Annotated in this window: 55 protein-coding genes and 1 tRNA gene; 22 read left to right on the top strand and 34 right to left on the bottom strand. The window is 64.5% G+C overall.

Annotation, left to right across the window (positions count from 1 at the left end; genetic code table 11):
- Positions 1-123: 123 nt before the first annotated feature.
- The 4 genes from ccoP to ccoN are packed head-to-tail and all read right to left on the bottom strand — an operon-like array spanning position 124 to position 3581.
- Positions 124-993 (bottom strand): cytochrome-c oxidase, cbb3-type subunit III, encoded by an 870-nt coding sequence (ccoP, locus tag VFB18_RS04940; protein ID WP_324971653.1) that lies wholly within the window; start codon positions 991-993, stop codon positions 124-126.
- A 5-nt stretch (positions 994-998) separates the two neighbouring features.
- The gene (locus VFB18_RS04935) at positions 999-1172 is read right to left on the bottom strand and encodes a cbb3-type cytochrome c oxidase subunit 3 (protein ID WP_324971651.1); all 174 of its coding nucleotides are present in this window, start codon (positions 1170-1172) and stop codon (positions 999-1001) included.
- Between the two features lie 9 nt (positions 1173-1181).
- Positions 1182-1916 carry a cytochrome-c oxidase, cbb3-type subunit II gene (ccoO, locus tag VFB18_RS04930; RefSeq protein ID WP_324971648.1) on the bottom strand — a complete coding sequence of 245 codons (735 nt, stop codon included), beginning with the start codon at positions 1914-1916 and terminating at the stop codon, positions 1182-1184.
- A gap of 12 nt (positions 1917-1928) precedes the next feature.
- Complete coding sequence (gene ccoN, locus VFB18_RS04925; RefSeq protein WP_324971658.1) at positions 1929-3581, bottom strand: cytochrome-c oxidase, cbb3-type subunit I; 1653 nt, start codon at positions 3579-3581, stop codon at positions 1929-1931.
- 200 nt (positions 3582-3781) lie between these two features.
- Here ccoN and VFB18_RS04920 point away from each other — a divergent pair, with 200 nt between their 5' ends.
- The gene (locus tag VFB18_RS04920) at positions 3782-3979 is read left to right on the top strand and encodes a hypothetical protein (RefSeq protein WP_324971645.1); all 198 of its coding nucleotides are present in this window, start codon (positions 3782-3784) and stop codon (positions 3977-3979) included.
- 9 nt (positions 3980-3988) lie between these two features.
- On the opposite strand, the gene VFB18_RS04915 is transcribed toward VFB18_RS04920, so the two are convergent.
- Complete coding sequence (locus tag VFB18_RS04915; protein ID WP_324971642.1) at positions 3989-4504, bottom strand: hypothetical protein; 516 nt, start codon at positions 4502-4504, stop codon at positions 3989-3991.
- 358 nt (positions 4505-4862) lie between these two features.
- Complete coding sequence (locus tag VFB18_RS04910) at positions 4863-5141, bottom strand: hypothetical protein (RefSeq protein WP_324971639.1); 279 nt, start codon at positions 5139-5141, stop codon at positions 4863-4865.
- A 201-nt stretch (positions 5142-5342) separates the two neighbouring features.
- Here VFB18_RS04910 and VFB18_RS04905 point away from each other — a divergent pair, with 201 nt between their 5' ends.
- Positions 5343-5783, top strand: a complete 441-nt coding sequence (locus VFB18_RS04905; RefSeq protein ID WP_324971636.1) for a response regulator — start codon at positions 5343-5345, stop codon at positions 5781-5783.
- A gap of 125 nt (positions 5784-5908) precedes the next feature.
- Here VFB18_RS04905 and VFB18_RS04900 read toward each other — a convergent pair.
- Positions 5909-6001, bottom strand: a tRNA-Ser gene (locus tag VFB18_RS04900).
- Between the two features lie 274 nt (positions 6002-6275).
- On the opposite strand from VFB18_RS04900, the gene VFB18_RS04895 reads away from it, so the two are divergent.
- On the top strand, positions 6276-6941 hold the full coding sequence (locus VFB18_RS04895) for a hypothetical protein (RefSeq protein WP_324971633.1): 666 nt from the start codon (positions 6276-6278) through the stop codon (positions 6939-6941).
- 40 nt (positions 6942-6981) lie between these two features.
- On the opposite strand, the gene VFB18_RS04890 is transcribed toward VFB18_RS04895, so the two are convergent.
- The 10 genes from VFB18_RS04890 to VFB18_RS04845 all read right to left on the bottom strand — a co-directional run bounded on the left by VFB18_RS04890 (position 6982) and on the right by VFB18_RS04845 (position 15581).
- Complete coding sequence (locus VFB18_RS04890; RefSeq protein ID WP_324971630.1) at positions 6982-7248, bottom strand: hypothetical protein; 267 nt, start codon at positions 7246-7248, stop codon at positions 6982-6984.
- 317 nt (positions 7249-7565) lie between these two features.
- Positions 7566-9161 (bottom strand): glycosyltransferase family 39 protein, encoded by a 1596-nt coding sequence (locus VFB18_RS04885; protein WP_324971628.1) that lies wholly within the window; start codon positions 9159-9161, stop codon positions 7566-7568.
- A 12-nt stretch (positions 9162-9173) separates the two neighbouring features.
- The gene (locus tag VFB18_RS04880) at positions 9174-10148 is read right to left on the bottom strand and encodes a quinone oxidoreductase (protein WP_324971625.1); all 975 of its coding nucleotides are present in this window, start codon (positions 10146-10148) and stop codon (positions 9174-9176) included.
- Complete coding sequence (gatB, locus tag VFB18_RS04875) at positions 10145-11617, bottom strand: Asp-tRNA(Asn)/Glu-tRNA(Gln) amidotransferase subunit GatB (protein ID WP_324971622.1); 1473 nt, start codon at positions 11615-11617, stop codon at positions 10145-10147. The genes VFB18_RS04880 and gatB overlap by 4 nt, the downstream gene beginning before the upstream one ends.
- Before the next feature lie 56 nt (positions 11618-11673).
- Positions 11674-11985 (bottom strand): chorismate mutase, encoded by a 312-nt coding sequence (locus tag VFB18_RS04870; protein WP_324971619.1) that lies wholly within the window; start codon positions 11983-11985, stop codon positions 11674-11676.
- 12 nt (positions 11986-11997) lie between these two features.
- The gene (locus VFB18_RS04865; protein WP_324971616.1) at positions 11998-12399 is read right to left on the bottom strand and encodes a RidA family protein; all 402 of its coding nucleotides are present in this window, start codon (positions 12397-12399) and stop codon (positions 11998-12000) included.
- Positions 12396-13883, bottom strand: coding sequence for an Asp-tRNA(Asn)/Glu-tRNA(Gln) amidotransferase subunit GatA (gene gatA, locus VFB18_RS04860; RefSeq protein ID WP_324971614.1), 1488 nt, complete (start codon positions 13881-13883; stop codon positions 12396-12398). The genes VFB18_RS04865 and gatA overlap by 4 nt, the downstream gene beginning before the upstream one ends.
- A gap of 27 nt (positions 13884-13910) precedes the next feature.
- Entirely contained in the window at positions 13911-14450 is a 540-nt protein-coding gene (locus VFB18_RS04855; RefSeq protein ID WP_324971611.1) for a hypothetical protein, read from the bottom strand.
- A 12-nt stretch (positions 14451-14462) separates the two neighbouring features.
- The gene (gene gatC, locus VFB18_RS04850) at positions 14463-14750 is read right to left on the bottom strand and encodes an Asp-tRNA(Asn)/Glu-tRNA(Gln) amidotransferase subunit GatC (RefSeq protein ID WP_324971608.1); all 288 of its coding nucleotides are present in this window, start codon (positions 14748-14750) and stop codon (positions 14463-14465) included.
- 129 nt (positions 14751-14879) lie between these two features.
- On the bottom strand, positions 14880-15581 hold the full coding sequence (locus VFB18_RS04845; RefSeq protein ID WP_324971605.1) for a metal-dependent hydrolase: 702 nt from the start codon (positions 15579-15581) through the stop codon (positions 14880-14882).
- 26 nt (positions 15582-15607) lie between these two features.
- Between VFB18_RS04845 and ruvX the strand changes: the two genes are divergently transcribed.
- Positions 15608-16090, top strand: coding sequence for a Holliday junction resolvase RuvX (gene ruvX / locus VFB18_RS04840; protein WP_414675646.1), 483 nt, complete (start codon positions 15608-15610; stop codon positions 16088-16090).
- Here ruvX and VFB18_RS04835 read toward each other — a convergent pair.
- Together VFB18_RS04835 and VFB18_RS04830 are read right to left on the bottom strand one after the other, a co-directional pair.
- Positions 16064-16645 carry a disulfide bond formation protein B gene (locus tag VFB18_RS04835; RefSeq protein ID WP_324971602.1) on the bottom strand — a complete coding sequence of 194 codons (582 nt, stop codon included), beginning with the start codon at positions 16643-16645 and terminating at the stop codon, positions 16064-16066. The two genes, ruvX and VFB18_RS04835, sit on opposite strands and share 27 nt — an antisense overlap.
- An 18-nt stretch (positions 16646-16663) precedes the next feature.
- Positions 16664-16819, bottom strand: a complete 156-nt coding sequence (locus tag VFB18_RS04830) for a DUF5993 family protein (RefSeq protein ID WP_324971599.1) — start codon at positions 16817-16819, stop codon at positions 16664-16666.
- A 659-nt stretch (positions 16820-17478) separates the two neighbouring features.
- On the opposite strand from VFB18_RS04830, the gene VFB18_RS04825 reads away from it, so the two are divergent.
- Genes VFB18_RS04825 through dprA form a run of 4 tightly spaced genes read left to right on the top strand, consistent with a single transcriptional unit; the run spans position 17479 to position 21539 of the window.
- Positions 17479-18435 carry an aspartate carbamoyltransferase catalytic subunit gene (locus tag VFB18_RS04825; RefSeq protein WP_324971597.1) on the top strand — a complete coding sequence of 319 codons (957 nt, stop codon included), beginning with the start codon at positions 17479-17481 and terminating at the stop codon, positions 18433-18435.
- A 5-nt stretch (positions 18436-18440) separates the two neighbouring features.
- Positions 18441-19763 carry a dihydroorotase gene (locus VFB18_RS04820; protein WP_324971596.1) on the top strand — a complete coding sequence of 441 codons (1323 nt, stop codon included), beginning with the start codon at positions 18441-18443 and terminating at the stop codon, positions 19761-19763.
- 29 nt (positions 19764-19792) lie between these two features.
- Positions 19793-20407: a glycerol-3-phosphate 1-O-acyltransferase PlsY gene (gene plsY, locus VFB18_RS04815; RefSeq protein WP_324971594.1), complete on the top strand. Its 615-nt coding sequence runs from the start codon at positions 19793-19795 to the stop codon at positions 20405-20407.
- Positions 20388-21539, top strand: a complete 1152-nt coding sequence (gene dprA, locus VFB18_RS04810) for a DNA-processing protein DprA (protein ID WP_324971590.1) — start codon at positions 20388-20390, stop codon at positions 21537-21539. The genes plsY and dprA overlap by 20 nt, the downstream gene beginning before the upstream one ends.
- On the opposite strand, the gene VFB18_RS04805 is transcribed toward dprA, so the two are convergent.
- A complete protein-coding gene (locus VFB18_RS04805) occupies positions 21536-21757 on the bottom strand; it encodes a hypothetical protein (protein WP_324971587.1) in 222 nt (73 codons plus the stop codon). The genes dprA and VFB18_RS04805 overlap by 4 nt on opposite strands.
- Positions 21758-22024: 267 nt before the next feature.
- On the opposite strand from VFB18_RS04805, the gene topA reads away from it, so the two are divergent.
- The 4 genes from topA to rpmG are packed head-to-tail and all read left to right on the top strand — an operon-like array spanning position 22025 to position 27668.
- Complete coding sequence (gene topA, locus VFB18_RS04800) at positions 22025-24622, top strand: type I DNA topoisomerase (RefSeq protein WP_324971584.1); 2598 nt, start codon at positions 22025-22027, stop codon at positions 24620-24622.
- Positions 24568-26925: a ribonuclease R gene (rnr, locus tag VFB18_RS04795; protein WP_414675647.1), complete on the top strand. Its 2358-nt coding sequence runs from the start codon at positions 24568-24570 to the stop codon at positions 26923-26925. The genes topA and rnr overlap by 55 nt, the downstream gene beginning before the upstream one ends.
- 29 nt (positions 26926-26954) lie before the next feature.
- Positions 26955-27443 (top strand): DUF983 domain-containing protein, encoded by a 489-nt coding sequence (locus VFB18_RS04790; protein WP_324971580.1) that lies wholly within the window; start codon positions 26955-26957, stop codon positions 27441-27443.
- 57 nt (positions 27444-27500) lie between these two features.
- Positions 27501-27668, top strand: coding sequence for a 50S ribosomal protein L33 (rpmG, locus tag VFB18_RS04785; RefSeq protein ID WP_324971577.1), 168 nt, complete (start codon positions 27501-27503; stop codon positions 27666-27668).
- A gap of 482 nt (positions 27669-28150) precedes the next feature.
- Here rpmG and VFB18_RS04780 read toward each other — a convergent pair whose 3' ends face one another.
- The 3 genes from VFB18_RS04780 to VFB18_RS04770 form a co-directional block, all read right to left on the bottom strand.
- Positions 28151-29524: a PleD family two-component system response regulator gene (locus tag VFB18_RS04780; protein WP_324971573.1), complete on the bottom strand. Its 1374-nt coding sequence runs from the start codon at positions 29522-29524 to the stop codon at positions 28151-28153.
- A gap of 15 nt (positions 29525-29539) precedes the next feature.
- Positions 29540-29914: a response regulator gene (locus VFB18_RS04775; RefSeq protein WP_324971570.1), complete on the bottom strand. Its 375-nt coding sequence runs from the start codon at positions 29912-29914 to the stop codon at positions 29540-29542.
- A gap of 292 nt (positions 29915-30206) precedes the next feature.
- Positions 30207-31079 (bottom strand): cell envelope integrity EipB family protein, encoded by an 873-nt coding sequence (locus tag VFB18_RS04770; RefSeq protein ID WP_324971567.1) that lies wholly within the window; start codon positions 31077-31079, stop codon positions 30207-30209.
- A 167-nt stretch (positions 31080-31246) separates the two neighbouring features.
- Here VFB18_RS04770 and VFB18_RS04765 point away from each other — a divergent pair, with 167 nt between their 5' ends.
- The 3 genes from VFB18_RS04765 to VFB18_RS04755 are packed head-to-tail and all read left to right on the top strand — an operon-like array spanning position 31247 to position 33715.
- Positions 31247-31762, top strand: a complete 516-nt coding sequence (locus VFB18_RS04765) for a RidA family protein (protein WP_324971564.1) — start codon at positions 31247-31249, stop codon at positions 31760-31762.
- A 21-nt stretch (positions 31763-31783) separates the two neighbouring features.
- Complete coding sequence (locus tag VFB18_RS04760; RefSeq protein WP_324971561.1) at positions 31784-32527, top strand: glycerophosphodiester phosphodiesterase family protein; 744 nt, start codon at positions 31784-31786, stop codon at positions 32525-32527.
- A gap of 3 nt (positions 32528-32530) precedes the next feature.
- A complete protein-coding gene (locus VFB18_RS04755) occupies positions 32531-33715 on the top strand; it encodes a GNAT family N-acetyltransferase (RefSeq protein WP_324971558.1) in 1185 nt (394 codons plus the stop codon).
- Positions 33716-33722: 7 nt separating this feature from the next.
- Here the strand turns inward: VFB18_RS04755 and VFB18_RS04750 are convergent, their stop codons facing one another.
- On the bottom strand, positions 33723-33926 hold the full coding sequence (locus VFB18_RS04750; RefSeq protein WP_324971555.1) for a dodecin family protein: 204 nt from the start codon (positions 33924-33926) through the stop codon (positions 33723-33725).
- A 164-nt stretch (positions 33927-34090) separates the two neighbouring features.
- On the opposite strand from VFB18_RS04750, the gene VFB18_RS04745 reads away from it, so the two are divergent.
- Positions 34091-34513, top strand: a complete 423-nt coding sequence (locus VFB18_RS04745) for an HIT family protein (RefSeq protein WP_324971552.1) — start codon at positions 34091-34093, stop codon at positions 34511-34513.
- A gap of 121 nt (positions 34514-34634) precedes the next feature.
- Here the strand turns inward: VFB18_RS04745 and clpA are convergent, their stop codons facing one another.
- The 3 genes from clpA to VFB18_RS04730 form a co-directional block, all read right to left on the bottom strand.
- Positions 34635-37112 (bottom strand): ATP-dependent Clp protease ATP-binding subunit ClpA, encoded by a 2478-nt coding sequence (clpA, locus tag VFB18_RS04740; protein ID WP_324971549.1) that lies wholly within the window; start codon positions 37110-37112, stop codon positions 34635-34637.
- A 7-nt stretch (positions 37113-37119) separates the two neighbouring features.
- Positions 37120-37449 (bottom strand): ATP-dependent Clp protease adapter ClpS, encoded by a 330-nt coding sequence (gene clpS, locus VFB18_RS04735; RefSeq protein ID WP_324971546.1) that lies wholly within the window; start codon positions 37447-37449, stop codon positions 37120-37122.
- 227 nt (positions 37450-37676) lie between these two features.
- Positions 37677-38009, bottom strand: a complete 333-nt coding sequence (locus VFB18_RS04730) for a phasin family protein (protein WP_324971543.1) — start codon at positions 38007-38009, stop codon at positions 37677-37679.
- 288 nt (positions 38010-38297) lie between these two features.
- Between VFB18_RS04730 and VFB18_RS04725 the strand changes: the two genes are divergently transcribed.
- A complete protein-coding gene (locus VFB18_RS04725) occupies positions 38298-39764 on the top strand; it encodes a serine hydrolase (protein WP_324971540.1) in 1467 nt (488 codons plus the stop codon).
- 20 nt (positions 39765-39784) lie between these two features.
- Here the strand turns inward: VFB18_RS04725 and VFB18_RS04720 are convergent, their stop codons facing one another.
- From VFB18_RS04720 to putA, 3 genes are all read right to left on the bottom strand, one after another.
- The gene (locus VFB18_RS04720; RefSeq protein WP_324971537.1) at positions 39785-40531 is read right to left on the bottom strand and encodes a DnaJ domain-containing protein; all 747 of its coding nucleotides are present in this window, start codon (positions 40529-40531) and stop codon (positions 39785-39787) included.
- Between the two features lie 13 nt (positions 40532-40544).
- Positions 40545-41273 (bottom strand): VWA domain-containing protein, encoded by a 729-nt coding sequence (locus VFB18_RS04715; RefSeq protein ID WP_324971534.1) that lies wholly within the window; start codon positions 41271-41273, stop codon positions 40545-40547.
- Positions 41274-41342: 69 nt separating this feature from the next.
- Complete coding sequence (gene putA / locus VFB18_RS04710; protein ID WP_324971532.1) at positions 41343-44522, bottom strand: bifunctional proline dehydrogenase/L-glutamate gamma-semialdehyde dehydrogenase PutA; 3180 nt, start codon at positions 44520-44522, stop codon at positions 41343-41345.
- Positions 44523-44599: 77 nt separating this feature from the next.
- Here putA and panC point away from each other — a divergent pair, with 77 nt between their 5' ends.
- Positions 44600-45457: a pantoate--beta-alanine ligase gene (gene panC / locus VFB18_RS04705; protein ID WP_324971529.1), complete on the top strand. Its 858-nt coding sequence runs from the start codon at positions 44600-44602 to the stop codon at positions 45455-45457.
- Between the two features lie 9 nt (positions 45458-45466).
- Here panC and VFB18_RS04700 read toward each other — a convergent pair whose 3' ends face one another.
- Together VFB18_RS04700 and VFB18_RS04695 are read right to left on the bottom strand one after the other, a co-directional pair.
- Positions 45467-45904 (bottom strand): DUF1489 domain-containing protein, encoded by a 438-nt coding sequence (locus VFB18_RS04700; protein ID WP_324971527.1) that lies wholly within the window; start codon positions 45902-45904, stop codon positions 45467-45469.
- A 7-nt stretch (positions 45905-45911) separates the two neighbouring features.
- Positions 45912-46742, bottom strand: a complete 831-nt coding sequence (locus VFB18_RS04695) for a universal stress protein (protein WP_324971524.1) — start codon at positions 46740-46742, stop codon at positions 45912-45914.
- 234 nt (positions 46743-46976) lie between these two features.
- On the opposite strand from VFB18_RS04695, the gene VFB18_RS04690 reads away from it, so the two are divergent.
- From VFB18_RS04690 to VFB18_RS04680, 3 genes are all read left to right on the top strand, one after another.
- Positions 46977-47237, top strand: coding sequence for a hypothetical protein (locus tag VFB18_RS04690; RefSeq protein ID WP_324971521.1), 261 nt, complete (start codon positions 46977-46979; stop codon positions 47235-47237).
- Positions 47238-47306: 69 nt separating this feature from the next.
- On the top strand, positions 47307-48167 hold the full coding sequence (locus VFB18_RS04685) for a DUF692 domain-containing protein (protein WP_324971519.1): 861 nt from the start codon (positions 47307-47309) through the stop codon (positions 48165-48167).
- Complete coding sequence (locus VFB18_RS04680) at positions 48164-49033, top strand: DNA-binding domain-containing protein (RefSeq protein ID WP_324971516.1); 870 nt, start codon at positions 48164-48166, stop codon at positions 49031-49033. Before VFB18_RS04685 ends, VFB18_RS04680 begins: the two co-directional genes overlap by 4 nt.
- On the opposite strand, the gene VFB18_RS04675 is transcribed toward VFB18_RS04680, so the two are convergent.
- On the bottom strand, positions 48988-49797 hold the full coding sequence (locus VFB18_RS04675; RefSeq protein ID WP_324971513.1) for a YdcF family protein: 810 nt from the start codon (positions 49795-49797) through the stop codon (positions 48988-48990). The two genes, VFB18_RS04680 and VFB18_RS04675, sit on opposite strands and share 46 nt — an antisense overlap.
- 186 nt (positions 49798-49983) lie before the next feature.
- On the opposite strand from VFB18_RS04675, the gene VFB18_RS04670 reads away from it, so the two are divergent.
- Entirely contained in the window at positions 49984-51018 is a 1035-nt protein-coding gene (locus VFB18_RS04670) for a hypothetical protein (protein ID WP_324971511.1), read from the top strand.
- Positions 51019-51029: 11 nt separating this feature from the next.
- Here the strand turns inward: VFB18_RS04670 and VFB18_RS04665 are convergent.
- The coding region (locus tag VFB18_RS04665; RefSeq protein ID WP_324971508.1) for a magnesium transporter at positions 51030-51801 on the bottom strand (772 nt) is incomplete at its 5' end.

The raw sequence follows: 51801 nt of genomic DNA, 5'->3' as shown, positions 1-51801 counted from the left end.
CCTCGCTCCGCTCCACACCTGGTGCCGCTTCCGCCATGCGAACGACCGGCGCGTTCCCGGGAACGGCGATGCCGTCCGGACCGTTGTGGACCTTATCGATTATCATTTTTCGCGATGCCTCGCCTACTGGCCGCCGCCCAGCGAATGCACGTAGATGGCGAGCTCCTTGATGGTCTCGGGATCGAGCCGCCCGGCCCAGGCCGGCATCACCCCGCCGCGCCCGCCTCTGATCGTCGCCATGATGGTCGCCTTGTCGCCGGCATAAAGCCATAGCTCGTCGGTCAGATCGGGCGCGCCGATCTTCTGATTGCCCTTCCCGTCGGGGCCGTGGCAGGGCGCGCACGTGCTGGTGAAGATCTTCGCCCCGCGGTCAGCGGCGCCGTGGTCGTCGGCCCTGCCCGACAGCGAGAGCACGTATTCGGCGACGTCGCCGATCTGCCCCTCGTTGAGCACGCCCATCTTGCCGAACGCCGGCATCTGCGCGCCGGGGCTGCGCGTCTGCGGGTCGTTGGCTCTGATGCCGTGGGTGATGGTCTGGTGGATGGCGTCGAGCGTTCCGCCCCACAGCCAGGAATCGTCGCGGAGATTGGGATAGCCGAACCCCCCTTGCGCTCCCCGCCCATGACAGGGGGCGCAATTGTCGCCGAAGGCGGCTTCGCCGCCGGCAAGAGCAAAATTGAGAAGCTCGGGATCGTTGTTGATGGCGGCGAGATCGCTTGCGGCGATCTTCTCCCGGTACACCGCCTTCGCCGCCCTGGCGGCGTCGAGCTGCTGCTGCACCGCAGCGCGCTGGCTGTAACCGAGCAGGCCCTTGGTATAGGTCGAGACCAAGGGCCAGGCCGGCATCAGGAGCCAGTAGCCGATCGCCCAGACGATGGTGGCGTAGAACGTCCACAGCCACCATTTCGGCAGAGGCTTGTTCAGCTCCTCGATGCCGTCCCATTCGTGGCCAGTGGTCTCGACCTCTGTCGCCGCGTCGTGTTTCTTGGCCATGGGGCTCAACCGTCTTTCTCGTCGTTCTCGGGATCTTTTTCCAGCGGCATCCTCGCCGCGCGCTCGAAGCGCTTCTTGTTGCCGGGCCAGAAGGCGTAGAGCACGACCGCGGCGAACAGCACGATGAAGAAGATCAGCGCCACCACCTGCGAGATCGAAGCAACCTGCTCGTAGCTCATGGCGCGCCCCTATCTGAGATTGGGTCCGGCGGCATCGAACGTCGCGAAATTGACGAGCGTGCCCAGCATTTGCAGATAGGCGATCAGCGCATCGAGTTCCGAGATATAGCGCGGGTCGCCGTCGAACTGCCTGACTTGCGCCTTGGGGTAGCGGGCGAGGAAATCCTTGAGCCCCTCGGCATTGGGGTCGACCTGCCGCTCGAGGTCGGCCTTGGCGTCCTTGATCTCCTCATCGGTGTAGGGCACGCCCTCCTCCCTCAGGACGGTGAGGCGCTCGGCGATGTCCGTGTAGTCGAGCTCGCGCCTTGCGAGGAACGGGTAGCCCGGCATCACCGACTCGGGCACCACGGCGCGCGGATCGGTCATATGCGCGATGTGCCACTCGTCGGAATATTTACCGCCGACGCGCGCCAAGTCGGGACCGGTTCGCTTCGATCCCCACTGGAACGGGTGGTCGTACATGCTCTCGGCGGCCAGGCTGTAGTGCCCATAGCGCTCGACCTCGTCGCGGAGCGAACGGATCATCTGGCTGTGGCACACGTAACAGCCCTCGCGGATATAGATGTCGCGCCCGGCAAGCTCGAGCGGCGTATAGGGCCTCATGCCTTCGACCTTCTCGATGGTGGAGGACAGCCAGAACAGCGGCGCGATCTCGACGATGCCGCCGATCACAACCACCAAAAGGATGCCGATCAGAAGAAGGACCGAGCTCTTTTCCAGGATTTGATGCTTTGCCCAGACCATTCCTGCCTCCCCCTATTCAGCCGGCACGGGCCGAAGCTCGGGCGCCGCCGCGATGCGCGGTTGATCCACCACATCGACCGGCTCGTCGCCGCGAATGGTCCGCCAGACGTTGTAGACCATGATCAGCGAGCCGATGACGAAGAGGAGACCGCCAGTCGCCCTGATGACGTAGAAGGGGTGCATGGCCGCGACCGTTTCGACGAAGGAATATTCGAGGAAGCCCAAGCTGTCGTAGGCGCGCCACATCAGGCCCTGGAGGATGCCGGACACCCACATCGAGGTGATGTAGAGCAGGATGCCGAGCGTCGAGACCCAGAAATGCCATTCGACCAGGCGCTGCGAGTAGAGTCCGCGCCGCTGCCATAGCCACGGCACGAGGCAATAGATCGTGCCGAAGGAGATGAAGGCGACCCATCCGAGCGCGCCCGAATGGACGTGCCCGATCGTCCAGTCGGTGTAGTGCGATAGCGCGTTGACCGACTTGATGCTCATCAGCGGGCCTTCGAAGGTCGACATGCCGTAGAAGGCGACCGACACGACGAGGAAGCGGATGACGGGATCGGTCCTGAGCTTGTCCCAGGCGCCCGACAGCGTCATCAATCCATTGATCATCCCGCCCCAGGACGGCATCCACAGCATGATCGAGAAGGTCATGCCGAGCGTCTGCGCCCAATCAGGCAGGGCGGTGTAGTGCAGATGATGCGGGCCTGCCCAGATATAGAGGAAGATCAGCGACCAGAAATGCACAATCGAGAGGCGGTAGGAATAGACCGGCCGCTCGGCGCGCTTCGGCACGAAGTAATACATCATGCCGAGGAAGCCTGCGGTGAGGAAGAAGCCGACCGCGTTATGGCCGTACCACCACTGCGTCATGGCGTCCTGGACGCCGGAATAGAGGATGTAGCTCTTGGATCCGAGCAGCGACACCGGCACCGCCAGATTGTTGACGATGTGCAGCATGGCGATGGTGACGATGAAGGCGAGGTAGAACCAGTTCGCCACGTAGATGTGCGGCTCTTTGCGCTTGGCGAGCGTGCCGACGAAGACAAGGAAGTAGACGACCCAGACGGCGGTGAGCCAGAGGTCTACGTACCATTCGGGCTCGGCATATTCCTTGGACTGGGTCACGCCGAGCAGGTAGCCGGTCGCGGCGAGCACGATGAACAGCTGATAGCCCCAGAATACGAACCACGGCGCCCAGCGTCCGGCGAGGCGCGCGCGGCTGGTGCGCTGCACGACGTAGAACGAGCTCGCGATCAGGATATTGCCGCCGAAGGCGAAGATCACGGCCGAGGTATGGAGCGGCCGCAACCGGCCGAAGCTCGTCCAGGGCAGGTCGAAATTGAGGACGGGATAAGCGAGCTGCCAGGCGATAAGGTCGCCGACTAGGAAGCCGGCCACCCCCCAGAACACGGTGGCGATGACGCCGGCGCGGATCACGCCGTCGGCGTACCCGCCCTTGTCGCGCGGCTCCTTGTTCTCGATGAGTTGGGTCAGGATGTAGAGGAAGGAGAGACCCGCCGCGCCGAGCAAGATGCAGCCGTGGAAGGCGATGACGGCGTCCTTGCCCGCGATGGCAAGAACAAGCCCGAGAAGCGTGAGAAGTCCCGCCGCCGCAAGCGCCGAAAAGTCCGAAAACGCCTTCCACTCCTCACGCTCAAGCATCGAAGCCATGGTCTGATCCCCTTTTTCCGGCCCACCATGCTCCGTGCCGTGCCGGTCCCTCTTTGACGCGGATCAAGGATCGCCATCATTTACGCCCTTGACCCTCTTTGGGCGGCGGATTCGGCGCAGGCTGGCGGCGTGCCCAATCGGCTTCCTATCGAGGGCCCGGTGGCCTATGATCGCACTCGACGGGGTGGGCGATGCGGTTTCTGCTTGGCTTGATCTTAGGTTCGCTGCTCACGATCGGGGGCGCCTATGTCTCCGATCAGCGCGAGGACCCTGCGAACGCGCATCCCATGGTGAACTGGGACGTCGTCTCGCAGAAGCTTGACGTCCTCACCGCCGACTTGAAGCAGAAATGGGATGAGTTCACCCGCCAGATGACGGGACCGCCCTAGGCGCACGTCCTATTGCGCCAAAGCTTCGTTCTGGAGGGGTGCCCGCCTACTCGGCGCGTTAGCCGGCGCGTTGTCCGGCTTGGGCGGAGCGTTCTTCTCTCGCGGGCCCTTCGGATGGGAGCTCGACTTCTCCGATGCCGCATCGCCAACCATGTTCATGCCGGTGAGGAAGGAGGCGCCGCTCCCGATCACGGCAAGAATGGCAACGATGCGAAGGGTATTTTGCAACGTGCGGCGCTGAGGCGCCTCGAGCCTGATCGTACGATTGATATAGGCGACGAAGGCGCTGAACAGTGCCGCGATCGCTCCCGCCGCGAAGAACAGCATCGCCGCGGCGAACTTGGGTTCGACCGAGGATTCGGGGGCCTTGCCGAGAATGGCGAGGAGCACCAGCGCGGCCGCGCCGTTGAGGACCACCAGGACGAGAAGCGCGCGGGCGGCGAGCCGGTTCTGCTCCCGCTCCACGGCGACGCGCTCGAAACGGGGATCGGTCTCGTAACCCGGCTTGGTCGGCATGGCGGTCATCATCCCCCCGTTGTTGGTCGCATTATGACGCGGATCTGATGCGACCGTACCGGACGTTGCGACAGCGCAAGGTGAGTGGCCGAGACGGAGGGATTCGAACCCTCGATACGGCTTTTGACCGCATAAGGGTTTAGCCAACCGCTCCTTCGGCGTTTCGGCCACGTCTTCCGACGGAAGGCTTAGCGATCCGGTGCCGCCCGGTCAACTCGCCCGGCGGGCGCTGAGACGTCTTCATCGTGAGGGTCGCGATCTTGGCGGGACACATTAAGCGCAAACACCGCCTCTACAGCGACCCAAGGCGGGCGGCCGGGCGGCTCCCATCGCGTCGCCAGCGCATCGCAATGGGAGCCGGTTTTCATCAGTCGTGGTGGATTGTCGTTTCGGAATGCTCCTCGACGACCGTTCCTCCGCTCGGAGGCGGAACGGTGGCCTCGACATCCGGGGCCGGCGTGTTCACGTGCACTTCCGCTCCGCGGTTGCGCGGCAGGATGCCGTGATGCTGTTCGACCTCCACGCTCGCGCCAGTGCCCGAATTGACCTCTACGCTCGTATCCGAACCGGCATAGGCAGGGCTTAACGCAAAGAGCGCCGCAATCGCAGCCGCTCCAAACAGATAGTCGCGTTGCACACGTTTCATGCAGAACCTCCTTTGTTTGGTCGACAACGCGCGAGTTCGGCCGAGGGTTCGGCCGGGTACGGATTGGCGCGTTGGCGGTCCAACAGAGTCCGCCCCGTCTTGCTTTCCGGCATCAGCTCTAACCTCGCCGCTTAATCGAAGGGGCTGATGCTGCATGGAACTTTAAGTGCTTCTGGCGGTTACCGATCTTGGGGCGAGACGATGGTTCCCAAGACGCAAGACAAAGGAGACGCATCCCCGGAACCCGGCAACCGGGCGCCCACTATTTTGTTAGTGGATGACGAGGCTCTCATCCGCGCCATGCTCTCCGACTATCTCCAGGAGTGCGGCTACAAGGTGCTGGAAGCCTCGACTGGAGAAGAAGCCATCCTCATCCTCGACACTGCCCACGTTGCCGTCGATCTTGTCTTCACCGATATCTCGATGCCCGGCTCAGTCGATGGTTTTGCGCTCTCGAAGTGGGTTCACGCGAACCGCCCTGGCATGCCCGTCATTCTCACCTCCGGCGATGGCCGGAAGACCGAAGCGGCAATGGAGCTGTGCGAAGACCAGCCGTTCATCGAAAAACCATACGACCTCAAAATGGTGGTCGCTCAGATCAGAGCGTCAATCAACAAAGCAAGGACGAATCCGAAGCGCTGACCGTTGAGGGTCAGGGGGGAGCCCGACCCCGTTTCTCAAGAGCTTTGCGCTTCAGGACAAAGGAGACGGCGGCACGCGCCGGCTCGCGTTCAACCGTGCGGGGATGGAAGCGTAATCGTGCAGGGTGGCGGAGACGGAGGGATTCGAACCCTCGATACGGCTTTTGACCGTATAACGGTTTAGCAAACCGCCGCCTTCAGCCTCTCGGCCACGTCTCCACGACTACGAAGGCTTACTGATCCGGTGCTGGCCGGTCAACTCGCCTGGAACCGGGCAGCGCATGAGCCTCTTGCGGCCAACCGCTAGTCGGTCTCCGGCAGACTTTGGCATAGATGGTGGCCGCCGAAGCAGAAATCCAACGCCGTATTCTGCAACCAAAACGCGTCGTGCAAGTTTTCCAAACGCGGCCACAATGACGGCTCAAGAATGTCTTTAGATCAGGCGATGTGCTAGACTTTTCGGCAACGACAATGAAGGGGGGCGCGCCGCGCGATGGGCCGGCACGCTAACAGACAAATCTTCAAGGTCGCGGCGCTCGCGGCGGTGCTCTGCGCAATTCCGCTCTCGGCAATGGCCGGCGAAGCGAGCTTTTGCGTTGCCTGCAGCGGTCCCGACCAGGTCTATCGCTGCCGGGTCACGGGCGAAGGCTCCATACCGAGCGACGCGCTCAAGCTCTATTGCGTCATCCGCACGGCCAAGGAGGGCCATCACGCCTCCTGCTCGGCCGAGAACGCCACGGCAGCGTGCGCCGGGATCGACAAGGTCTATACCTATGATGGTCCGGCGATCCCCGAAGAGATCGCCCAGGACCCGCGCGTCAAGTCGTTGATGAAGCGGATGAATCACGAAAATCAGGCGTTCGAGAAGCCGAAAGCGGAAACGCCGAAGACCATGGTCGAACTGACCGGCCGAGCGCTCAGCGCCTCGCGCCAAGGGTGGCGCAACGCCAAAGCTGCGCTCGGCGGAGGCTCAAGCCAAGATGCCCAGCCGTTGCCCGTCACGCCGCAGGCCGCCGACGCCGCGTCCGCCACGGCCGATTCTCCCAGCCGGATGCAGCGCGCAAGCAGCGCCATGGGCAACATTGCACGCAAGAGCTACCGCTGCCTGCGGTCGTTCTTCCGCCACTGCCGCGAAGAGGCGAGCGACACCGTGCAGTAAGCACGCCGCCGCCCCCTCCCCGACTTAAGCGAATTGTCGACTAGTGCGTCTGCAGCCACTCGCGGGCGAGCCGCTGCGCTTCCGCGATCTGCTCCGAGGACATTTCCCGCGCGAGCTCGAGGCGATAGGTCAAGGCCGAACGATTGCCGCGCGCGGCCGCGAGGTTGAACCATTTGTGGGCTGCCACGAGGTCGGCCTCCACGTCACGGCCCGTTGCATAAAGCATCCCGAGCTCGAAAAGCGCGTCCGGCATGGCCGTCTGCGTCGCCAGCTCGGCCTTTTCCGTCGAAATGTCCATCCGTGCCATTTTACCTGCCCCTTTTTGTCAGTCCTCTTGTGACCAGCCGAATATTCTGGAAGTACGGTTGACCACTACTGTTGATGATCTCCCCTAAGTGCGGGAGATCATCACGGAGCATTTTCAATAACTCATGAATTCATATGCTTAACGCAAGATCACTAAATCTAAATCACCGAGTAACATTGGTTTACACTGCGACGCGCAGCTGCGGCAAATTGGTTAATCTAAAGGCCAGGCAAGATTTTTTTGACCATTGCCGGTCATCTGGCGATAACCAAAGAATCGATTTGCGCAACCCCGCTGGCGCCTGGGATTGGCGCCCCTCAGCCCTTCTCCCCCGGCGCGAAGAGCTGGATCATCCAGGCCCATTCCTTGGGCTTGGAGGTGGCCGGATAAGGCTGCCACGGCACCTCGATCCGCTCTGCCGCGCCCTTGGGACTTGCCTTGAGGCGATCGAGCTCGCCTTGGGCGATGGCTGGCATGTCTTCGCCCTGCTCGGGGCGCCAGATGACAACCGCCTCAGACCGCGCGTCGACCCCCCTCATCGGCGGCCCATAATTCGGCCGGTCGAGGCAGACGATGCGCGCGTTGGGGAAGAATCGGCGAAGATTGCCGGCGTCGTGGCGACTCAAGGCGACGATGGTGCCGTCTTCGAAACCGCGCGCCTCGAGCGCCTCGGCGAGTCCGGCGTAAGGCGTCGCGATGCGGCATTTGTTGCAGTCGGGTCCCATCGCGTGAAGCGAGTCCCTCACCCTGATCGGGAACACGATGAGAAGCGATGCGGCGAGCACGACGCCAAGCACCTTTGCCTTGCGCGCGGCGTTGTCCATCTGCGCCACCACGCTCAGCATCCACAGCGGCGTGAGCAGGAAGAACGGATGCATGTAGCGCTCGAGATAATGCGAGGCGCCGGTTAGAAGCGCGCCGAGCATGAGCAGGAGGAAGCCGCCGATGCTCATGTGGAGGATGAGGAGCGGCCAGTCGGGCTCGCTTGTTCCCCACGCTTTCGGCGAGGCCGCGCGCTTGATGTCGCACCATGCCTTCGGCACGCAGGCGGGAAACAGGACCGGCAGGATCGCGTCGAGCGGAAACAGGAAGCCGAGCGGCGCATAGATCGAAAGCCCGAGCCCAACCAGCGTCGCCCGCAAGCGATTCACATGCGCCTTTGGCGCGACCGCGCTGCCGTAAAGCGCGACGAGATCGTGCTGGCCGGCGATGAGCCAATAGGCGACCGGTGCCCCGACCACTGCGATCGTGCCGAGGCTCACGAGAAAGCGCGGCGCAAGGATGCGCCTCCTGAGCGCAGGCTGCAGCATGGCGCCGATGAAGAGAAGCAGCAGAAACGCGGCGAATCCCCATTTGCTGATGAGGCCGAGCCCGGCGATCAGCCCGAACAGGAGATAGTCGATGATGCGGCCTTTCTCGGCGACGCGCATGACCGCCCACAGGCTTGCCGCCACGAGGCTGGTGAGAACCATCGAGTGGGTGACGCCCTCATGCAGGTTCCAGGCGAACTGGAACAGGAAGAAGGGCGAAAGCCCGGCGAGAACGGTAAAGCTCCGTTCGCTGAAGATGCGCGTGGCGGCGAGGTAGAGAAAGCCGACTGTGGCGGTGAGCAGCCCGTATTTGATGATGAGGAAGCTCGGCAGCGTCGGGCCGGTCAGCTGTTGCACCGACCACAGCAGCCATTCGTAGAGCGGCGGCTGGCGCGGCACGTAGCCGAGCGCGAGCGTCTGGGTGAGGACGTTGGAGGTGACGTCGTCCTGCGGCAGGTTGTCGGAAAGCGATAGCCTTAAGGTCGAATAGGCAAGTCCGTAAGCAAGTCCAACGCCGACGACGAGGAGGAGGCCAAGGCCCCACGAGGGCGCCGTTGCCTTGCCGTCTCCATTGCCACCCGCGACCGCCGCGTGCCCCGTCATGCCCGATCCTTCCTAGGGCAGAAGAACGGTCGAGCCAGTCGTGCGCCGCGCCTCGAGGTCGCGATGAGCCTCTGCCGCCTCGGCCAGCGGATAGGTCTGGTTGACGGCGATCTCGACCTTGCCTGTGCCCACCACCTCGAACAGGTCGTCAGCGGTGGCGACCAGGTCCTGGCGCGAGGCGATGTAGGTGTAAAGCGACGTTCGGGTGGCGAAGAGCGAGCCCTTCTGCGACAGCAGCGCGATATTGAACGGCGGCACCGCGCCCGAAGACTGGCCGAAGCTGACCCACAGCCCGATCGGCTTCAGGCAATCGAGCGAGCCGGGAAATGTGTCCTTGCCGATCGAGTCGTAGACGACATCGACGCCTTGGCCTTTGGTGTACTCCTTCACCTTGGCGACGAAGTCCTCTTGGCCCGTGTTGATCACGTAGCGGCAGCCGTGCGCGCGGGCGACCGGAACCTTGGCCGATGAGCCGACGGTGCCGATCACCGTCGCGCCGAGCGCGGCCGCCCATTGGCAGGCGATCAGCCCCACGCCCCCGGCCGCAGCATGGAACAGGAGGGTGGTCTCGGGTCCGACTTTATAGGTCCGGCGCAGGAGGTATTGAGCGGTCATGCCTTTCAGCATGATCGCCGCCGCGATCCGATCGTCGATGCCGTCGGGAATTGCGACCACCCGGTCGGCAGCGATCAGGCGCTCCTCGGCATAGGCGCCGACCTGCGCGGCATAAGCGACGCGCTGCCCGATTTTCAGGTCGCACACGCCTTGGCCGACCGCGGTGACGACCCCGGCGCCTTCGTTGCCGGGGACGAAGGGAAACGATGGCTGCGGATACAACCCCGTACGCTGGTAGATGTCGATGAAGTTGAGCCCGACCGCCGTCTGCCTGATCTTCACTTCGCCTGGGCCGGGCGCGCCGACCGAGACTTCCTCCCAGCTGAGGACCTCCGGCCCGCCATACTCATGAATACGGATCGCGTGGCTCATGCGATCCCGAGCTTCTTCTTGAGCAACTCGTTCACCGCCTGCGGGCTCGCCTTGCCGCCCGTGGCCTTCATCACCTGACCCACGAACCAGCCGGCGAGCGCGGGTTTGGCTTTCGCTTGCTCGGCCTTGTCGGGATTGGCAGCAATGACCTGATCGACCGCGGCCTCGATCGCGCTCATGTCGGTGACCTGCACCAGCCCGCGCGCCTCGACGATCTTTCTCGGGTCGCCGCCCTCGGCCCATACGATGTCGAACACGTCCTTGGCGATCTTGCCGGAAATTGTCCCCGCCTTGATGAGGTCGAGGATCGCGCCGAGCTGCTCCGCCGTGACCGGGCTGTCGGCGATGCTGCGGCCCTCTTTGTTGAGGCGGCCGAACAGTTCGTTGACGACCCAGTTCGCCGCCTGCTTGGCGTCGCGCCCCTTGGCAACGGCCTCGAAATAGCCGGCGGATTCGCGCTCGGCGATCAACACGTCGGCGTCGTAAGGCGTCAGGCCGTAGTCCTTGATGAAGCGGGCGCGCTTCTCGTCGGGAAGCTCGGGCAGATCGGCCTTGAGCCGGTCCACATAGTCCTGTGTGAGCTCGAGCGGCAGGAGGTCGGGGTCCGGGAAGTAGCGGTAGTCGTGCGCTTCCTCCTTGGTGCGCATCGAGCGTGTCTCGCCGGTCTTGGCGTCGAACAGGCGCGTCTCTTGATGGATCACGCCGCCTTCCTCGATGATGGCGATCTGGCGGCGCGCCTCGTAATCGATGGCCTGCCCGATGAAGCGGATCGAGTTCACGTTCTTGATCTCGCAGCGCGTGCCGAGCGGCTCGCCGGGACGGCGCACCGACACGTTCACGTCGGCGCGGAGCGAGCCCTGCTCCATGTTGCCGTCGCAGGTGCCGAGATAACGCAGGATCGAACGGAGCTTAGTGATGTAGGCGCGCGCCTGTTCGGAGGAGCGGAGGTCGGGCTTGGACACGATCTCCATGAGCGCCACGCCCGAGCGGTTGAGATCGACATAGGAATATTGCGGGTGCTGATCGTGCAGGCTTTTTCCGGCGTCCTGCTCGAGATGAAGCCGCTCGATGCCGACCACAACCCGCTCGCCGCCCGGAAGATCGACGATGACTTCGCCTTCCCCCACGATCGGATTCTTGTACTGGCTGATCTGATAGCCCTGCGGCAGATCGGGATAGAAATAGTTCTTCCGGTCGAACACCGAATTGAGATTGATCTTGGCCTTCAGGCCGAGCCCGGTGCGGATCGCCTGCGCGACGCAGCCCTCGTTAATGACCGGCAGCATGCCGGGCATGGCGGCATCGACCAGACTCACATGGCTGTTCGGCTCGCCGCCGAACTCGGTCGAGGCGCCGGAGAACAGCTTGGCGTTCGAGGTGACCTGGGCATGCACCTCCATGCCGATCACCACCTCGAACGGGCCGGTCTCGCCTTCGATCAGGTTCGATTTCTCTGCTTTCTGATCCATGTCGCCTGTGGGACTTCAGCCCTCTCTCTTCAGCCTTCTCCCCGCTGGGGAGAGGGTTACTTCTCCTCGTTCGACTCTCGGAGCTTCTCCTCCTCATATTGGATGAACCAGCCGATCATCTGCCGCCACAACGCCTCGGCAAGCTCGGGCGGCAAGCCCATCTCGGCGGCTCTCGCACGCACGCGATCGATCACCTGCTGGATACGCCACGGCACGCGGGCTTCCGCCGGCGAGGCCTTGAGCTGCCAGGCGCGATCGACATAGGTGAAGCGCTCGCCGATGAGATCGACAAGCGCCTGGTCGATCCGGTCGATCTCCGCCCTCACCTCATCCATGTTGCGGCAGTCCTTGGCTTTGCGCGGCGCCATCGTTTCGATCCTCTAGCCGGGTATGACCGCATCGGCCTCGATCTCGACCAGATAGTCCGGGTTCACGAAGGCCGAGACCTGAAGCGTCGAGTTGGCGGGACGGATGTCGCCGAAGAATTCGCCGTGGACGCGGCCGACCGCCTCGAAGTGAGCCATATCGACGAGATACACGCGCGTGCGAACCACGTCCTTGAGGCTCGCGCCGGCCTCGGCGAGCGCCTTCCCAATCGTCTCGAGAATGGCCCGGGTCTGCGCCGCAGGGTCACCTTTGGCGACGGGCTTGCCGCTCGAGCCGGCCGTAGTCCCCGCGACGGCGACGATATTGCCGACGCGAACGGCGCGGGAGAAGCCGACGATCGGCTCGTAAGGACTGCCCGAGGAGATCAGACGTCGCTTGCTCGCTGCATCATTCATGCCGCTTTGCTCCACCAATCGTTGGGCTTCATCATCGGTCCCGCTGCCTCCTCGATCACGCGCGCGGTCCGGAACAAGGTCTCCTCGTCGAACGGCCTGCCGATGAGCTGAAGCCCGAGCGGCGTCCCCTCCGATGAAAGCCCCGCAGGCACGCTCATGCCCGGCAACCCGGCCATGTTCACCGTCACGGTGAAAATGTCGTTCAGATACATCTCGACCGGATCGCCCGACTTCTCGCCGAGAGCGAAGGCCGGTCCCGGCGTCGTCGGCGTGAGGATCGCATCGACATGGCCGAAGGCGCGCTCGAAGTCGCGTTTGATCAGGGTCCGCACCTTCTGCGCCTTGAGATAATAGGCATCGTAATAACCCGCCGACAGCACGTAAGTGCCGATCAGGATGCGGCGTTTCACCTCTGCGCCAAAGCCCGCGCGGCGCGTGTTCTCGTACATCGAGATCACGTCTGAACCCGGCTCGCGCAAGCCGTAGCGCACGCCGTCATAGCGGGCGAGGTTCGACGACGCCTCGGCCGGCGCGACGATATAATAGGAGGGCAGCGCGTATTTGGTGTGCGGCAGGCTCACCTCTTTGATCTCCGCGCCCGCCTCCTTGAGCCAGGCGACACCCTTCTGCCACAACGCCTCGATCTCCTTGGGCATGCCGGGTATGCGATATTCCTTGGGAATGCCAATGGTGAGCCCCTTGACGCCGCGCCCGACCGCCGCCTCGTAATCAGGCACGGGAAGATCGACGCTCGTCGTGTCCTTTGGATCGTGGCTCGCCATGACGCCGAGCAGGATCGCCGCGTCGTTGACGGTGCGGGCAAACGGGCCCGCCTGGTCGAGCGAGGAGGCGAAGGCGACGATCCCCCAGCGCGAGCAGCGCCCGTAAGTCGGCTTGATGCCGACGGTGCCGGTCAACGCCGCCGGCTGGCGAATCGAACCTCCGGTATCGGTTCCCGTCGCGCCCATGCACAGCCGTGCCGCGACCGCCGCCGAGGAGCCTCCGGAGGATCCGCCCGGCACCAGCTTGGCGTTCGATCCCTTGCGCTGCCACGGGCTGACCACCGGGCCGTAATAGCTCGTCTCGTTCGACGAGCCCATGGCGAACTCGTCGTTGTTGAGCTTGCCGAGCATCACCGCCCCTTGCGCCCACAGATTGGCGGTGACCGTCGATTCGTAGGTCGGCGTGAAGCCGTCGAGAATGTGCGAGCAGGCGGTGGTGCGCACGCCCTTGGTGCAGAAGAGATCCTTGACGCCGAGCGGGATGCCTTCGAGCGCGCCGCCCTCCCCGCGCGCAAGCCGCGCGTCGCTCGCCTCGGCCATGACGAGCGCCTTCTCCGGCGTCACCAGGACATAGGCGTTGAGCGCCTCGTTGGCGGCCTCGATCGCGGCGAGATGGTCCAGGGCAAGCTCGCGCGCGGAGATTTCCTTCGCGCGAAGAAGGTCACGCGCTTCCGCCAGAGTGAGGTCTGTCAGCTTGGTCACGGTTCTTCCCGACAATTCCGCCAGCGCTTATTGTTTGACGTTTTCACAGCGGACATAGGTGTTGAAAGCATCGCTCGCCGGCTGAGTCTCGTCGGCGCCGTGAGCGGCCGACGATGCGGTCCCGCCACTGTTATCGGTTTGATCGTGGTCGAGTTCCGACGGAGCGATATCATCGCTCGGCACCGACGAATCGTCGGCCGTTTCGCTCGGCTCCTGCGTCAAGTCGGTCTCGCGCGTGACGCTGAGCTTGCCGCCCTCCCGCTCGGCGATGGCAAAGAGATCAGGGTAGATATAGCCCTGCTCGTCGCAGAAGGCAGTCGCGACCCAGCTCTTGGCGTCGTGCGGCGTGACGCTGAGGAAATCGCAACGCTGCAGATAGGTGGTCACGCCGGTCTTGGTCAGCACGTAGAAATCGAGGTCCGCCCCAAGCTCGGCGGGCGTCTTGCTGGCGAGCTTGGCGCAGCCCTCCTTGTTTGAGGCGAAGGTCCCATCGGGCAGCCCTTGGGCCAGAGCCGGCGACATCCCGACGAGCCAAACGGAGAGGACCCATGGTGCTCTGCGCTGCATGACACACCGCCCCTATTCGACGATCTTCGGCACGACGAAATAGTGGTCGTCCACCTTCGGCGCGTTCTTGACGATGTCGTCGGCACAGAAGCCGTCCGTCACCACGTCCTCGCGCATCTTCATGGTCATGGCGGCGACGCGGGTCATCGGCTCGACGGCGCTCGTGTCGAGCTCGTCGAGCTGGGCGACGAACTCGAGGATTCCGTTCAGTTCCTGCTCGAGCCGCGCCTCCTCCTCCTCCGAGATGGCGATGCGGGCGAGATGGGCGATGCGGCGGACGGTGGCGCGATCGACTGACATCTATGCCGTTGACGGTTATTTCACACGCTTTGTGGGGCCTGCTGTACCACCCGGCCCGTTGGGCGGCAACTTGGCTTGGGCGCCGTTGCCCCCCGGCCGCGGCCAGAACGAGTGTGCCCCCGTTTGCCTTCAGGCCTCGAACGGCACCCCGACTTTGGGCACGACCACACCCGTACCCTCCATCTCGGCCAGGAATTTGTCGGCGGTCTGATCGAGCGCCGGGAACGTCCCGTAATGGCAGGGCACGATGGTCTTGAACTTGAAGAAGCGCTTGCAGGCGAGCGCCGCCGTCTTGGCCCCCATGGTGTAGCGGTCTCCGATCGGCACGAAGCCGATGCTCGGGGCGTAGATCTCGTTGATCAGCGCCATGTCTGAGAAGATCGCCGTGTCCCCCATGTGGTAAATGGTCTTGCCCTCCCTGGTGGCAATGACGAGCCCGCAACAGGCGCCAAGATAGACCGGCCGCCCGTCAACCATATGCGAGGCCGAGTGCCAAGCCGGCACGAAGGAAAGATCGAAATCCTTGTGGTAGAGCGTGCCGCCGGTATTGCCGGGATCGACCTTGTCGACGCCCTGCCCGGCGAAATAGGTGGCAAGCTCGTGCACCGCAAGCAGCGGCGCGCCCGTGTCCTTGCATACCGCGGCCGTGTCGCCCGTGTGGTCCTCATGCCCATGGGTGAGCGCGACATGGGTCACACCCTTGATCGCCTGGTTGAGCGTAAGCCCCGAATTGGCAAAGGTCGGATTGAAGCTCAGGAAGGGATCGATCAGGATGCTCGACGATCCCGTATCGATACGGAAGCAGGAATGACCAAACCAGGTAATCTTCATCGTCTCACTTTCTCCGGACTGATTCAGTGACCTCCACGCCGGTCCGCATAGAGGAGCTTGGCGCCATGCTCGCGCCCGAGGCGAGGCTACTCGGTCTCGACGTTGGCACCAAGACCATCGGCCTTGCCCTGTCGGACGTCACGCGCAGCATCGCCACGCCCTATGAGACCATCAGGCGCACCAAGTTCACGAGCGACGCCAAGGCTCTTGCCGCCATTGTCGAGGAGATGGAGGTGGGAGGGCTGGTGATCGGCCTTCCCATCAATTTCGACGGCTCGGAGGGCCCGCGCGCGCAGTCGACCCGCGCCTTCGCCCGCAACCTCGCCAGACACATCGACCTGCCAATCGCCTTCTGGGACGAGCGGCTCTCAACCGCAGCCGTCGAGCGCCACCTCATCGAGGCCGACGCCACCCGCAAGCGGCGGGCCGAGGTCATCGACCGCATGGCGGCCGCCTACATTCTGCAAGGGGCGCTCGACCGGCTAAAGCGCGCCGGTGAGCATGGTTAGGCGCAAATTCTCGTTGAAGATGAGATAGCCGCCCGGATTTTCCGGGCAGAAGGTCGCGCCGCAAATCAAGAGTGTCGAGACGACATTGCCGACCGCGAGCAGAATGAAAGTCGCGATCGCGGTGACCGGCAGCGGGCGAAGCCGCGTCCATATTGCGTCGGCGCGCGAGAACTGCCGGTCATCGAGCAGCATGATCGCCGACCACAGGATCATCAGCACGAAGGCGATGAGGGCCCAGGTGTACAGATGCAGTCCGAAAATGGCATTGCCGTATGAGCCCGTGCCCGGAACGATGTGAAGGAGGATCTGGCGCACCGAGACCGCGGCACCGACCGCGGCGCCCAGGATGGTTATCCCGTAATGGCTGGGCTTCGGCCCGAAGATGATGTTCAGCGCAAGCCCGAAACCCGCCGCCGTGAATCCGGCCCTCTGCAAAATGCAGAGCGGACAGGGCAGATCGCTGAACCAGAGCTGATCGACGAAGGCAAGCGCGAGCACGGTGTCGACAGCCATCAGCGCCAAAGCATTGAGCAGCTTGGCTACGTCACCCGGCACTCCACGCTCCCACAGCGCTTAAAGCGCGATATTCAATACGTCGGTCATGTTCAAGCGGAACAGAACGAGCAGCACGACCAGACCCGCGACCCAGAAACCCATCGCCGCCGCGCGTTGCCTGAGCCAAGCCGCACCGAGACCGCAGGCAAAAAGGAGAAAGGGCAAGCTCATCATGGCGCCACCTCTGCGGGCCGGGCCTCCGCCGGCCTGCCGTCACACCAGATCGCAACTCACGAGAACGAATCACTGACTTGGCAAGGTATTGAAAATACTGGCCGTGGCAAGCCGGAACAATCAGGTCACTCCCCTCCGCCGCAAATGAACGAGGCCGCCGAGCGGCGGCCTCGCAGATTCGTTGCGGCTGGACGCCGCGGAAGGGATCGATCCTAGCAGAGCTTGCACCAGCAGCGCATCGGCCCGCAGAACCAGTGATAACCCGGAGGGCAGTGCCTTCCCCAGCCGTTACATGCGGTCTTCTCGATCGGAGAATAGTTCTTCGCCACGGACGGTAGGTTATACGTTCCGGCCTTCCACGACGCTGCGTCGGCATTCAAGGCAAGGCCTCCAGCCAACAGCACGGCTGCGGTGACACCAAGGGCAATCGCAAGCTTACGCATTTTGGCCTCCTAGATATTGGACATCCCGGGCGCACGGCGCGGCGGAATGGTGTTCAACAATAGCCGATGATTCGGCGCGACACCAACGCACGCGCGCCCCCGTCCCTACGCAGCCGCCGGGCACCCGCGAACAGTCGCCGGGGAGTCAACGGCTTCCCACATCCTGACCCGCGAAGCTTGCCGCCGGCGTTTATGGAGCCTATACAGTGCGCTTTGATGACAATCGCGGCCGACGCTTCCCACGCCTCCTTTCCTCACCGCCATCTTCTTGGAATCGAAGGCCTTTCGCGCGCCGAGATCGTCGCTCTCCTGGACCTCTCGGAAGAGGCCATCAAGCTCAGCCGCCAAATCGCCAAGAAGCGCGACGACTTGCGCGGCCGCACCCTCATCAACCTCTTCTTCGAAGCCTCGACCAGAACCCAAAGCTCCTTCGAGCTCGCGGGCAAGAGGCTCGGCGCCGACGTGATGAACATGTCGGTCGGAACCTCCTCGGTGCAGAAGGGCGAGACCCTGATCGATACGGCGGTGACCCTGAACGCGATGCGCCCTGACATCCTTGTGGTGCGCCACTATGCGGCGGGCGCGGTCGAGCTCCTCTCGCAAAAGGTCGATTGCTCCGTCATCAATGCGGGCGACGGGAGCCACGAGCATCCCACCCAAGCCCTGCTCGACGCGCTCACCATCCGCCGCCACAAGGGCCGCATCGAGGGCCTGATCGTCGCCATCTGCGGCGACATTCTCCATTCGCGCGTGGCGCGGTCCAATATCCTCTGCCTCAACGCGCTCGGCGCCCGCGTTCGCGTGGTGGCGCCCTCGACCCTCCTCGCCGCCGGCATCGAGCGGCTCGGCGTCGAGGTTTATACTTCGATGTTGGAAGGGTTGGCCGATGCCGACATCGTCATGATGCTCAGACTCCAGCGCGAGCGCATGACCTCGAGCCTTGTGCCCAGCCAGCGCGAGTACTTCCACTTCTTCGGCCTCGACTACGACAAGCTCGCCCGCGCCAAGCCCGATGCGCTCGTGATGCATCCCGGCCCCATGAATCGCGGCGTCGAGATCGACTCCAACGTGGCCGACGACGCCCGCAGCCTCATTCGCGAGCAGGTCGAGATGGGCGTCGCCGTGCGTATGGCGGTGCTCCAGGCGCTCGCTCGCCAGTTGCCGAACCGATGACGGCGATGCACGCTTCAAACCACGATCGGCAGACTCCCGTTGCGCTCGTCAATGCGCGGCTGATCGATCCTTCGACCGGCCTCGATCGCAAGGGAGGCCTTCTGATCAAGGACGGGGTCATCGCCGACCTCGGACCCGGCATCACGGCGGGGCACGCCGGCGACGCGGAGGTCATCGATTGCGCCGGCCGCGTGCTCGCCCCGGGCCTCATCGACATGATGGTGTTCGCGGGCGAGCCGGGCCTCGAGCACCGCGAGACGCTCGCGACGGCCAGCCGCGCCGCGGCGGCCGGAGGCGTCACCACCATCGTTTGCATGCCCAACACCGAGCCCGTCATCGACGACGTGGCGCTTGTCGATTTCATCTTGCGCCGCGCGCGCGATACCGCGCTCGTGCATGTGCACCCGATGGCCGCCATGACCAAGGGGCTGAAGGGCGAGGAAATGACCGAGATCGGGCTCCTGCACGAGGCCGGCGCCATCGCCTTCAGCAACGGCAAGGCGAGCCTCGCCAATTCCAAGGTGATGCGGAACGTGCTCGCCTACGCCAAGGATTTCGGGGCGCTTGTCGTGCATCATCTCGAGGACCCGACGCTCGCCCCCGAAGGGGTTATGAACGAGGGCGAGGTTGCAACCAGGCTCGGGCTTCGCGGCGCGCCGTGCGCGGCCGAGACCATCATGCTCGAGCGCGACATCCGTCTCGTCGAATTGACCGGCGGCCGCTACCACGCCGGGCAGATCTCCTGCCGCGCCTCGCTCGACATTGTGCGTTCAGCCAAGGAGAGAGGATTACCCGTCACCTGCGCGGTTTCGATCAACCACCTCACCCTCAACGAGAACGACATCGGCCCCTATCGCACGTTCTTCAAGATGAAGCCGCCGCTCAGGTCCGAGGAGGATCGCCGCGCCATGGTCGAGGGCGTGGCGAGCGGCGACATCGACGTGATCGTATCGGCCCACGACCCGCGCGGCGCGGAAGGAAAGCGCCGTCCCTTCGCCGAGGCGGCCGACGGCGCGGTCGGGCTCGAGACGCTGCTCGCCGCGGCGCTTCGCCTCTACCATAACGGCGAGGTCGAGCTCGATCGCCTGTTGCACGCTCTGAGCGCGGCGCCGGCAGCGCTGCTCGGCCTCGACAGTGGGCGGCTCGCCAAAGGGGCCCCCGCCGACCTCGTCCTGATCGATCTCACCACGCCATGGACGGTCGAACCGGAGACCTTGCGCTCGAAATCCAAGAACACCCCCTTCGACAGCGCGCGGCTCGAGGGCCATCCGCTTCTGACCTTCGTTGCGGGACGCCTCGTCTACAACTACGCTGACCAACAGCAATAGCGGCGGCCCACGAGTTTCAAGGGGTGGCGATGTCTTCTCCCGCTGATTGGGACGGCACTCTTCTCGCTTTGATGGCTCTCGCCTTGGGCTACCTCTTGGGCTCGATCCCGTTCGGCCTCATCCTCACGAGGCTCGCTGGCCTCGGCGATGTCCGCAAGATCGGCTCCGGCAATATCGGGGCGACCAATGTCCTGCGCGCGGGCTCCAAGAAGCTCGCCGCGCTGACGCTCTTCCTCGATGCTGCCAAGGGGACGGCCGCCGTGCTGCTCGCTTCGCACTGGGGCGAGACGCCGGCGCTCTTGGCCGGGCTCGGCGCCTTTCTCGGCCATCTCTTCCCCGTCTGGCTCGGCTTCCACGGCGGCAAAGGGGTCGCCACCTATATCGGTGTCCTACTCGGGCTTTACTGGCCGGCCGGCGTCGCCTTCTGCGCCGTCTGGCTGATTGTCGCCTTCGCCACGCGCTATTCCTCGCTCTCGGCGCTCACCGCAAGTGCCGCAAGCGTAGCCTTGCTCGCGGTCACCGCTCACTGGCCGCTTAGCGCGCTCTTCTTGCTGCTGACCGTGCTTCTCTTTATCCGCCATGCCGCCAACATCGGACGGCTGGCGAAGGGCGAGGAGGCGCGCATTGGCGAAAGCAGCCGCTAAGGCCCGGCGCCAAAGCGCGGCCGTCCGACTCGATCCGCGCCAGCGGATCGCCTGGCTCAGGCTGATCCGAAGCGAAAATGTCGGGCCGGCGACCTTCCGCGCGCTCGTCAACGAGTTCGGGGGCGCCGAGGCTGCCATCGACGCGCTTCCCATGCTGTCCCGCCGGGGCGGCGCGCAGGGTATCCGGCTCTACAGCGAAGACGAGGCCGAAGCCGAGCTTTCGTCGGCCGAGGCGCTCGGCGCGCAGCTTGTGGCCATGGGCGAGCCGGGCTACCCGCCCGCACTCGCCGCGATCGATGCGCCGCCTCCGCTCCTTTACGTCAAAGGCGACCTTGCTCTCGCCGGGCGCCCCATCGTTGCCCTCGTAGGTGCTCGCAACGGTTCGGCCGTCGGACAGAAATTCACGCGGAGCCTGGCAACGGATCTTGGGCTCGAGGGCTTCGTGATCGGCTCCGGGCTCGCTCGCGGCATCGACACGGCGGCGCATCTGGCCGCGCTCGAGCGCGGCACCATCGCCGTGCTTGCCGGCGGCATCGACAATGTCTACCCGCCCGAAAACGAGGATCTGCACCGGGCGATCGGCGAGCAGGGCCTCCTTCTCACCGAGCGCGCGCCAGGCTTCTCGCCGCGCGGCAAGGACTTTCCCCGCCGCAACCGGCTGATTTCGGGGATCTCGCTCGGCGTTGTCGTGATCGAGGCGGCCGAACGCTCGGGCTCCCTCATCACCGCGCGCTTTGCCGGCGAGCAGGGCCGCGAGGTCTTCGCCGTGCCGGGAAGCCCGCTCGATCCGCGCGCGGCAGGCACCAACAATCTCCTGAAGCAAGGCGCCGGCCTCGTCACCTGCGCCGCCGACATCGTCGAGGCGCTCACCCCGATCATCGGGCGCCCGCCGGCACCCAAGATCGAGCTTGCCTCTTCCGATGGCCACGCGCCCGCCCCTATCCCCGAGATCGGCGAGAGCGAGCGCGAGCGGATCATCGGCCTGCTCGGTCCAAGCCCGGTCGATATCGACGAGGTGATCCGGACCACCGGGCTCGAGGCCCGCAAGGTCCATATTGTGTTGCTGGAGCTCGACCTTGCCGGCCGGCTGCAGCGCCACGGCCGGCAGCTTGTTTCGCTGATCGAAGCCTAGGAGGGGCTCGCCTCGTCGGAGACGGCCTTCTCGTTGTTGGCCTCTTCCAGAGCGAGGTTGATAAGATAGGCGAGGAACTGTAGTTGGGCATTATGAGCCACCACCCTGAACCCCTCGAGCAGCGAAGCGATGTACTCGGCAGCCTCTTCGCGACTGAGTCTCTGGCCATCGCCAGAAGAATTTCCCCCGCCCGGAGGCTGGCTGCGGGCCCCGATCATCGCATCTCGCCTTGTTTCCCGCCGTTTGCTTAAGAAACCACGCGCCCTCCGAACGTCGTTATTCGGCAGGCCAGCATCCCAAACTCACATCCAACATTAACATCCTGAAGTTGTCCGTAGCTAGTCCATGCGACTATAAGTTGTCAACCAGGACTTGCTAAATTTGACACCGGGCCTTGAAGACACCATTTTCGGGCGGCTAACGAGGGGCCAATCGGGCCCGCCGCCCTCAGCCCGACGCGATTTGCGCGGCTAGGAAACGTCTTAATGAACATCGTCATCGTCGAATCGCCCGCTAAGGCCAAGACCGTCAACAAGTACCTCGGGCCCGGATACCGCGTCATCGCGTCCTACGGTCACGTGCGCGATCTTCCTTCCAAGAACGGCTCGGTCCTCCCCGACAACGACTTCGAGATGCATTGGGACGTCGAACCCAAGGCTCAGAAGCGCCTCGACGAGATCGCCAAGGCAGTCAAGGGGGCGAAGAAGCTGATCCTCGCCACCGACCCCGATCGCGAAGGTGAGGCCATCTCCTGGCACGTGCTCCAGGTCCTCGACCGCAAGAAGGCGCTCGCCGGCATTCCGGTCGAGCGCGTCGTGTTCAATGCCGTGACCAAGGAGGCGGTGCTCGACGCCATGCGCCACCCGCGCGCGATCGACGGCCCGCTGGTCAACGCCTATCTCGCCCGGCGCGCGCTTGATTACCTCGTAGGATTCACGCTTTCGCCGGTGCTGTGGCGGAAGCTTCCGGGCGCCCGGTCCGCCGGCCGCGTGCAGTCGGTGGCGCTCAGGCTCGTCTGCGACCGCGAGCTCGAGATCGAGCGGTTCAAGACGCAGGAATACTGGTCGATCATCGCGGAGCTCGCCAACGCCAAGAACGAGACCTTCGAGGCGAGACTCGCCTCGGTCGGCGGCAAGAAGCTCGAGAAGTTCGACATCGCCGACCAGGCCGCGGCCGAGCGACTCAAGGCCGCGCTCGAAGGCGGCCGTTTCACCGTCGCCAATATCGAGAGCAAAGCGCAGCGCAGGAACCCCGCGCCGCCCTTCACCACCTCGACGCTTCAGCAGGAGGCCTCGCGCAAGCTCGGCTTCTCGCCACGTCACACCATGCAGCTCGCCCAGCGGCTCTATGAGGGCATCGATCTCGGCGGCGAGGCGGAAGGCTTGATTACCTATATGCGAACCGACGGGGTGCAGATCGTGCCTGAGGCCATCGCCGCCATCCGCAGGCTCGTCACCAAGCTCTACGGCGAGCGTTACGTGCCTGGCTCGGCGCGCAACTACGAGACCAAGGCCAAGAACGCGCAAGAGGCCCACGAGGCGATCAGGCCGACCGACTTCAGCAAGGACCCCGACAAGGTCTCCCGCTATCTCGATGACGACGCGGCCAAGCTCTACAAGCTGATCTGGCAACGGACGCTCGCGAGCCAGGCCGCCAGCGCCGAGATCGAGCGCACCACCGCCGATATCGACGTGGCCGGGAAAGACGGCGCGGCCTACGGCGTGAGGGCGACGGGCTCCGTGGTCCGCTTCGATGGCTTCCTCAAGATTTACGAGGAAGGGATCGACGACGCGATTGGCGATGACGGGGCCCTGCCGCTTCTGACCAAGGGCGAGAGGCTCGATCCGCGCAAGATCGAGGCCAAGCAGCATTTCACCGAGCCGCCGCCCCGCTACAGCGAGGCGACCCTCATCAAGAAGATGGAGGAGCTCGGCATCGGCCGCCCCTCCACCTACGCCACTACGCTGAACGTGTTGCGCGACCGCGGCTATGTCCGCATCGAGAAGAAGCGCCTCCACCCCGAGGACAAGGGACGTCTCGTCACGGCCTTCCTCGAGAGCTTCTTCCGCCGCTATGTCGAGTACGACTTCACCGCCGATCTCGAGGAGAAACTCGACAAGATCTCGGCGGGCGAGCTCGAATGGAAGGACGTGTTGCGCGATTTCTGGCGCGAGTTCATCGGCGCCGTGAACGACATCGGCGATCTCAGGATCGCCGAGGTGCTCGAGGCGCTGAACGAGCTGCTTGGGCCGCACATCTTCCCCGAGCCGGCCGGCGGCGGAGACCCGCGTGCTTGCCCCTCCTGCGGGAACGGCCGCCTCAGCCTCAAGGTCGGCAAGTTCGGCGCCTTCATCGGCTGCTCGAATTATCCCGAGTGCCGCTACACCCGCACCCTTGCCGAGACCGGCGAGAAAGCGCCGCCTGCTGAGGCGAAGGTGCTCGGCACCGACCCCGAGACCGGCCTCGACGTGACCCTCCGCACCGGCCGCTTCGGCCCTTACGTGCAGCTCGGCGACGGCAACGGCAAAGAGAAGCCGAAGCGCGCCTCGATCCCGAAGGGCACCGAGCCCGACGGCATCGATCTCGAACGCGCGCTCGCTTTGCTTGCCTTGCCACGCGAGGTCGGCGTTCATCCCGAGACAGGCAAGCCCATCCTCGCGGGCTTCGGCCGCTACGGGCCCTTCGTGCAGCACGACGGCAAATATGCGAGCCTGTCGGGCCCCGATGAGGTGTTCGACGTCGGGCTCAACCGCGCGGTGAGCTTGCTTGCCGAGAAGGCCGCGAGCCGGAGGCCGCGCGCTTCGAGCGTCATCAAGGAGCTCGGCGAGCATCCGGAACTCGGCGGCAAGGTGCAGGTGCTATCGGGCCGCTACGGGCCTTACGTGAAGCACGGCAAGGTCAACGCCACGGTCCCCAAGGATATCGCGCCGGAGCAGGTGACGCTCGAACAGGCGGTCGCCCTGATCGCGGAGCGCAGCGCCAAGGGCCCCGCCAAGAAGGCGGCCAAGGGCGCTTCGGCGGGCAAGAAATCGGCCCGCAAGGGCAAGAGCGACAAGGAAGCGGTCGAGGAGACGGCGGGCTGAGGAGCCAAGTGACAAAGACCAAGGGGGCTCCGCGCAGCGCGATCGTGGGCAGACTACCGACCAAGCAAGAGATCCTGGATTTTCTCGAGAGCACGAGTGCCAAAGCCGGCAAGCGCGAGATTGCGCGCGCCTTCGGCGTCAAGGGCGGCGACCGCGTGGCGCTGAAGGAGCTTCTGCGCAGCATGGCCGATGACGGCCTGATCGCCGGCTCCCGCCGTAAGCTTACCAAGCCGGGCACCTTACCGCCGGTCACCGTGATCGAGATTGTGGCGCGTGACCGCGACGGCGAGTTCGTCGCCCGCCCCGCAAGTTGGGACGAGGAGCAAGGCCCTCCGCCCCGCATTCTCATGGTCGAGAGCAAGCGCGATACAGGCCCCGCCGCCGGGATCGGCGACCGCGTGCTCGCCCGCATCACCCCGCTCGGCGCCGACGCCGACTATCCCTATCAGGCGCGCACCATCAAGAAGCTCGCGCGCGCCACGCAGAGGATGCTTGGCATCTTCCGTTCGCTGCCCGGAGGCATCGGGGTAATCGACCCGATCGACCGCAAGCAGCTGAAGGAGTGGCCCGTCGCGCGCGGCAACACGAGCGATGCTAAGAGCGGCGAGCTGGTGCGCTTCGAGCTCGTGCGCGGCGGCCGCGCGGGCGTGCAGACGGCACGCATCACCGAGCGGCTCGGCAATCCCGAGGCGCAGCAGATGACGAGCCTCATTGCCGTCCACGCCCACGGCATCCCCGACACCTTTCCCGACACTGCCATCGCCGAAGCCGCCGTAGCCAAGGAGCCGGAGCTTGGGCGGCGGGAGGATCTGCGCCGTTTACCTCTCATCACCATTGACCCGTCCGATGCCCGCGACCATGACGACGCCGTCTTTGCCGAGGCCGATCCGGACCCCAAGAACAAGGGCGGTTGGGTGGTGATCGTCGCCATTGCCGATGTTTCGGCCTATGTCTGGCCCGGGAAGGCCCTCGACAAGGAAGCGCGCAAGCGCGGCAACTCGGTCTATTTCCCCGACCGCGTGGTGCCGATGCTGCCCGAGCGCATCTCGAACGACCTCTGCTCGCTCAAGGAAGGCGTGCCCCGCGCGTGTCTTGCGGTGCGCATGGTCTTCGACAAGGACGGACGCAAGCTCAAGCACCGCTTCTTCCGCGGGCTGATGCGCTCGGCGGCGAGCCTGAGCTACGAGCAGGCGCAAAATGCCATCGACGGCCGCGTCGACGAGGTGACCGGGCCGCTTCTCGACACGGTGCTCAGGCCCCTGTGGGGCGCCTATGCGAGCCTCACGCTCGCCCGCACCGAGCGCGCGCCGCTCGACCTCGACCTACCCGAGCGCAAGATCCTGCTCGACGACAAGGGCCGCGTCCGCGCGGTCGTCTCCCCTCCCCGCCTCGACGCGCATCGGCTGATCGAGGAGTTCATGATCGCCGCCAACGTCTCTGCCGCCGAGACGCTCGAGGCCAAGCGCTCGCCGCTCATCTATCGTGTTCACGACTCGCCTTCGAAAGAGAAGCTTGCCGCGCTCGGAGAGTTCCTGGCGACGATTGGATTCAAACTGCCGAAGTCCGGCACGCTCAAGCCCGCCCACTTCAACCGCATCCTCGCCGACACGCGCGCGACCCCGGTCGCCGAGCTGGTCGGCGAGGTCGTCCTGCGCAGCCAGGCTCAGGCGGAATATTCCCCGGGCAATTTCGGTCACTTCGGGCTCAATCTGCGCCGCTATGCGCATTTCACCTCCCCCATCCGCCGTTACGCCGATCTCATCGTGCACCGCGCGCTGGTGCGCGCACTTTCACTCGGCGACGGCGGCCTGACTGATACCGAAATGGAGGAGCTTGACGAGATCGCCCAGGCGATCTCCGACACGGAGCGGAGGGCGATGTCCGCCGAGCGCGAGACGGCCGACCGGCTGATCGCCGCCTATCTCGCCGACCGTATCGGTGCGAGCTTCCATGCCCGCGTCTCAGGCCTTACGCGCTCGGGCCTGTTCGTCAGGCTGATGGAGACCGGTGCCGACGGTTTCGTCCCCGCCTCCTCGATCGGCCACGAATACTTCTACCACGACGAAGTGCGTCAGGCTCTGGTCGGCGAGGATACCGGCCTCGGTTACCGGCTCGGCGATGCCGTCGAGGTCCGCCTGGTCGAGGCCATCCCGACCGCGGGCGCGCTCAGGTTCGAGATGCTGAGCGAGGGCCGCGCGCTCGGCGCGCGACCAAAAGGCGCCCGGCCGCACAGTGACAGGCCGCGGGGGCGCGGCTACAAGGGTAAGGCCAAAGGCCGCGGTTCCTTTAAGAAGCGCCGCTAAATCAATAGATAGGGTTCAGCAAGGACCGCATGATGCAAGAGAATGCTTTAGCTTCGCCCGTGTACCGCAACACCGAGAGCACCCCCGATCGGTCCGTGTTCGCGTCGATGCTGCGCGGCGCCAAGCTGAAATGCCCGGCCTGCGGGACGGGCGCGCTCTACCGTCGCTACCTGAAAGTCTCGGATGCCTGTCCGCATTGTGGCGAGGAGCTTCACCATCACCGCGCCGACGACGCCCCGCCCTACTTCACCATCGTCATCGTCGGCCACATCGTCGTCAGCCTTGTTCTGCTGGTTGAGATGACCTACCGCCCGCCGCTCTGGGTCCACGCCGCGCTGTGGACCCCGCTCACCCTCGTGCTTGCGCTCGGGCTCCTGCCCTCGATCAAAGGGGCGCTGGTCGGGCTGCAATGGGCGCTCCGCATGCATGGCTTCGATCCCGATGCCCGCGACGAGATCGTGCCGTTCGAAATCCCCGAGGATGATGCCGTCCGACCCGCGCACCTCACCCGCTCTTGACTTCAAATCTTGATCGGGTAGGTTTCGCGCCAATTCATTGGAGAGAGTTTTTCGCAGATGGCCAAGCCCGTCACCCAGAAGATCAAGCTCGTGAGCTCTGCCGGCACGGGCTATTACTATGTGACCAAGAAGAACCCGCGCAATCAGACCGAGAAGCTCGTGTTCAAGAAGTACGATCCGGTCGCGCGCAAGCACGTCGAGTTCAAGGAATCCAAGATCAAATAGCCTCCGCGGGCTGAAGCCCAGCGGGAGCCATGGCCCGGGGACGCCCGGCCGTGGGCGGGTAGCATTTCTTGGAATAGGTGGCCGGCCGAAACGCGGTGCTAACGAGGAGGCCACTCAACCGCGGTCCGGCCGGCCGAACCCTACGGACCCAGGAGATGCGGCGGACCTGAGCATTCCGCAGGGTTATCTCTGTCTCGAAGGAAACCGGTTTGCGAACACGCGGGCGCACGGCTTGCGCCAGCCCCCTCACCCCGATTGCCTCCACGCCCATCGTCGTTGGCGAACAGTTCACAGCATAAAACAGCCAATGACGGGACGAAATCAAGCTATTTTGTCGGCTTAATACGATAAAATGCTAGTCATTGTAAAGCCTTAAGGTTAAGCGCTCAGCCGGCACGTAAAGGCGTTTGGGCCCCTGTTCCAAGCGGTCGCGCCGCCCGGACTTGCCAAAGCGATTCGCTCTGCTGCTTCCGAGATGCGGTCTAGGCGGCGTCGGCCACGACGCGGTTGCGCCCATCGCGCTTGGCGCAATAGAGCGCCTGATCGGCACGCTTCAGAATAAGTTCGGGCGTATCGTCGGCGAATTCGAGCGCGGCGACGCCGACGCTCGCCGTCACCTCCAGCGTTCCGATCCTCTCCCCGGCGTAGAACGGAGCCGCGGCGATGCATTGCCGCAAGCGCTCGCCGACGAGGTAGGCCTTGGCGAGATCGGTGTCGGGCATCACCACGACGAACTCCTCCCCGCCCAGCCGGCAGGCAAGATCGATGCCCCGGATATTGCGGCGGACGCGCGCGGCAAATTCGCGCAACACGGAGTCGCCTGCGTCGTGACCGTAGCTGTCGTTGACCGCCTTGAAATAGTCGATGTCGAGCAAGAGCACCGAAAGCGGCTTGCCGCGCTGGGAAGACTCCTCGAACAGGGTCTTGAGGTGGCTCGTCATGTAGCGGCGGTTGTGCAGCGCCGTAAGCGGGTCGAGGACCGCCATCTCGACCGTCTCCTCGAGCCTGGCGCGCAAATGGTCGGTGAAGCGCTTGCGCTTCACCTGCGTGCGCACGCGGGCGAGCAGTTCGTTCGCATCGACCGGGCGCACGATGTAGTCGTTCACCCCCATGTCGAGACTACGCAACAGCCGGGTGTCGTCGCCGGGTTCGATGATGACCATGATCGGCAGATGCCGCGTGCGGTCGAGCGAACGGACCTGCGAGCAGAGCCGCAGGCCATCGGCGTGGTCGAGGCTCAAGCTTACGATCATCAGGTCGAAATTGCCGTCGGGTAGCCGCAGCAGCGCCCGGGCCGGGTCGGCCTCGCGCTCGACGTGATGCTCGGATCGAAGCGCCTCGATGATGCGTTCGGCCGAGCGGTCGCGGTCCTCGACGAGGAGGATACGTCCACCCCGCCCGAGCTGGTCAAGCCTGAGCCCCATGGTGGCGGCGAAGCCCATCTGCTCTTCCGTGCTGGCGCGCATCAGCATCTCGTCGGTCAGCATCTTGAGCCGTGCGAGATTCTTCACCCGCGTGACAAGCGCGATGTCGTCGACGGGCTTGGTGAGGAAATCGTCGGCCCCGGCCTCGAGCCCCTTCACGCGGTCGGCCGGCTGGTCGAGCGCGGTAATCATGATCACGGGGATATGCTGAGTGTGCGGCTCGGATTTCAGCCGCCGGCAGACTTCGAAGCCGTCCATGCCCGGCATCATCACGTCGAGCAGGATCACATCGGCGCGCTCGCGGGCGCAGATATGCAGCGCCTCCGCGCCGCTTCGAGCGGTACGCACCTCGAAATATTCGGCCGTCAGCCGCGCCTCGAGCAGCTTCACATTGGCGTCGAAATCGTCAACCACAAGCACGCGGGCGGTCATGACTTTATTACCGAATTACCGGGCCGCGCCGATGAATTGACGGACCGTATCGAGGAACATGGCGACCGAGATCGGCTTCGAGATATAGGCCTCGCAACCGCCCTCGCGGATGCGTTCCTCGTCGCCCTTCATGGCGAAGGCGGTGACGGCGACGACCGGGATGGAGCGGAGCTGGTCGTCCTCCTTCAGCCATTTGGTGACTTCGAGTCCCGACACTTCGGGAAGCTGGATGTCCATCAGGATGAGGTCGGGGCGATGCTCGCGCGCGAGCGCAAGCGCCTCCATGCCGTTCCGCGTCTGCAATGTCCGGTAGCCGTGCGCGTCGAGGAGGTCGTGGAAGAGCTTCATGTTGAGCTCGTTGTCCTCGACGATAAGGACGGTCTTGGTCATAGGCTTGGGCCCGGGCGATTCGGTTGGCCTATGATGGGCGAACTCAGGCCGATGTGCCATCGCGCTCGGGGCCGGTCGTACCCTCCAGAACATGGTGTTCGATCCCCACCTCAGCTTGCCGGCAGATTTCAACGTAAACCCGTAACCAAACTCTTTAGAGACGTGTCAAAGCCGTGAGGAAACGGGAAAATCCAGGCATGGCTAACGCCCAAACCGGGCTGCTGCCCTTGGCGGCGTTAACCAACTGATTGGGCTGCGAAGTTATGAAATTCGCGGCACATAACAGCGGCCTTCAGGGGGCCGGATGACACTCTGCCGTCTTCAGATATTCGAGCGAGGTAAGGGTGCCGTGGATGGAAAAGTCGCCGTAATCGATGAGAAGCTCGCGGCTCACGCCGTTGGCATAGAGGCGAAAATCGATCTGATAGCTGGGCACGAGATCGCCGCCCTTGGGCTCGAAATAGCCGATCGACACCGGCCACGAGGCAAGATCGCCAAGGCCCTTCTCCTTGGCGGCGGGCTCGAGCTTGTCGCTATCCGTGCCCGGCTTGATCATCTTGCCGATGAAGGCAGTCGTGTCATAGACCTTGCGGCCCTTTTCCGAGCCGTCGTAGATGCGCGCCTGGAACAGCGACTGTCCTGCGAGCGCGGCATCGATCAGCGCTAGGCTGTGTTGCGTGGGAAACAGGACCTGGGCCGGCAGATCGAGCTCGCCTGCGGCAGGCTGGCTGATCTTTACCTTCACGCCGGCATCGGGGCTTGCCCGGAACGCGCGGCCCATGGTCACATCGCCGAGCTTGTCATTCAGATATTGCGCCGACTGGAAGCGGAATTTCTGCCCGTCGCCCTGCTCCCAGGTCGAGGACCTCAAGTCGGTCATATTGGTCTGACCTTGGGTGTCGGTCATCTGCGTGACCATGCGCATATTGAGCGAATAACCGTCGCAGGGCGAACCCGTGAACTCGAACACCATGCGCCCGTCGATGCCGGTAATACCCGAGGCGGAGCGGGCGTCGTCGAGCGTCATCTCGTAGACCGCGCGATGGGCGACGAGCTTGACCGGCTCCTTGGCCGCAAGCGCTTCCGCCCTGGCGACGAGGCCGGCATCGAGGAGCATGGCCGCCACCATAAGAGCGAGCACCTTGCGACTGCCGTCCTCGACCATGTGACTCCTCACTTCCACACCCGCCACGCGCGCCAACGAGCCTAGACGCAAGAGGTTAGCCTCAAGTTGCCGGCCGGGGGCGCTCGACGCACAGCAACTTTTCGCACCATCCGCAGGCCCCGACAAGGGGCGTGGGCAACGCTTGCGGCGGAAGCCGATTTGCTCAAATGTCAGACACTTACGGCCTAAGACTGATGGGCGAGGATGCGGAGGAAATCATGGCAGGAGAAATCGAAGCACGGCTCAAGGCGCTTGACCTTGTCCTCCCCGAAGCCAAGCCCGCGCTTGGCAGCTATGTCCCCTTCCTTCATCTCGACCGTCTCCTCTTCATCTCCGGCCAACTCCCGATGAAGGACGGGAAACTCGCTTGCGCCGGCAGACTAGCCGGCGAGGCTGACCTCGCCAAGGGCCAGGAGGCGGCGCGGCTCTGCGCCCTCAACATCCTCTCCCAGGCGAAGGCGGCCTTGCGCGATCTCGACCGCATCGTCCAGCTTTTGCGCCTGAATGGATTCGTCAACGCGGCGCCCGAGTTTACCGACCACCCCAAAGTGCTGAACGGCGCATCTGACCTGCTCGTCGAGATCCTCGGCAACAAGGGACGGCACACCCGTATCGCTGTCGGTTGCTCGAGCCTGCCGCTCAACGCCTCGGTCGAGATCGATGCGATCTTCGCCGTGGACTGACGCCATGGGCGAACGGTACAGATGTCAGAGCTCTATTGGCTGAGGCGGCCGATCGCCCATCGCGGTCTGCACCATGCCTCGCGCGGCATCATCGAGAACAGCGCTTCGTCGATCGCCGCCGCCATGGGCAGGGGCTACGCCGTCGAGGTCGATCTGCAATGCGCGGCCGATCGCGTGCCGGTCGTCTTCCACGACGAAACGCTCGACCGGCTGACGCCTGAATCCGGGCCGGTCGCAGCACGCACCGCCGAGGCGCTCACGGCCATTCCCTTGCGGGGAAGCAAGGACCGCATTCTCTCGCTCCCGGCGCTGCTCGATCTCGTCAACGGGCACGTGCCGCTTCTGATCGAGGTGAAGAGCACCTGGACGCGCGAGGGCAAATACGAGGCGAATGTCGCGCTTCTGCTCGCGTCCTATCCGGGTCCCGTGGCGGTGATGTCGTTCGATCCCTACTGCGTCGCCGCCTTCAAGGAGATGGCGCCTGCCCTCCCCCGGGGGCTGATCTCCGAACGCTTCTCAGACCGCGACTATTGGCCCGATCTGACGCTCTGGCAGCGCTTTGCCATGCGCAACTTGCTTACCTCCGCCATCGCGCGGCCTCACTTCATCGCTTACGATATCAGGGCGCTGCCGGCGCTTGCCCCGTTCATCGCGCAGACCCTGTTCGGCCTGCCCCTCCTCACCTGGACCGTGCGCACGAAAGAGGAGCGCGAGCGTGCATTGCGCTATGCCGATGCCATGATTTTCGAAGGACTGACGCCTTAAGCCATGGGCGATATTGAGAAGCCGCGCGAGAGAAGCAGGACGCAACGCATCGTGTGGGTCGCGCCGCGTATCGCCGACGTGCCGCCTGCCTCGTGGGATGCTTGCGCGCGCGGCGGCAACCCGTTCATTTCGCACGCGTTTCTTGCAGCTCTCGAGGAAAGCGGCTCGGCTACGCGCAACACCGGATGGATGCCGCATCACCTGTTGCTCGAGGATGCGGCTGGCACCCTCCTCGGCGCGATGCCCTGCTACCTGAAATCGCATAGCCAAGGCGAGTACATCTTCGATCATGGTTGGGCCGATGCCTATGAGCGCGCCGGCGGCCGCTACTACCCGAAGCTCCAGGTCTCCGTCCCTTTTACGCCTGTTCCCGGCAACCGCATTCTGGTCCGCGCCGGGGAAAACGAGCGCGAGCGCAAGGCGCTGCTGCTCCAAGCGGCGGCCGAGATCACGGGCCGGATCGGTATCTCGGGGCTTCACATCACCTTCCTGACCCGCGAGGAATGGGCGCTTGCCGGCGAGCTTGGTTTCCTCAGACGCACCGATCAGCAATTCCATTGGCGGAACGAAGGCTACGCGAGTTTCGACGACTTCCTCGGAGCGCTCGCCTCACGCAAGCGCAAGGCGGTGCGAAGGGAACGGCGCGAGGCGCTTTCCGGCGGCATCGCCATCGAATGGGTGACGGGCAGCGACATCACCGAGGCCCATCTCGACGCCTTCTTCGAATTCTACATGGACACGGGCTCGCGCAAGTGGGGCTCGCCCTATCTCAACCGCCTGTGCTTCAGCCTGTTCCGCGAGAACATGGCCGACAGGATGCTGCTCGTATTGGCCAAGCGTGCCGGTCGCTATATTGCGGGAGCCCTCAACTTCATCGGCACCGACACGCTCTACGGCCGCTACTGGGGGGCGATCGAGGATCATCCCTTCCTGCATTTCGAGGTCTGCTACTATCAGGCGATCGACTTCGCGCTGGATCGCAAGCTCGCCCGCGTCGAGGCGGGCGCCCAAGGCGAGCACAAGCTCGCGCGCGGCTATTTGCCGGTGGAGACCTACAGCGCGCACTACATCGCCGACCCGGCGCTCCGCCGCGCGATCGCCGACTATCTTAGGCGCGAACGGCTTGCGGTTGCCCGCGAGATCGCAGTGCTCACCGACGCCGCGCCGTTCCGGCGCGACGGCGACTGAGCTGCCGTCAGCCTTCGAGGACGAAGGAGATCTTGCCGTTGATGCGGTATTTCTTGATCTTGCCGTTGTCGACCGTGGCCTCGAAATTCTCGATCCAGATCGAGCGCACGTTGCGCACCGTCTGATTGGCCTTGTTTATCGCGAACTGCGCGGCATCTTCCCAGCTCTTGTCTGACTCGGCCAGAACCTCGATCACCTTCAACATCGACATCGGGCATCTCCTCGATTGGGCAACACGGGTAGGCCGATCTGTTTAGGCTGGGGTGCCGGCCAAAGCCTTGATACGTGTCAAGACTCTCCGAGGGGCCAATTCTTCGGTTGACGTTGCCGCCGCGGCGAGTGGAAATCTTCAGACAAACGCGAGCGAGGAGCGCGATGGCATACGATCCGAACAATATCTTCGCCAAGATCCTGCGTGGCGAAATTCCCGCCCACAAACTCTACGAGGACGAAGACACGCTCGTCTTCCTCGACATCATGCCGCGCACCGAGGGCCACGCGCTTGTCGTCACCAAAGAGAAGGCATGCGATCTGTTCGATATCGAGCCGGAGGCGCTCGCCAAGCTGATAGCCGTGGTGCAGAAGCTCGCCCCCAAGATCAAGGAGGCGGTCGGCGCCGACGGCGTCCTGATCCAGCAGTTCAACGGCGAGGCCGCGGGCCAGACCGTGTTCCACCTGCATTTTCACATCGTACCGATCAGGCGAGGCGTGCCGGTGAAGCCGCACGCGGGCCAAATGGAAGATCAGGCCGTACTTGCCAAGACCGCCGAGAAGATCAGGAAGGTGTTGAAGGGTTGAGCCGCTTAGAAGATGGCCGTCATGCCCGGCCGTGAGCCGGGCATCCACGATTTGCGGACCAGCCATGGAAGCGTGGATGACCGGGACAAGCCCGGCCAGGACCGACTCGATATGAAGGTGACTACTTCGAGCCGAGCGGCACCTTGGGCACAAGGCTCGGGCCGGTGGCGCGCTGGCGCGCGCCGCGCGGGCGGCGCGCAGCTCGCTTGGCGCGTGGCTGAGGCCCATCGGCCTTCACGCCGCCTTTCGGTCCGCCGCCATCGGGTCCATCGCCCTCAGGATTGTCGTCCTCGGGATCACGCGGCTTGATCGGCGCGTCGGGCTTCAGATATTCGAAGCCGAGCATCTTCTCGCCGGCCTTGTCCTCGACCAGCACGCGCACGATGCCGCCATCCTTCAGCGCGCCGAACAGGATCTCCTCCGCCAGCGGCTTCTTGATGTTCTCCTGGATCACGCGCGAGAGCGGACGCGCGCCGAACTTCTCGTCGTAGCCCCGCTCGGCGAGCCATGTGTTGGCCTCGGGCGTGAGCTCGATGGTGATGTTGCGGTCGCCGAGCTGCGCCTCAAGCTGGAACACGAACTTCTCCACCACCTTCGAGATGATTTCGGGCGTGAGGCTAGCGAACGCGATCACCGCATCGAGCCGGTTCCTGAACTCCGGCGTGAACAGCCGGTTGATCGCCTCCTCGTCGTCGCCTTCGCGCTTGGAGCGATTGAAGCCGATCGCGGCCTTGGCGAGATCGGACGCCCCGGCGTTGGTGGTCATGATCAGGATCACGTTCTGGAAATCGACGCGCTTGCCGTTGTGGTCGGTCAGTTTGCCGTGGTCCATCACCTGCAGCAGGATGTTGAACAGGTCGGGATGCGCCTTCTCGATCTCGTCGAGCAGGAGCACGCAGTGCGGGTGCTGATCGACGCCGTCGGTCAATAGGCCGCCCTGATCGAAGCCGACATAGCCGGGCGGCGCGCCGATCAGCCGCGACACCGTGTGCCGCTCCATGTACTCGCTCATGTCGAAGCGGAGCAGCTCGACGCCGAGCAGCAAAGCGAGCTGGCGCGCGACCTCGGTCTTGCCGACGCCGGTGGGGCCGGAAAACATATAGCAGCCGATCGGTTTGCCGGGCTCCCTTAATCCCGCGCGCGACAGCTTGATCGCGGCGGCGAGCGCCTCGATCGCCCTGTCCTGGCCGAACACGACCCGCTTCAGGTCCTGATCGATCGCCCGCAGCACCTCGGCGTCGGACTTCGACACCGTCTTCGGCGGAATGCGCGCCATGGTGGCGATGGTCGACTCGACCTCCTTGACGCCGATCGTCTTGCGCCGCTGCCGCTCGGGCAGCAGCATCTGCGAGGCGCCGGTCTCGTCAATCACATCGATCGCCTTGTCGGGCAGCTTGCGGTCGTGGATGTACTTGGCCGACAGCTCGACCGCCGACTTGATCGCCTGGTTCGTGTAGCGCACGCGGTGGAAGTCCTCGAAATAGGGCTTAAGACCCTTGAGGATCTCGATCGCGTCGGGCACCGACGGCTCGTTCACGTCGATCTTCTGGAATCTCCGGACGAGCGCGCGGTCCTTCTCGAAATGCTGGCGATACTCCTTGTAGGTGGTCGAGCCGATGCAGCGGAGCGTTCCCGACTGAAGCGCGGGCTTCAGCAGGTTCGAGGCATCCATCGCCCCGCCGGAGGTGGCGCCGGCGCCGATCACCGTGTGAATCTCGTCGATGAACATGATGGCGCCGGGATAGGCCTCGATCTCGCGCATCACCGCCTTGAGCCGCTCCTCGAAATCGCCGCGGTATCTCGTTCCGGCGAGCAGCGCGCCCATGTCGAGCTGGAAAATGGTTGAATCCGAGAGCACCTCGGGCACGTCGCCCATCACGATGCGGCGCGCGAGGCCCTCGGCGATCGCCGTCTTGCCGACACCCGGGTCGCCCACGAACAGCGGGTTGTTCTTTTGGCGGCGGCACAGCACCTGGATGGTGCGTTGAATCTCGGAGCTCCGCCCGATCAGAGGATCGATGCGGCCCGCGCGCGCCTTCTGGTTCAGGTTGATGCAGTACACCTCGAGCGCGTCGGCGCCGCGCTTCTTGTCGTCGCCGCCCTCGACCGTTGCCGCGTCCTCATCCACGCCGCGCACCGGCCGCGGCTCGGACATGCCCGCCCGCTTGGCGATGCCGTGGCTGATATAGTTGACCGCGTCGAAGCGGGTCATGTGCTGCTCTTGCAGGAAGAAGGCGGCATGGCTCTCGCGCTCGGCGAAAATGGCCACGAGCACGTTGGCGCCGGTCACCTCCTCCCGGCCCGAGGACTGCACATGCGCCACGGCGCGATGGATGACGCGCTGGAAGCCGGCCGTCGGCTGAGCGTCGCCGTGCGTATCGAGCACGAGGCCGGAGAGCTCGTTGTCGAGATAGGAGGTAAGCTTGTCGCGAAGCACGTCGAGGTCCACGTCGCAGGCGCGCATCACCGCCGCCGCGTCGCGGTCGTCGAGCAAAGAGAGGAGCAGATGCTCCAGCGTTGCGTATTCATGGCTGCGCTCGTTGGCATATTGCAGAGCGCGCCTAAGAGCCTGCTCCAGACTGGTCGAAAACGAAGCCACCTAAGTCCTACTCTTTCTCCATCGTGCATTGCAGCGGATGCTCGTGCTGCCGTGCGAAGCTCGTCACCTGCGCTACCTTAGTCTCAGCCACCTCGTAAGTGTAGACCCCGCAGATGCCGACGCCCTTCTGATGCACGTGCAACATGATGCGGGTCGCCTCCTCGGGAGGCTTGTTGAAGAAGCGCTCCAGGACGAGCACGACGAAATCCATCGGCGTGTAGTCGTCGTTGAGGAGCAGCACCTTGTAGAGGCTCGGCCGCTTCGTCTTCGGCCGTGTCTTGGTGATGATATGGGTGCCGGTGTCGTCGCCCCGGCGAGGATCGCCGTTCCGCGCCATCGTCAGCCTGTATGTGGCGTCTCGTTCTTCATCTGCCAAGGAGTGCGGCCGCTCGTCGAAGCGGCCGTCACTCGCCATTCTAACGTCATCGCGCCGACCATCGCAAATCGCGCACCTCAACTCGCATAACATAGTGTGAGTTGCCGACAGGAAAACGGAAAAAAAAAGACCCGGGGGGCGAACCCCGGGTCTTTTCGCTGGGAAAAGTGTGGAGTGTGGCGGAGCCGTTACGCGACCTTCTTGGTGAAGGCAGCCTCGACCGGCTTGTAGGCATCCTTGGCGAGGCCGACATACATCTCGCCGAGCTTCGACATCTCGGCAACGTAGGTGTCGTAGGCCTTCTTGGCGTACTGGGACTGAATCTCAATCGCCTGCTCGATCGACTTGGCGCCGATCAGCTGCTCGAAGGCGCGCGTGCCGTCCTCGAACGCCTTCTTGGAATAGTCGGTGATCTCGGCGGCAATGGCCTGGAAGCCCTTGTTGACCTCACCGAACGAACGGACGGTCGCATCGAAACCGTCTTTACCTACCTTCTGGAACTCTTCGAAACCTTTGAGCATGGAAGCCTCATCCTCGACATAACCGGGTTTGCGCGATTGCTGCGAACGCGAGCCGATATATATGCGTTGCACAAAAAACGTCAATAAATTTTTTTTGCAGTGCACAATAGACTTCCGGAGCCTTACTTAACGCTTTGGCAAGAGACGAATTTTAGCCTTCTTTCCCACTTCAATTATGGCGGCCGTGGCGCGAATGCGGCCGCCGGGTTCGGGTCCGAGTGCGCGATTCTGGGGGTCGCGCGAGGGTTGGTACGTCAAACGGGGGAAGGCCACGGCCTTCGGCATTCGGTGGGAATCTTCAAGCGTCTCGCGCGGGCGTGGGTTGGACGAACAGTTCTGCTTGCGCTCATTATCGCAGCACTCTCGGCACCGTGCGGAGAGGCTCTGGCCGCCAAGAAGCGCTCCTCGCGGCCAAGCACGCCGTCCATCGCGGCGGCCATTGTCGTCGACATGAACACCGGCATCATCCTTTACTCGCAGGCCCCCGATACGCCGCGCTATCCGGCCTCGCTCACCAAGATGATGACGCTCTACGTCCTCTTTGGCTGCCTTAAGGAGGGCAAGATCTCCCTCTCCTCCGATCTCGTCGTAACCTCACATGCCGAGAGCCAGGCCCCAACCAAACTGGGCCTGAAGCAGGGCATGACCATCACGGTCGAGGACGCCATTAGGGCGCTGGTGACCCAATCGGCCAACGACGCGGCTGTCACCATTGCCGAGAACCTCGCCGGTACCGAGGAGAACTTCGCGCGCTATATGACGCAGACCGCCCGCAACCTCGGCATGGCCAACACCACCTTTCGCAACGCCTCCGGCCTGCCCAACGACGAGCAGATCACGACCGCACGCGACATGGCGATCCTCGCCTCACACCTCATCCACGACTATCCGGAATATTACGGCGTGTTCCAGACGCGCTATTTCACCTATGGTGGTCGCAAGTACCGCAACCACAACAGGCTGCTGTTCGGCTTCAGGGGCACCGACGGCATCAAGACCGGCTACACGCGGGCAAGCGGCTTCAACCTGACCGCCTCGGTCCATCGCGGCGACAAGCATCTCGTCGCGGTCGTGCTCGGCGGCAAGACCGGCAGCCAGCGCGACGCCGCCATGCGCGCCCTGCTCGAGAAGTATTTCCCGCAAGCCTCCTCGACCAAGCCCACGCCGGAGCAGCTCGTTGCGGCGCTGGTCCCGCCGACGGCCGTGACGGAGACCGCTCAACCCGCGCCGAAGCCAGCGGTGGCGGTGCAAGCTGCGCCCATGCCTGCGGCGGTGACGCCAGCGGTGGCGGCAAAAGCAGCGGTCACGCCGCCGCCTCCAGCGGTGACCGAACCGGCAAAGCCTAAGAAGCCAGGCTTCGCCCTTGCCGAGCTCACCACCGGACCATCGACGGTGGGCACTCCCGACGAAGAGGCCGAGGGCGATGCCGGCGAGCCGTCCGCTCCGGCCGCCAGCAACGCGCTTCCCCGGCGGAACTCGGCCGACAAACCGGCCAAGCAGAAATATGCCGGCGCCTTCCACGTGCAGGTCGGCGCCTATACATCGGAGTCGGAGGCCGAAAGCCGGCTTGGCGCGGTCCAGCGGGAGGCCGCGGACCTGCTTGACGGCCATCTCCCCTTCACCACCTCCTTCACCAAGGACGGGGCTGAATGGTACCGCGCCCGCTTCGCAGGCTTCTCGAAGAGCGACGCGCAAAGCGTATGCGCCTCGCTCAAGAAGATGTCGGTCGACTGCGCGGTGATGAAGGCGGAGTAACCTGCGGGAGCGCCGGGTCGCTACCGCCGCCCTAGCAGCACTTCCTTAGCCTCGTTGATGCGCGCGGCAAGGTAGTTGGAGCCACCCTGGTCCGGGTGCAGCTTCATCATCAGCCGCCGGTGCGCCTGCCTGATCGCATCCTCGTTTGCGCCCTTGTCGAGCCCAAGCACGGCGTAGGCTTCTTCGACGCTCATGCGGCTCGAGCGGGCGCGCCCGCGCGGCGGCTCCTTCGGCCCCTCCTCGGCGAAGCCGCGCGGCTGCGAGCCGTCCTCCTCCGCAGTCTGGTCGCGCCAGCCCGGAATGCGCCAGTCGAGATAGGCCTCGATCAGTGCCGTTTCCTGCGCCCCCTCGGCCTGAAACGCGTCGAGCAACTCGAACGCTTCCCAATCGGTGAGCGATGACAGCGCGCGGCCGGCGAAACGCCCGGTCAGCACCTTGCCGTCCATGCGGCCTGAGTCGTGATCGAGCTCCATCTCGAGCTTGTCGGTGCGGACGCGTGAGGCCTGTCCCGGCGACTTCTGCGCCGAACCGAAGGGGCCTCCGAGCCCAAGTCCTTTGACCCCGACCAGCGCAAGCCCGAACACGGCGAGAGGGATCGCAAGCGGCAAAGCTCCCCGCAAGGTGAGGAAACCCGCGGCGGCGAGGAGGGCGGCGCCGCTCATTTTGCGCAGAAGGCCCGCGAGCTTGCGCGCATCGGCGCCGGCAATCAGCCGTCCGAGCAGAATGAAGAGGAGCAGGACCGCGCACCCGGCGAGGAAATAGATCATGGCCTTTAGGCCGTCAGCCGAGCTGCTCGAGGAGGCGCATGGCGGCCCCGCTCTGCGTCGTATCGCGGAAATCGGCTAGCGCCTTGCGGCCGCCCGCGGCATAGACGGCGACGGCTTTCAACAGCTCTCTCAACTGGCGCGCAGAGCCCGCGTCGAACCGGCAATGAGCGCCGCGGGAGAGCCGCGCGATCTCCTTGAAGGCGCGCTCGGCCTTGGCATCGTGGCCTTCCTGGAAGAGGAACACGGGCACCCCGATCAGGCCGAGTTCACCTGCGAGGCTGCTGAGCTCGTCGATATCTTCCTCCATGCAGTCTCCGACATAGATCAGCGCGTTGACCTTGCGGAGCCCGTTTTCGCGCTTCGCATGGGCGAGCACTTTGCGCATCTGGGTGAGGCCGCCCTCGCAATGGACCTTACGCATCAGCTTGGCGAGCGCGGCCGGATCGCTCACCCATTTCGAGGCTTGGCATTCGCCGAAGCCCCGGAAATAGACGAGTTGGACGTCGAGGCCGCCAACTTGCTTCACCGCCTCGAACATGTCCGACTGGAGCTCGAGCGCGAGATCCCAGGTGGGCTGGCGGCTCATGGTGGCGTCCATGGCGAAGATGAGCCTCCCGCTGCCGGTTCCGGCAGGTTTGAGCGAGCGCACTTGTTTGAGAAAGGCATCGACCTCGGCGCCCGTGGAGCGCCCTTCGGCGACTTCGCCCTTGTCCGTTCTTGCCGGGGCCCTCGGTTGAGCCATGTTCGTTCACTCCGCCCCCGGTGCCGTCACGCTATAGATGGACCCTTATCGCCCCTGCGACAATGGCGCTCAGGGCTCGTCGCCGGCGGCAAGGAGGCTCGCATTGCCGCCCGAAGCTGTGAGGTCGGTCGAGCGCACACGCTCGACGGCGAAGCCTTGGAGGTAATGCGGCCCTCCCGCCTTGGGGCCCGTCCCCGACAGTCCCTCGCCGCCGAAAGGCTGGACGCCGACAACCGCCCCGATCTGGTTCCGGTTGACGTAAAAGTTGCCCACCCTGACGCGAGCGCCCACGAAGTCCGCTGTCGCCTTGATGCGCGAATGGAGCGAGAGGGTGAGCCCATAACCCGTCCGGTTGATCGCCTCGCACACCTCGCCAAGACGGCCGCCCTCATAGCGCACGACGTGCAAGATGGGACCGAACACCTCGCGCGTAAGCAACGTGATCGACGGGATCTCGTAGATGGCGGGTGCCACGTACGTGCCATGCTCATGCTCGGGGCCGAGAGGCAAGTCGAGCAGTTCGCGCGCCTCTTTGCGCATGCGCGCCTTATGGGCCTCGAGCGCGCGTTTCGCCGCCTCGTCGATCACCGGTCCGACGTCCGTGGCATAGTCGAGCGGGTCGCCGATCTTGAGCTCGCGTGCGGCGCCGAGCAGCATGTCGAGGATCGGATCGGCCACCTCGTTCTGAAGGAACAGGACGCGAAGCGCCGAGCAGCGCTGGCCGGCGCTGTCGAACGCGGAGGCGAGCGCATCGCCGACCACCTGCTCGGGCAGCGCCGAGGAATCGACGATCATGGCGTTCTGGCCGCCCGTTTCGGCGATCAGCTTGACGATCTTCCCCTCGCGCGCGGCAAGCCTGCGGTTGATGGCGATGCCGGTCTCGGTTCCGCCGGTAAATACGACTCCGTCGATGCGGGCATCGCCCACGAGCGCGGCGCCGACGACCTCGCCCCGCCCCGGCAGGAGGTGCAACACATCGGTCGGAATGCCGGCTTTGTGCATCACCCTAACGGCGCGGGCGGCGGTGAGCGGCGTCTGTTCGGCGGGTTTGGCGAGGACCGCGTTGCCGGCGGCGAGGCAAGCGGCGATTTGTCCGGTGAAGATGGCGAGCGGAAAGTTCCACGGCGAGATCGCCGCAAACGCGCCGCGTCCATGCAAGGACAGCTCGTTCCGCTCACCGGTCGGACCTTTGAGCTCGCGAGGGTGAGCGAACTGCCGTCGCGCCTCTGCCGCTGAATAGCGTAGATGATCGACCGCTTCCCGCACATCGCCTTGCGCATTGGCGAGCGTCTTGCCCGCTTCGCGCGCCATCAGCGCCATGAGCGCCGGCCGCTCCGCCTCGAGCAGAGCGGCCGCCTGGTCGAGCATCGCTGCGCGGGCCTCGCCGCCAAGCCGGTCCCATTCGTCGCAGGCGCGTCTTGCGGCGGTAAGTGAGCGATCGATTGCCTGAGCGCTTGCCGTGCGGCAGGTTCCAACCGCCACCCGCCGATCATGCGGCGAGGTGACCTGCACAACCTCGCCGCCCTCCTCGACCTCCTCGCCGCAAACGATCGGGTTCGCCGTGGCCCCGCTCGCGAGCGCCTCGCGCATTGCGCTTAGCAATCGAACCCGGACCGACGGCTCGAACAGCGCAAGGCCCACGCTGTTACGCCGTTCGGGCGAAAAAAGAGCGGGAGGCGCCGGGATGAGCGGGTTCGCCTTGTCCGCCAGTCGAGCGGCCTTTTCGACCGGGTCGGCGACGATGGCCGAGATCGGTGCTTGACCATCGGCGAGGCGATTGACGAACGAGGTGTTGGCCCCGTTTTCGAGGAGCCGGCGCACGAGATAAGGCAAGAGATCGCGATAGCCTCCGACCGGCGCGTAGGTGCGGCATGGCTTTCCCAGCCTTTCGGGTCGGATCACCTCGCGGTGGAGCGCCTCCCCCATGCCGTAGAGCCGCTGGAACTCGTAGGGCCGGTCGCTCGCAACCGTCGCGATCCAGGCGATGGTGTGTGCGTTATGCGTGGCGAATTGCGGAAAGAAGCAGTCGGGGCGATCAAGCAGCGCCCGCGCCGCGGCGAGATAGGACACGTCCGTGTTCGCCTTGCGTGTGAACACGGGATAGCCGGCAAAGCCCGCCTCCTGCGCCCACTTGATCTCGCTGTCCCAATAGGCACCCTTGACGAGCCGCACCGGAATGCGCCGCCCCGTCGCTTTCGCCACGGCCGCGAGCCAATCGATCAGCGGCAACGCGCGCTTGCTGTAGGCCTGCACCGCGAGCCCGAGCCCGTTCCAGCCGGAGAGAGCCGGATCGCTGAACAGAGGCTCGAGCAGGGCAAGCGACAGATCGAGCTTGTTGGCCTCCTCGGCATCGATGGTGAGGGGAAGCCAGGCCTCCCGCATCTTCGCGGCAAGCGCCAAGAGCCGCGGCCGAAGCTCGTCCACGAGCCGCGTCTCCTGTGAGGGGGCATAGCGCGGATGGAGCGCCGAGAGCTTGACCGACAGCCCCGGCCGCGCGTGAAGCTCCTCCTCGCTCCGTCTGCTGGGAGGTCCGGCCCAGCGGGCAACTGCTGCGATCGCCTCCTCGTAGCGCCTGGCGTAGCGCTCGGCGTCGGGCGCGGTTCGCGCCGCCTCGCCCAGCATATCGAAGGAGAAGCGATATCCCTGCTTGCGCTCGTCTTCTGCGTTCGCAAGCGCATCGCCGATGGTCTCGCCGAGCACGAACTGCCGCCCGAGAATGCGCATGGCCTGGCGGAGCGCCTGGCGAACGATCGGTTCCCCGCTCCGTGCGATGAGCCTCTGGAGCCTGCCCGCGATGTCGCCCCTGTCCCCCTCGGCCCAATCGACCATGCGTCCGGTGAGCATCAGGCCCCAGGTCGAAGCGTTCACGAGCAGCGACTCCGAATGGCCGAGATGCCGCGCCCAATCGCCCGAGCCGATGGTGCCGGCGATCAGCCGGTCCGCGGTTTCCGAATCGGGAATGCGCAGCAATGCCTCGGCGAGGCAAAGAAGGAGCACCCCCTCCTCGCTCGAGAGTCCGTATTCATGGAGCAGCGAATCGATCCCGCCCTCCTCGCGGCGCCCCTCGCGCGCGGCTTCAACGAGGCGCGTTGCGAGACGCTCGATGGCGCGGCGCTCCTCTTCGCTCGTGCCTGCCTTGGCGATCAGCGACTCGACGAGAGGGCCCTCTTCTGCGAACAGAGCCACACTGATCGGCTCTCGCCCCGGCACTTCGGCGGGAACAGCGATATCGCGTCGTGGCTCGCCCATGTATCCGAGTTTAACGCTTTGCGCCGGTTGGCTTCCACTCACCGAGGCGCTATCGTCCCCGCCCCCGGAGATACCGCATGCCAGCCGTCACCACCGTAAGAACCGTCGCCGACCTGCGCAGCCATGTCGCCAAGTGGCGCAAGGAGGGTGAGCGCGTCGCCCTTGTCCCGACCATGGGCGCCCTGCACGCGGGCCATCTGTCGCTGGTCACGCTCGCACGCGGCAAGGCCGATCGCGTGGTCGTGTCGATCTTCATCAATCCGATCCAGTTCGGCCCGCGCGAGGACTTCAAGACCTACCCCAGGCAGGAGGCCTCTGACCTCGACAAGCTCGCCAAGGCGGGTGCCGACCTCGTCTTCGTCCCCGATGGCGCCGAGATGTACCCGGAAGGCTTCAGCACCCGCGTCAAGGTGTTCGACCTCACCGACGATCTCTGCGGCGCGGCGCGGCCCAATCACTTCGAAGGCGTCGCCACCGTCGTCACCAAGCTCCTGCTGCAAGCCGGCCCCGACCTCGCCGTGTTCGGCGAAAAGGACTATCAGCAGCTCCTCGTGGTGAGACGGCTGGTGCGCGACCTCAACATCCCGGTCGAGATCGTAGGCGCGCCGATCGTGCGCGAGGAGGACGGCCTCGCGCTCTCCTCGCGCAACGTCTATCTCTCGCCCGCCGAGCGCAAGACGGCCCCCCTACTCTACCGGACGATCAGCGAGGTTGCGGCCAATCTCGCCAAGGGCGAAGGCGCCGACGCCGCCGCGCTCGCCGGCCGCTTCAAGCTCGAGGCGGCAGGATTTCGCATCGACTATGTCGCCGTGCGCGATCCCGAAACGCTGAAGCCGCTGTCGGGTCCCGTGAAACCGGGCACCCGCGTTCTGGCCGCCGCCTATCTCGGCAAGACGCGCCTCATCGACAACGTCGCCGTATCGGCAAAGGCGTAACGGCAGACCTCACCAATCGATCAGCCTGAGTTCACGCAATTCCTCGCGCATGCCCGGCGGCGGCATGTCTCCGGCCTCGTCCTCATACGGCCTCACGTCGTTTGGCGCGTCGGCCGCCTCGAGATAGCGCCAACCCTGGAACGCGCGGCGCGGCTGCGCGCGGGTGGTGATCAGCTCGCGATCGTACACGATCCCGCAACAGGGCGTGCCGTCGTCCTTGGTGTCCGGCCTCAAATCGATGATGCGTTGGCGCACGAGCACGAAGCCCTTGATCACCCAATAAAGCGAGCCGCCGTCGAGGATCTCGTGGCGCCGCTTCGGCATCTGCAAGGTGCGATGACAAAGCTCGACGGGCTTACGCTCGCGCTTGAGCTGCTCAACCTGCCAGTCGGCGAGGTCCTTCACGCTGTCGCAGCCGACGCAGAGCTTGAGGAGGTGCACGGTCATCGCTTCGTCAATGGGCCATGAACAGCGGAACGGTGGTTTCCTCGAGCATCGTGAGTGTCACCCCGCCCAGGATAAACTCGCGCCAGCGCGAATGATGGAAGGCGCCCATCACGATCATGCCGGCGCCATGCTCCTTCGCTTTGGCGAGGATCGTCTTGCCGGTATCGCCCGCGCCCGTAGAGAACCTGACGACTTCGGTCGGCAACCCGCGGCGCTTGAGATGGGCCATGATATCGCTCGTCTCGGGCGGATCGCCGCCGTCCTCGGGCGCCCCGACCAGGAGCGCGATACCCTCCGGTGTCTTGAGATAGGTGAGCGCATCCTTGAGCGCGCGCGCTGCTTCGGCGCTTCCGTCCCAAGCCACGGCGAGCGTGCCGCCCGCCGGGGCCGTCACACCCGCTTGCGGCACGATGATGACCGGACGCCCCGATGCGAACAGGCAGCGCTCGACGAGCGCGTATTGGCCGATGAGCGGATCCCCGCCGCGAGGCTGGCCGATGACGGCAAGATCGACGTGGCGCGCGAGGCGGGCGAAGTCGCCGGGGAGCTCTTCGGCCAAGCCCTGCATCAGCCGCATCTCGGCGCTCAGTCCTGCGCCCATCGCACACGCCTCGAAGCGCTTGAGCGCCGCCTCGCCTTGCGCCTTGGCCTCATCAAGCGCCTCGCTCATGTCGGCAAGTCCGACATCCGCACCGCAGAGCGGCAAGAGCGCGGTCGGCGCAAACGCCGCGCCGATCAGATGCGCATCGCAATCCTTGCAAAGCGCGACGGCGAAGTCCACGCGCCTCGCGCACTCCTCGGCGCCGTCCACGTGGACGAGGATGTCGTTAAGGCTCATCGATTACTTCGTTCTCTCGCCCCTTCATCCTAACGCCGAGTGTCGGTTGACCAAACCGCGCTCTCGTCGAGCTTTTCCATTATCACGGCCCGATGACGAGCGCGTGAGGATGGTTAAGCGCTGGAGTCACGGAGCTTTGATAAGGAGTGACGCAAGGCGTTCCAATTCAAGGGCTATAGCTCTGATGTTGGCATTTCGCCACGCGTGGCTAGAACTCATGCACAGGAGAGGAAAATGAAGCTCAACCGTAAGTCTGGTGCTAAGCTTGCGATGACCGCCGCAGTGCTCGTCGTCACCGGCGCGACCCTGATCGGGGCTGCGACCGCCGAGACGGTCAAGGGCCGCTGCTTCGGCGTCAACGGCTGTAAGGGCCAGGGCAACTGCAAGAGCGCCAAGAATGACTGCAAGGGCAAGAATGCGTGCAAGGGCCAGGGCTGGCTCGAGATGCTGCAGACCGATTGCCAGGGCGCTGGCGGTCAGTGGGAATCGATCTAGTTCACCTCTTAGGCTATTTGCATGGGAGCCGGCCGGTGCCGGCTCCCACATCCTTTCGGAGCGCCGGGCATGATCACCGAAAAGCCGCCTTATCTGGGGTTCGGCTTGGGGCTCAGGCCCCAGCATTATCGGGAGATCCTCGACGGCAATCCGGCCATCGACTGGTTCGAGATCATCTCCGAAAACTACATGATTGAGGGCGGCCAACCGCTCCACATGCTTGACCAGATCCGCGAGCGCTATCCGATCGTCATGCACGGCGTCTCGCTCTCGATCGCGTCTACCGCTCCCTTCGACATGGACTACCTCAATGCGCTGAAGACTCTCGCCAAGCGCCTTCAGCCGAAATGGGTGTCCGATCACCTGTGCTGGACGGGCGTCCACGGGGTGAACCTCCACGATCTCCTGCCCATTCCCTATACCGAGGAAGCGCTCGCCCACGTTGTCGACCGCGTCAACTTCGTTCAGGATTTCCTCGGCCGGCGCCTCACCATCGAGAACGTGTCGAGCTACGTCACCTTCGCCCAGTCCGAGATGACCGAGTGGGAGTTCGTAGGCGAACTCGCGCGGCGCACCGGCTGCTGGCTCCTGTTCGACGTGAACAATGTCTATGTCAGCGCCTTCAATCACGGCTTTTCCACCCTCGACTTCCTGCATGGCGTGCCGCGTGATCAGGTGGTCCAGTTCCACGTGGCCGGCCACAGCAACGAGGAGACTCACCTGATCGACACGCACGATCATCCAGTGTGCGACGAGGTGTGGGATTTCTACCGTGAGGCGGTCGCCTATTTCGGTCCGGTCTCGACCATGATCGAGCGCGACGACAACATCCCGCCGCTCGCCGAGTTGGTTGCCGAGCTCGATCACGCGCGGCAGATCGCCGGCGAGGTGATCAAGGCGCAAGCCCCTTCCCTCGTGGCGGCGGAATGAAAAGCCTCAAGGACATCCAGGACGAATTTCAGCGCGGCATTCTCGCCGGCGACGACGCGATCCTCGCCGAGGTCAACGACAGCGCCAAGGAAGAACGCAAGGTTCTTTTCGGCGTCTATCGCAACGCCTATGTGGCGCGGCTCGCCGAGATTCTCGGCGAGGACTACGAGCAGGTGCACGCCTATCTCGGCGACCGCGCCTTCGCCAATCTGGTCAGGGCCTATATCGCCGGAAACCCCTCCGACCAGCGGAGCGCCCGCTGGTTTGGGCGTCACATGCCGGCCTTCATCGCCAAGAGCAGAACCTTCGCCGATCACCCGGAGGTCGCCGAGCTCGCCGCTCTCGAGAAGGCGCTGGCCGATGCCTTCGACGGACCGGACGCCGAAGCTCTTCGTCTCTCCGATCTCGCCGAGCTTCCCCCTGAGGCGTGGCCCGCGCTCGAGCTCAAGCCGCATCCGACCGCGATCCGTCTCACCTTCACGACCAATGCCGCGGAGATCTGGACCGCGCTCAAGAACGAGACGGCCCCGCCGAAGCCGACACGGCTGCCCGAGCCGCAAGCGCTCCTCGTCTGGCGCGAGGGCTTCATGGCCCGCTTCAAGCCGCTCACGACCGAGGAAGCGATGATGTGGGACGAAGCGGCCAAGGGCGTCCGCTTCAGCGTGCTGTGCGAGATGGTTGCCACCTTCGCCGGCGAGGACGAGGTGGAGCTCAGGGCCGCGTCTTATCTCAAGAGTTGGGTCGAGCTCGGCACGCTTGCGGGCTTTGCCGTCCCCCCTGCTATAGGCCCGGCCAGGTCTCAACCGCTGATGGGCGCCGGCTACGGCGCAGGGAACAGCACGGTGCTTCGGCCCCTTAGCCAATAGGCGATGAGCCCGACCCATTCCCGGGCCGCCGTATCGACTCGCCGCAAGCCTTCGGACACTTTGTCGAAAGGCCGGGTGAAATCGGCCTCCCCTCGCGTGCGGTAGTCCACGGGCCAAGCCTCGACGTCGAAGCCGGCGGCGCGGAACGCCGCAATCGCGCGCGGCATGTGATAGGCCGAGGTGATCAGCACCCAGCGCGAGCCGGGACCGAGCAGCCCAGCCTTGCCAAGCTCTTCCTTGAGAAACACCGCGTTTTCGTAAGTGTCGCGCGCCTTGGCCTCGAGGATTAGGCGCTCGCGCGGCACCCCAAGCGCCGTCAACAGCTGAGCCGCCCCTGCCGCCTCGCTATCGGATTTGTAGAGCACGCCGGCATCGCCGCCGGTAAAGGCGATCTTCGCATCTGGGAAGCGCTCGGCGAGGATGACGGTTTCCAGGATGCGCTCGCCCGCTTCGTTGAGCGTAGGCGCCTTACGCGCCATGCCCACCAATCTGTCCTCCGCGCCGCCAAGCAAGATAAAGCCGGTCGGGCGCGGAAGCGTATTGAGATCGGCGCGCGGGAAGCGGTTCTCGAGCGGTAGAATCAGCGCGTTGCCGAGCGGCGAGAGACCCGCGAGAAGCAAGAGGATGGCGCCGACCGTGACGAAGCGCCTGCCCCATCGCGCCCAGCCGGTCCAGATCAGGATCGCGCCGTAGCCGATAAGGAGCGCAATCAGCGTCGACGGCTGCAGCAGGAACCACAGCACCTTGGCGAGATAAAAGAACATGCCCCTGGGAAGTCCCCCTCTCCGCCACGAGATGAGCTTCTCGCGGCGGACTTCTTAGCACCGCCAGATCGTCGTTAGCTTGGCTCTTTGCTGCGGACAAACAAAAGGCGGCCGATTGCGGAAAGGCCATTGCTCGTGTTACACGCATGAGTAGTATAAACGATCTAATGCAACTGAGGCGGTCCCATGCTCCCTCGCAATCGGACGTTGGAGATCAGATCGCAGAATCTCTGGATCGCGCTGCTGCCGGTCCTCGTGTTCATCGGCGGTGAATGGTTCATATCGGCGTTCGGTCTTTACCGCGTTGACCCAGGCCCCGATCAAGCCTTCAGCGCCGCCGCGGAAGCGGGTGGCAGATACGCCGTCTATGGCATGTTTTTCTTGTTCGTGGCCGTCTGCATCAGCGTCACGGTCATCTTTTTTCTCGACATAGACACGCTCTTCAATCGTCCAAGCCGTCGCCGTTTGTATGCCATCGTCGCTGGGTTGGGGGCGATCGTTTTGATCGTGATCGTCCTCGGTCCTTGGATTTGGTCGAGCCCCAAGACCTATTGGTTCGCCGGCAAGTCCCTGTTCGATGACCTTTTCGCACAAGGCAAGATCGAGTGGTGCACGATCGACGGGAACGATTTCATCGGAACTCTGAAAATCGCTCCAGGTACTTGCGCACAGCCGTTTTCCCTAGAACTGGTGTTTGGCTGGCTTCTCAAGACGGCAAACATTCTGATCGCGATTGCCGCGGGAAGCGCCATCGTGGGCGCCGTATCGTGCCTCGGCAAACCGCCCGAGCCAGCGAGGTCGATTTACGAGGACCAGTTCGGCCGCTTGAATCAATATCTCTATCTTGGTGCCGCCCTCATGGTGTGCGGCATGCTGTTGATCTTGTCCTGGCTGCATTGGCCGGACTTCTATTTCGGCAAGGAAAACACGGCTTACTCAACGCTCGTTAACGGCCTGACGATTTACTATGGGATCAATTATTCGCTGATCGTCTTTGCGTACTACGCGCCCGTCGCACTCATCCTTTCGCAGCGCCAGGCTGAAGCCGCGAAGACTCCGAGCGAAGAGGGCGCAAAGCCCACGCGCACGCCGTCAGAAACCAGACAAGACTTCGGTGTCGCGGCGATTTTCAAAGTAGTCTTTGCGCTGCTCTCACCCTTCCTCACGGGTTTGCTGGGAACACTGATCAACCTGCTATCAGGCGGCATCGGGACCCATTGATCCCCTCGGCCCTATACTAACCACATCGCCGCCAGCCCGAGAAAGGCGAGGAAGCCGACGCAGTCCGTGCACATCGTCACGAACACGCCGGAGGCGATGGCGGGATCGAGCCCGACAGCATAGAGGCCAAGCGGGATCAGTATTCCTGCGAGCGCCGCCACTAAGAGGTTGATGATCATGGCCGCGCCGATTACGAGCCCGAGCGTGCCGCTGCCGAACCAATACAATGCGATCGCCCCCATGATGAGGGCAAAGAGCAGGCCGTTGAGGAGCCCGATCGCCGTCTCCCTCCCGATCACTCTAAGCGCGTTGACGGCGCCGAGTTCCTGAGTGGCAAGCGCCCGGACGGCCACCGTCATGGTCTGCGTTCCGGCATTGCCGCCCATCGAGGCCACGATCGGCATCAACACCGCGAGCGCCACCATTTGCTGGATCGTGGCGTCGAACAGGCTGATCACCCACGAGGCGAGAATGGCGGTCAAAAGATTGACGAACAGCCACAGGAAGCGGTGACCCGTTGTTCGCATCACCGGGTCGAACACGGATTCGCCCGCGACGCCGCCCATGCGCAGGATGTCCTCCGAGGCCTCCTCCTTGACCACCTCGACCACGTCGTCGGCAGTGATCGCCCCGACGAGGCGATTGTTGGCATCGACCACCGGGGCCGAGGTCAGGTTGTAGCGCTCGAACTCGCGCGCCACCGCCTCCTGATCGGCTTCGACCTCGATCGGATGGATGTCGGTGCTAGTCAGCGACTCGATGCTGGTCGGGCGTTTGGCCCGC

The sequence above is a fragment of the Methyloceanibacter sp. genome (genome assembly GCF_035650995.1).
Classification (GTDB): Bacteria; Pseudomonadota; Alphaproteobacteria; order Rhizobiales; family Methyloligellaceae; genus Methyloceanibacter.
The sequence above is the reverse complement of the archived record's forward strand: the minus strand, read 5'-3'. Positions and strand labels throughout refer to the sequence as shown.

Bases quoted from the DNA above. Each gene is read 5' to 3' on its own strand.
- ccoP (WP_324971653.1), bottom strand. From the start codon at position 993: ATGGCCAAGAAACACGACGCGGCGACAGAGGTCGAGACCACTGGCCAC.
- VFB18_RS04935 (WP_324971651.1), bottom strand. From the start codon at position 1,172: ATGAGCTACGAGCAGGTTGCTTCGATCTCGCAGGTGGTGGCGCTGATC.
- ccoO (WP_324971648.1), bottom strand. From the start codon at position 1,916: ATGGTCTGGGCAAAGCATCAAATCCTGGAAAAGAGCTCGGTCCTTCTT.
- ccoN (WP_324971658.1), bottom strand. From the start codon at position 3,581: ATGCTTGAGCGTGAGGAGTGGAAGGCGTTTTCGGACTTTTCGGCGCTT.
- VFB18_RS04920 (WP_324971645.1), top strand. From the start codon at position 3,782: ATGCGGTTTCTGCTTGGCTTGATCTTAGGTTCGCTGCTCACGATCGGG.
- VFB18_RS04915 (WP_324971642.1), bottom strand. From the start codon at position 4,504: ATGACCGCCATGCCGACCAAGCCGGGTTACGAGACCGATCCCCGTTTC.
- VFB18_RS04910 (WP_324971639.1), bottom strand. From the start codon at position 5,141: ATGAAACGTGTGCAACGCGACTATCTGTTTGGAGCGGCTGCGATTGCG.
- VFB18_RS04905 (WP_324971636.1), top strand. From the start codon at position 5,343: ATGGTTCCCAAGACGCAAGACAAAGGAGACGCATCCCCGGAACCCGGC.
- VFB18_RS04895 (WP_324971633.1), top strand. From the start codon at position 6,276: ATGGGCCGGCACGCTAACAGACAAATCTTCAAGGTCGCGGCGCTCGCG.
- VFB18_RS04890 (WP_324971630.1), bottom strand. From the start codon at position 7,248: ATGGCACGGATGGACATTTCGACGGAAAAGGCCGAGCTGGCGACGCAG.
- VFB18_RS04885 (WP_324971628.1), bottom strand. From the start codon at position 9,161: ATGACGGGGCACGCGGCGGTCGCGGGTGGCAATGGAGACGGCAAGGCA.
- VFB18_RS04880 (WP_324971625.1), bottom strand. From the start codon at position 10,148: ATGAGCCACGCGATCCGTATTCATGAGTATGGCGGGCCGGAGGTCCTC.
- gatB (WP_324971622.1), bottom strand. From the start codon at position 11,617: ATGGATCAGAAAGCAGAGAAATCGAACCTGATCGAAGGCGAGACCGGC.
- VFB18_RS04870 (WP_324971619.1), bottom strand. From the start codon at position 11,985: ATGGCGCCGCGCAAAGCCAAGGACTGCCGCAACATGGATGAGGTGAGG.
- VFB18_RS04865 (WP_324971616.1), bottom strand. From the start codon at position 12,399: ATGAATGATGCAGCGAGCAAGCGACGTCTGATCTCCTCGGGCAGTCCT.
- VFB18_RS04855 (WP_324971611.1), bottom strand. From the start codon at position 14,450: ATGCAGCGCAGAGCACCATGGGTCCTCTCCGTTTGGCTCGTCGGGATG.
- gatC (WP_324971608.1), bottom strand. From the start codon at position 14,750: ATGTCAGTCGATCGCGCCACCGTCCGCCGCATCGCCCATCTCGCCCGC.
- VFB18_RS04845 (WP_324971605.1), bottom strand. From the start codon at position 15,581: ATGAAGATTACCTGGTTTGGTCATTCCTGCTTCCGTATCGATACGGGA.
- VFB18_RS04830 (WP_324971599.1), bottom strand. From the start codon at position 16,819: ATGATGAGCTTGCCCTTTCTCCTTTTTGCCTGCGGTCTCGGTGCGGCT.
- VFB18_RS04825 (WP_324971597.1), top strand. From the start codon at position 17,479: ATGACAATCGCGGCCGACGCTTCCCACGCCTCCTTTCCTCACCGCCAT.
- VFB18_RS04820 (WP_324971596.1), top strand. From the start codon at position 18,441: ATGCACGCTTCAAACCACGATCGGCAGACTCCCGTTGCGCTCGTCAAT.
- plsY (WP_324971594.1), top strand. From the start codon at position 19,793: ATGTCTTCTCCCGCTGATTGGGACGGCACTCTTCTCGCTTTGATGGCT.
- VFB18_RS04805 (WP_324971587.1), bottom strand. From the start codon at position 21,757: ATGATCGGGGCCCGCAGCCAGCCTCCGGGCGGGGGAAATTCTTCTGGC.
- topA (WP_324971584.1), top strand. From the start codon at position 22,025: ATGAACATCGTCATCGTCGAATCGCCCGCTAAGGCCAAGACCGTCAAC.
- VFB18_RS04790 (WP_324971580.1), top strand. From the start codon at position 26,955: ATGATGCAAGAGAATGCTTTAGCTTCGCCCGTGTACCGCAACACCGAG.
- rpmG (WP_324971577.1), top strand. From the start codon at position 27,501: ATGGCCAAGCCCGTCACCCAGAAGATCAAGCTCGTGAGCTCTGCCGGC.
- VFB18_RS04780 (WP_324971573.1), bottom strand. From the start codon at position 29,524: ATGACCGCCCGCGTGCTTGTGGTTGACGATTTCGACGCCAATGTGAAG.
- VFB18_RS04775 (WP_324971570.1), bottom strand. From the start codon at position 29,914: ATGACCAAGACCGTCCTTATCGTCGAGGACAACGAGCTCAACATGAAG.
- VFB18_RS04770 (WP_324971567.1), bottom strand. From the start codon at position 31,079: ATGGTCGAGGACGGCAGTCGCAAGGTGCTCGCTCTTATGGTGGCGGCC.
- VFB18_RS04765 (WP_324971564.1), top strand. From the start codon at position 31,247: ATGTCAGACACTTACGGCCTAAGACTGATGGGCGAGGATGCGGAGGAA.
- VFB18_RS04760 (WP_324971561.1), top strand. From the start codon at position 31,784: ATGTCAGAGCTCTATTGGCTGAGGCGGCCGATCGCCCATCGCGGTCTG.
- VFB18_RS04755 (WP_324971558.1), top strand. From the start codon at position 32,531: ATGGGCGATATTGAGAAGCCGCGCGAGAGAAGCAGGACGCAACGCATC.
- VFB18_RS04750 (WP_324971555.1), bottom strand. From the start codon at position 33,926: ATGTCGATGTTGAAGGTGATCGAGGTTCTGGCCGAGTCAGACAAGAGC.
- VFB18_RS04745 (WP_324971552.1), top strand. From the start codon at position 34,091: ATGGCATACGATCCGAACAATATCTTCGCCAAGATCCTGCGTGGCGAA.
- clpS (WP_324971546.1), bottom strand. From the start codon at position 37,449: ATGGCGCGGAACGGCGATCCTCGCCGGGGCGACGACACCGGCACCCAT.
- VFB18_RS04730 (WP_324971543.1), bottom strand. From the start codon at position 38,009: ATGCTCAAAGGTTTCGAAGAGTTCCAGAAGGTAGGTAAAGACGGTTTC.
- VFB18_RS04720 (WP_324971537.1), bottom strand. From the start codon at position 40,531: ATGATCTATTTCCTCGCCGGGTGCGCGGTCCTGCTCCTCTTCATTCTG.
- VFB18_RS04715 (WP_324971534.1), bottom strand. From the start codon at position 41,273: ATGGCTCAACCGAGGGCCCCGGCAAGAACGGACAAGGGCGAAGTCGCC.
- putA (WP_324971532.1), bottom strand. From the start codon at position 44,522: ATGGGCGAGCCACGACGCGATATCGCTGTTCCCGCCGAAGTGCCGGGG.
- panC (WP_324971529.1), top strand. From the start codon at position 44,600: ATGCCAGCCGTCACCACCGTAAGAACCGTCGCCGACCTGCGCAGCCAT.
- VFB18_RS04700 (WP_324971527.1), bottom strand. From the start codon at position 45,904: ATGACCGTGCACCTCCTCAAGCTCTGCGTCGGCTGCGACAGCGTGAAG.
- VFB18_RS04695 (WP_324971524.1), bottom strand. From the start codon at position 46,742: ATGAGCCTTAACGACATCCTCGTCCACGTGGACGGCGCCGAGGAGTGC.
- VFB18_RS04690 (WP_324971521.1), top strand. From the start codon at position 46,977: ATGAAGCTCAACCGTAAGTCTGGTGCTAAGCTTGCGATGACCGCCGCA.
- VFB18_RS04685 (WP_324971519.1), top strand. From the start codon at position 47,307: ATGATCACCGAAAAGCCGCCTTATCTGGGGTTCGGCTTGGGGCTCAGG.
- VFB18_RS04680 (WP_324971516.1), top strand. From the start codon at position 48,164: ATGAAAAGCCTCAAGGACATCCAGGACGAATTTCAGCGCGGCATTCTC.
- VFB18_RS04675 (WP_324971513.1), bottom strand. From the start codon at position 49,797: ATGTTCTTTTATCTCGCCAAGGTGCTGTGGTTCCTGCTGCAGCCGTCG.
- VFB18_RS04670 (WP_324971511.1), top strand. From the start codon at position 49,984: ATGCTCCCTCGCAATCGGACGTTGGAGATCAGATCGCAGAATCTCTGG.